At 41.6% G+C, this 57,671-nt stretch carries 51 protein-coding genes, 1 tRNA gene and 1 other annotated feature (1 of these 53 running past the window's edge); of the genes, 27 read left to right on the forward strand and 25 right to left on the reverse strand.

Translation table 11 applies throughout. The annotated features are described in order from the left end of the window. Positions 1–185: 185 nt before the first annotated feature. The gene (gene nhaB / locus IQ209_RS00005) at positions 186–1,730 is read right to left on the reverse strand and encodes a sodium/proton antiporter NhaB (protein ID WP_193847805.1); all 1,545 of its coding nucleotides are present in this window, start codon (positions 1,728–1,730) and stop codon (positions 186–188) included. Positions 1,731–2,007: 277 nt separating this feature from the next. On the opposite strand from nhaB, the gene fadR reads away from it, so the two are divergent. The 3 genes from fadR to dadX all read left to right on the forward strand — a co-directional run bounded on the left by fadR (position 2,008) and on the right by dadX (position 5,704). Beyond that, on the forward strand, positions 2,008–2,730 hold the full coding sequence (fadR, locus tag IQ209_RS00010) for a fatty acid metabolism transcriptional regulator FadR (protein WP_193847807.1): 723 nt from the start codon (positions 2,008–2,010) through the stop codon (positions 2,728–2,730). A 577-nt stretch (positions 2,731–3,307) separates the two neighbouring features. Continuing rightward, entirely contained in the window at positions 3,308–4,609 is a 1,302-nt protein-coding gene (locus IQ209_RS00015) for a D-amino acid dehydrogenase (RefSeq protein WP_193847809.1), read from the forward strand. Between the two features lie 27 nt (positions 4,610–4,636). Then, positions 4,637–5,704 (forward strand): catabolic alanine racemase DadX, encoded by a 1,068-nt coding sequence (gene dadX / locus IQ209_RS00020; RefSeq protein ID WP_193847811.1) that lies wholly within the window; start codon positions 4,637–4,639, stop codon positions 5,702–5,704. Positions 5,705–5,764: 60 nt separating this feature from the next. Here the strand turns inward: dadX and IQ209_RS00025 are convergent, their stop codons facing one another. Then, positions 5,765–6,661 carry a D-hexose-6-phosphate mutarotase gene (locus IQ209_RS00025; RefSeq protein ID WP_193847813.1) on the reverse strand — a complete coding sequence of 299 codons (897 nt, stop codon included), beginning with the start codon at positions 6,659–6,661 and terminating at the stop codon, positions 5,765–5,767. A gap of 128 nt (positions 6,662–6,789) precedes the next feature. Continuing rightward, entirely contained in the window at positions 6,790–7,785 is a 996-nt protein-coding gene (gene gapA, locus IQ209_RS00030) for a glyceraldehyde-3-phosphate dehydrogenase (RefSeq protein ID WP_193847815.1), read from the reverse strand. Between the two features lie 342 nt (positions 7,786–8,127). Here gapA and msrB point away from each other — a divergent pair, with 342 nt between their 5' ends. Then, positions 8,128–8,541 (forward strand): peptide-methionine (R)-S-oxide reductase MsrB, encoded by a 414-nt coding sequence (gene msrB / locus IQ209_RS00035; protein ID WP_193847817.1) that lies wholly within the window; start codon positions 8,128–8,130, stop codon positions 8,539–8,541. Between the two features lie 202 nt (positions 8,542–8,743). Further along, the gene (locus IQ209_RS00040; protein WP_193847819.1) at positions 8,744–9,025 is read left to right on the forward strand and encodes a YeaC family protein; all 282 of its coding nucleotides are present in this window, start codon (positions 8,744–8,746) and stop codon (positions 9,023–9,025) included. 102 nt (positions 9,026–9,127) lie between these two features. Here the strand turns inward: IQ209_RS00040 and pncA are convergent, their stop codons facing one another. The 3 genes from pncA to sppA all read right to left on the reverse strand — a co-directional run bounded on the left by pncA (position 9,128) and on the right by sppA (position 12,794). Further along, positions 9,128–9,763 carry a bifunctional nicotinamidase/pyrazinamidase gene (gene pncA, locus IQ209_RS00045; RefSeq protein WP_193847821.1) on the reverse strand — a complete coding sequence of 212 codons (636 nt, stop codon included), beginning with the start codon at positions 9,761–9,763 and terminating at the stop codon, positions 9,128–9,130. Positions 9,764–9,787: 24 nt separating this feature from the next. Next, positions 9,788–10,807, reverse strand: coding sequence for an asparaginase (gene ansA / locus IQ209_RS00050; RefSeq protein WP_193847823.1), 1,020 nt, complete (start codon positions 10,805–10,807; stop codon positions 9,788–9,790). Positions 10,808–10,916: 109 nt separating this feature from the next. Further along, positions 10,917–12,794: a signal peptide peptidase SppA gene (gene sppA, locus IQ209_RS00055; protein WP_193847825.1), complete on the reverse strand. Its 1,878-nt coding sequence runs from the start codon at positions 12,792–12,794 to the stop codon at positions 10,917–10,919. 167 nt (positions 12,795–12,961) lie between these two features. On the opposite strand from sppA, the gene IQ209_RS00060 reads away from it, so the two are divergent. Genes IQ209_RS00060 through IQ209_RS00070 form a run of 3 tightly spaced genes read left to right on the forward strand, consistent with a single transcriptional unit; the run spans position 12,962 to position 16,524 of the window. Beyond that, a complete protein-coding gene (locus tag IQ209_RS00060; protein ID WP_193847827.1) occupies positions 12,962–13,513 on the forward strand; it encodes an NAD(P)H nitroreductase in 552 nt (183 codons plus the stop codon). Between the two features lie 31 nt (positions 13,514–13,544). After that, complete coding sequence (gene selD / locus IQ209_RS00065; RefSeq protein ID WP_193847829.1) at positions 13,545–14,588, forward strand: selenide, water dikinase SelD; 1,044 nt, start codon at positions 13,545–13,547, stop codon at positions 14,586–14,588. A gap of 4 nt (positions 14,589–14,592) precedes the next feature. Then, a complete protein-coding gene (locus IQ209_RS00070; RefSeq protein ID WP_193848477.1) occupies positions 14,593–16,524 on the forward strand; it encodes a DNA topoisomerase III in 1,932 nt (643 codons plus the stop codon). A 70-nt stretch (positions 16,525–16,594) separates the two neighbouring features. Here IQ209_RS00070 and xthA read toward each other — a convergent pair whose 3' ends face one another. Continuing rightward, positions 16,595–17,401, reverse strand: coding sequence for an exodeoxyribonuclease III (gene xthA, locus IQ209_RS00075; protein WP_193847831.1), 807 nt, complete (start codon positions 17,399–17,401; stop codon positions 16,595–16,597). 652 nt (positions 17,402–18,053) lie between these two features. Between xthA and IQ209_RS00080 the strand changes: the two genes are divergently transcribed. Beyond that, entirely contained in the window at positions 18,054–18,917 is an 864-nt protein-coding gene (locus IQ209_RS00080; RefSeq protein ID WP_193847833.1) for a LysR family transcriptional regulator, read from the forward strand. A gap of 336 nt (positions 18,918–19,253) precedes the next feature. Here the strand turns inward: IQ209_RS00080 and IQ209_RS00085 are convergent. The 3 genes from IQ209_RS00085 to IQ209_RS00095 all read right to left on the reverse strand — a co-directional run bounded on the left by IQ209_RS00085 (position 19,254) and on the right by IQ209_RS00095 (position 20,953). Further along, positions 19,254–19,338, reverse strand: a tRNA-Tyr gene (locus tag IQ209_RS00085). A 237-nt stretch (positions 19,339–19,575) separates the two neighbouring features. Continuing rightward, entirely contained in the window at positions 19,576–20,424 is an 849-nt protein-coding gene (gene purU / locus IQ209_RS00090; RefSeq protein WP_193847835.1) for a formyltetrahydrofolate deformylase, read from the reverse strand. A gap of 67 nt (positions 20,425–20,491) precedes the next feature. Further along, entirely contained in the window at positions 20,492–20,953 is a 462-nt protein-coding gene (locus tag IQ209_RS00095) for a YchJ family protein (protein ID WP_193847837.1), read from the reverse strand. Between the two features lie 297 nt (positions 20,954–21,250). On the opposite strand from IQ209_RS00095, the gene galU reads away from it, so the two are divergent. From galU to IQ209_RS00110, 3 genes are read left to right on the forward strand one after another with little or no spacing between them, the layout of a single operon-like run. Continuing rightward, the gene (gene galU / locus IQ209_RS00100; protein WP_193847839.1) at positions 21,251–22,168 is read left to right on the forward strand and encodes a UTP--glucose-1-phosphate uridylyltransferase GalU; all 918 of its coding nucleotides are present in this window, start codon (positions 21,251–21,253) and stop codon (positions 22,166–22,168) included. Between the two features lie 24 nt (positions 22,169–22,192). Continuing rightward, on the forward strand, positions 22,193–23,536 hold the full coding sequence (locus tag IQ209_RS00105) for a UDP-glucose/GDP-mannose dehydrogenase family protein (RefSeq protein ID WP_193847841.1): 1,344 nt from the start codon (positions 22,193–22,195) through the stop codon (positions 23,534–23,536). Between the two features lie 8 nt (positions 23,537–23,544). Beyond that, positions 23,545–24,555 carry an NAD-dependent epimerase gene (locus IQ209_RS00110; protein ID WP_193847843.1) on the forward strand — a complete coding sequence of 337 codons (1,011 nt, stop codon included), beginning with the start codon at positions 23,545–23,547 and terminating at the stop codon, positions 24,553–24,555. Between the two features lie 237 nt (positions 24,556–24,792). Here IQ209_RS00110 and IQ209_RS00115 read toward each other — a convergent pair whose 3' ends face one another. Then, a complete protein-coding gene (locus IQ209_RS00115; RefSeq protein ID WP_193847845.1) occupies positions 24,793–25,194 on the reverse strand; it encodes an H-NS family nucleoid-associated regulatory protein in 402 nt (133 codons plus the stop codon). Between the two features lie 644 nt (positions 25,195–25,838). Here IQ209_RS00115 and IQ209_RS00120 point away from each other — a divergent pair. Further along, entirely contained in the window at positions 25,839–26,453 is a 615-nt protein-coding gene (locus IQ209_RS00120; RefSeq protein ID WP_193847847.1) for a thymidine kinase, read from the forward strand. 109 nt (positions 26,454–26,562) lie between these two features. On the opposite strand, the gene adhE is transcribed toward IQ209_RS00120, so the two are convergent. Next, positions 26,563–29,226: a bifunctional acetaldehyde-CoA/alcohol dehydrogenase gene (adhE, locus tag IQ209_RS00125; protein WP_193847849.1), complete on the reverse strand. Its 2,664-nt coding sequence runs from the start codon at positions 29,224–29,226 to the stop codon at positions 26,563–26,565. Between the two features lie 1,022 nt (positions 29,227–30,248). On the opposite strand from adhE, the gene IQ209_RS00130 reads away from it, so the two are divergent. The 6 genes from IQ209_RS00130 to oppF all read left to right on the forward strand — a co-directional run bounded on the left by IQ209_RS00130 (position 30,249) and on the right by oppF (position 37,584). Then, complete coding sequence (locus tag IQ209_RS00130) at positions 30,249–31,919, forward strand: ABC transporter substrate-binding protein (protein WP_193847851.1); 1,671 nt, start codon at positions 30,249–30,251, stop codon at positions 31,917–31,919. 92 nt (positions 31,920–32,011) lie between these two features. Then, a complete protein-coding gene (oppA, locus tag IQ209_RS00135) occupies positions 32,012–33,655 on the forward strand; it encodes an oligopeptide ABC transporter substrate-binding protein OppA (protein WP_193847853.1) in 1,644 nt (547 codons plus the stop codon). 79 nt (positions 33,656–33,734) lie between these two features. After that, positions 33,735–34,655: an oligopeptide ABC transporter permease OppB gene (gene oppB, locus IQ209_RS00140; RefSeq protein ID WP_193847855.1), complete on the forward strand. Its 921-nt coding sequence runs from the start codon at positions 33,735–33,737 to the stop codon at positions 34,653–34,655. A 14-nt stretch (positions 34,656–34,669) separates the two neighbouring features. Beyond that, a complete protein-coding gene (gene oppC, locus IQ209_RS00145) occupies positions 34,670–35,578 on the forward strand; it encodes an oligopeptide ABC transporter permease OppC (protein WP_193847857.1) in 909 nt (302 codons plus the stop codon). A 9-nt stretch (positions 35,579–35,587) separates the two neighbouring features. Beyond that, the gene (locus tag IQ209_RS00150; RefSeq protein ID WP_193847858.1) at positions 35,588–36,586 is read left to right on the forward strand and encodes an ABC transporter ATP-binding protein; all 999 of its coding nucleotides are present in this window, start codon (positions 35,588–35,590) and stop codon (positions 36,584–36,586) included. Further along, entirely contained in the window at positions 36,583–37,584 is a 1,002-nt protein-coding gene (gene oppF / locus IQ209_RS00155; protein WP_193847859.1) for a murein tripeptide/oligopeptide ABC transporter ATP binding protein OppF, read from the forward strand. The genes IQ209_RS00150 and oppF overlap by 4 nt, the downstream gene beginning before the upstream one ends. Positions 37,585–37,676: 92 nt before the next feature. On the opposite strand, the gene IQ209_RS00160 is transcribed toward oppF, so the two are convergent. Further along, complete coding sequence (locus IQ209_RS00160; protein WP_193848478.1) at positions 37,677–38,006, reverse strand: HI1450 family dsDNA-mimic protein; 330 nt, start codon at positions 38,004–38,006, stop codon at positions 37,677–37,679. A 150-nt stretch (positions 38,007–38,156) separates the two neighbouring features. Next, positions 38,157–39,617 carry a cardiolipin synthase gene (cls, locus tag IQ209_RS00165; RefSeq protein ID WP_193847860.1) on the reverse strand — a complete coding sequence of 487 codons (1,461 nt, stop codon included), beginning with the start codon at positions 39,615–39,617 and terminating at the stop codon, positions 38,157–38,159. Positions 39,618–39,989: 372 nt separating this feature from the next. Here cls and IQ209_RS00170 point away from each other — a divergent pair, with 372 nt between their 5' ends. Further along, positions 39,990–40,169, forward strand: a complete 180-nt coding sequence (locus tag IQ209_RS00170; RefSeq protein ID WP_193847861.1) for a YciY family protein — start codon at positions 39,990–39,992, stop codon at positions 40,167–40,169. Between the two features lie 252 nt (positions 40,170–40,421). Then, on the forward strand, positions 40,422–41,111 hold the full coding sequence (gene tonB, locus IQ209_RS00175) for a TonB system transport protein TonB (protein WP_193847862.1): 690 nt from the start codon (positions 40,422–40,424) through the stop codon (positions 41,109–41,111). A gap of 67 nt (positions 41,112–41,178) precedes the next feature. Here tonB and yciA read toward each other — a convergent pair whose 3' ends face one another. Both yciA and IQ209_RS00185 read right to left on the reverse strand, forming a co-directional pair. Further along, entirely contained in the window at positions 41,179–41,616 is a 438-nt protein-coding gene (gene yciA, locus IQ209_RS00180; RefSeq protein ID WP_189759529.1) for an acyl-CoA thioester hydrolase YciA, read from the reverse strand. 77 nt (positions 41,617–41,693) lie between these two features. After that, complete coding sequence (locus tag IQ209_RS00185; protein WP_193847863.1) at positions 41,694–42,230, reverse strand: septation protein A; 537 nt, start codon at positions 42,228–42,230, stop codon at positions 41,694–41,696. 229 nt (positions 42,231–42,459) lie between these two features. Here IQ209_RS00185 and IQ209_RS00190 point away from each other — a divergent pair, with 229 nt between their 5' ends. Then, the gene (locus tag IQ209_RS00190; RefSeq protein ID WP_193847864.1) at positions 42,460–44,166 is read left to right on the forward strand and encodes a SulP family inorganic anion transporter; all 1,707 of its coding nucleotides are present in this window, start codon (positions 42,460–42,462) and stop codon (positions 44,164–44,166) included. Between the two features lie 76 nt (positions 44,167–44,242). On the opposite strand, the gene IQ209_RS00195 is transcribed toward IQ209_RS00190, so the two are convergent. Continuing rightward, complete coding sequence (locus IQ209_RS00195) at positions 44,243–44,998, reverse strand: YciC family protein (RefSeq protein WP_193847865.1); 756 nt, start codon at positions 44,996–44,998, stop codon at positions 44,243–44,245. A 488-nt stretch (positions 44,999–45,486) separates the two neighbouring features. On the opposite strand from IQ209_RS00195, the gene ompW reads away from it, so the two are divergent. Next, positions 45,487–46,128, forward strand: a complete 642-nt coding sequence (gene ompW, locus IQ209_RS00200) for an outer membrane protein OmpW (RefSeq protein WP_193847867.1) — start codon at positions 45,487–45,489, stop codon at positions 46,126–46,128. A 79-nt stretch (positions 46,129–46,207) separates the two neighbouring features. On the opposite strand, the gene trpA is transcribed toward ompW, so the two are convergent. The 6 genes from trpA to IQ209_RS00230 all read right to left on the reverse strand — a co-directional run bounded on the left by trpA (position 46,208) and on the right by IQ209_RS00230 (position 52,802). After that, on the reverse strand, positions 46,208–47,014 hold the full coding sequence (gene trpA, locus IQ209_RS00205; RefSeq protein ID WP_193847869.1) for a tryptophan synthase subunit alpha: 807 nt from the start codon (positions 47,012–47,014) through the stop codon (positions 46,208–46,210). Continuing rightward, positions 47,014–48,207, reverse strand: a complete 1,194-nt coding sequence (gene trpB, locus IQ209_RS00210; RefSeq protein WP_193848479.1) for a tryptophan synthase subunit beta — start codon at positions 48,205–48,207, stop codon at positions 47,014–47,016. The genes trpA and trpB overlap by 1 nt, the downstream gene beginning before the upstream one ends. A gap of 27 nt (positions 48,208–48,234) precedes the next feature. Continuing rightward, the gene (gene trpCF, locus IQ209_RS00215) at positions 48,235–49,599 is read right to left on the reverse strand and encodes a bifunctional indole-3-glycerol-phosphate synthase TrpC/phosphoribosylanthranilate isomerase TrpF (RefSeq protein ID WP_193847871.1); all 1,365 of its coding nucleotides are present in this window, start codon (positions 49,597–49,599) and stop codon (positions 48,235–48,237) included. Continuing rightward, positions 49,596–50,600 (reverse strand): anthranilate phosphoribosyltransferase, encoded by a 1,005-nt coding sequence (gene trpD, locus IQ209_RS00220; protein WP_193847873.1) that lies wholly within the window; start codon positions 50,598–50,600, stop codon positions 49,596–49,598. Before trpD ends, trpCF begins: the two co-directional genes overlap by 4 nt. A gap of 64 nt (positions 50,601–50,664) precedes the next feature. Further along, positions 50,665–51,243: a gamma-glutamyl-gamma-aminobutyrate hydrolase family protein gene (locus IQ209_RS00225; RefSeq protein ID WP_193847875.1), complete on the reverse strand. Its 579-nt coding sequence runs from the start codon at positions 51,241–51,243 to the stop codon at positions 50,665–50,667. Continuing rightward, positions 51,243–52,802, reverse strand: a complete 1,560-nt coding sequence (locus IQ209_RS00230; protein WP_193847877.1) for an anthranilate synthase component 1 — start codon at positions 52,800–52,802, stop codon at positions 51,243–51,245. The genes IQ209_RS00225 and IQ209_RS00230 overlap by 1 nt, the downstream gene beginning before the upstream one ends. A 27-nt stretch (positions 52,803–52,829) precedes the next feature. Continuing rightward, positions 52,830–52,936, reverse strand: a sequence feature (Trp leader region). A gap of 232 nt (positions 52,937–53,168) precedes the next feature. On the opposite strand from IQ209_RS00230, the gene IQ209_RS00235 reads away from it, so the two are divergent. From IQ209_RS00235 to rluB, 3 genes are all read left to right on the forward strand, one after another. Then, the gene (locus IQ209_RS00235; protein WP_193847879.1) at positions 53,169–54,041 is read left to right on the forward strand and encodes a PHP domain-containing protein; all 873 of its coding nucleotides are present in this window, start codon (positions 53,169–53,171) and stop codon (positions 54,039–54,041) included. A 19-nt stretch (positions 54,042–54,060) separates the two neighbouring features. Next, positions 54,061–54,681, forward strand: a complete 621-nt coding sequence (locus IQ209_RS00240) for an L-threonylcarbamoyladenylate synthase (protein WP_193847881.1) — start codon at positions 54,061–54,063, stop codon at positions 54,679–54,681. 81 nt (positions 54,682–54,762) lie between these two features. Further along, positions 54,763–55,686, forward strand: a complete 924-nt coding sequence (gene rluB, locus IQ209_RS00245) for a 23S rRNA pseudouridine(2605) synthase RluB (protein ID WP_193847883.1) — start codon at positions 54,763–54,765, stop codon at positions 55,684–55,686. Positions 55,687–55,752: 66 nt separating this feature from the next. Here the strand turns inward: rluB and cobO are convergent, their stop codons facing one another. Then, positions 55,753–56,349, reverse strand: coding sequence for a cob(I)yrinic acid a,c-diamide adenosyltransferase (cobO, locus tag IQ209_RS00250; RefSeq protein ID WP_193847885.1), 597 nt, complete (start codon positions 56,347–56,349; stop codon positions 55,753–55,755). Then, positions 56,349–57,113, reverse strand: coding sequence for a YciK family oxidoreductase (locus IQ209_RS00255; protein WP_193847887.1), 765 nt, complete (start codon positions 57,111–57,113; stop codon positions 56,349–56,351). The genes cobO and IQ209_RS00255 overlap by 1 nt, the downstream gene beginning before the upstream one ends. A gap of 240 nt (positions 57,114–57,353) precedes the next feature. Between IQ209_RS00255 and sohB the strand changes: the two genes are divergently transcribed. Then, a protein-coding gene (sohB, locus tag IQ209_RS00260; RefSeq protein ID WP_193847889.1) for a protease SohB crosses the window boundary here: on the forward strand, positions 57,354–57,671 show its 5' end (the start). 729 nt of this gene lie beyond the right edge of the window; 318 of the gene's 1,047 nt are visible here — the first part of the coding sequence; the start codon lies at positions 57,354–57,356; its stop codon lies beyond the right edge, outside the window.

The following is a 57,671-nucleotide window of genomic DNA, read 5'->3' on the forward strand; positions in this document are numbered from 1 at the left end:
CGGCCAATTTAAAGGCCAGCGAATAGTCACGCTGAGTGCGTTTACTTTCTGATTTCATAACACTCTCCTCAAAAGATGAAGAAAAGTGTCAACCTTATTTAGGATGGGACATGATTAACAAAAAAGCCGGAGAGTGTGCAAAACCACACCATCCGGCAGTATATAGCGATAAATTCGGTCCCCAATTATAGTGGAGTGATTAAACCAAGTTTGATGAGATATTCAGTGGCAGGCACTAACCAGAATTCAACACACAACAGACCCACTAGTGTCATCACAATGGTATAAGGCAAGGCCATCATGACCATGCGACCATAAGAGAGACGGATCAACGGAGATAAGGCAGAAGTTAGCAGGAACAGAAACGCTGCTTGTCCATTAGGGGTTGCCACGGATGGTAAGTTAGTTCCTGTGTTGATGGCAACGGCCAAATATTCGTATTGTTGTTGCGAAATCAGGCCATTTTTCAAGGCGTTCAGCGCTTCATTAATGTAAACCGTACCGACGAAAACGTTATCAGAAACCGTGGAGAGCAATCCGTTGAACAAGTAGAATAAGGAAAGCTGTGAAGCGGGTGAAGACTGCAAGACAAATTGAATAAATGGCGAAAACAGTTGTTGGTCAACAATGACGGCAACCACAGAGAAAAATACGGTTAACAGGGCAGTGAACGGTAAAGCTTCCTCAAATGCTTTACCTAACGCATGTTCTTCGGTAATACCACAGAATGCAGTCGCTAAGATAATGACTGATAAGCCAATCAAACCCACTTCAGCCAAATGAAAAGCCAGTGCTACAATCAGCCAGAGGCCGATCAATGCTTGAACAGCAAGCTGGGCTTTTTCTTGGCGGGTACGTTTTTCACTGGCTTTTTGGTCGTAATCTTCCAGAACAGAGCGAACACGCTCAGGCAATTCAGCACCGTAACCGAACAATTTAAAATGTTCAACCAGCAAACAGACCAGCAAGCCACAGATAAACACAGGAATGGTGATTGGCGACATACGAATAAAGAATGTGACAAAATCCCAATCGACATGTTTGGCAATAATCAGGTTTTGGGGTTCACCAACCATAGTCATCACGCCGCCCAGTGCAGTACCAATCCCCGCATGCATCATCAAACTGCGCAGAAATGCCCGGAACTGTTCCAGCGTCTGTCTTTTATCCTCATTGTCAATGTACTTATCATCACTCAGTTCAGAACTGCTATTGTGGGAAAGAAATCGGTGATAGATGGCGTAAAACCCGATTGAAACACTAATGACAACGGCAATGACAGTCAAGGCATCAAGGAAAGCGGACAAGAAAGCACTCGACAGACAGAATGCTAATGCCAGCATTTTCTTGGAGCGGATACTTAGTAGCAGCTTTGTGAAAACAAACAGCAATAACTGTTTCATAAAGTAAATGCCCGCAACCATGAAAATCAGTAATAAAATGACTTCCAGATTGTTGGCAATTTCATGACCTATTTGTTTTGGCGAAGTCATTCCAATGATGACTGCTTCAATAGCGAGTAATCCTCCCGGTTGGAGAGGATAACATTTTAATGCCATTGCTAGTGTGAAGATAAACTCAACGATGAGCATCCAGCCAGCAACAAAGGGGCTGATAAAGAAGTAAACCAGTGGATTGATAATCAGAAAAACAATGATAGCGAGTTTGTACCAATCCGGCGAATTGCCGAGAAAGTTCTTCACCACTGCGCGTTGGATACTGATTTCCATTATTATTAATATTCCTCTTTGTGGATATGTAGAAAAAAGCTAAGTAGCGATAAATCAAAACGACCACTATAGAAACATATCGGAGCGGTATAGTACGCTCAATGCGATAGCAATTTAAGGGCATTAGCGCATAATTAATCGGCTAATGATCGCATTTTTTATGAGTCCTTTCACTCTTTCACGGTTTATTTACCTGGTAACTATGTCGATCAAGCACATTCTGGTATCATCAACCGCTATTATTAGCCAAGAAAACTGCTTTGGAATAATTAAAATTATGGTAATTAAGGCTCAAAGTCCTGCGAGTTTCGCGGAAGAGTATATCATTGAAAGTATTTGGAATAATCGCTTTCCACCCGGCTCCATACTGCCAGCAGAACGTGAATTGTCTGAATTGATCGGTGTCACCCGCACGACCTTGCGTGAAGTGTTGCAGCGCCTTGCCCGTGATGGTTGGTTGACTATTCAGCATGGCAAACCAACTAAGGTTAATAATTTCTGGGAAACATCCGGTCTTAATATTCTGGAAACTTTGGCGCGTCTTGATCATGATCGCGTTCCCCAATTGATTGATAACTTATTGGCAGTGCGAACCAATATTGCTGCCATCTTTATCCGCACTGCATTTAGGAACAATCCTGAAAAATCATTGGAAATTTTGGCAGAAAAAGAAAGTGTGCAAGATACCGCTGAAGCTTTCAGTTCTGTAGACTATGATATTTTCCGTGGTCTGGCTTTTGCGTCAGGAAACCCAATTTATGGTTTGATTATTAATGGGCTAAAAGGGTTGTATACCCGTGTTGGTCGTTATTATTTCTCCAGTCCTGAAGCACGTAATTTAGCGTTGAATTTTTACCAGCAGTTAAGCGCATTATGTCGTGAAAAAGCCTATGACAAGATCATGGGTTGTGTGCGTAATTATGGTAAAGAGAGTGGTATTATTTGGCATAGTATGCAGAGTATTATGATCAATGAATTGACGGAAAGATCAACGAATTAACAGAAACACGTCTTAAGTTGGTTAAACTCTTCGTTTTTTGTTTGCCTCGCTATTGGTTACATTTATTTACCCCAGTTATGTAGTGATATCATAGTTAGGTCATATAATATACAATTATATGATGCAACATTATCTATGTTTCTGGGGCATTTCTCTCATCATCACTTAATACATGTGTGCTATTTAAAAACACTCCCAACTGTGTAATGCAATTTTTTAAATTATTATTCTACTTAATTAACTATGAAGTTTGATGAAATTCCAAAAATTCTTATTTGTATGGAATTTTATAAATTTGTTATTGTGAATGCAATGTTTATTTTTTGCCATAAAAAGTACTTTAATAAGCAGAAATTAAAGGAATAAACAGTATTTTTATCTTCTTTAATAGACTGATTTAAATCAATTTATATTGAAATGCTACGTTTGTTGAAGAAATGCCTTTTTTATATTTTGTAATGTAAATGTGACTTAAACCCTAAAAGTTAATTAATTGTGTCATAGTCTATTATTCTGTATTGGCTTTTTATGTATAGCATATTATGCTTGCAAATATCACTTGCCAGTAGGGGGTAAAATGAAGGTCCTTATTTTAGGCAGCGGTGTTATTGGCGTAACCAGCGCATGGTATCTTGCACAAGCAGGCCATGAAGTCACCGTAATTGATCGCCAGAATAGTGCTGCGGAAGAAACGAGTGCCGCTAATGCCGGTCAAATCTCACCAGGGTATGCGACCCCTTGGGGGGCTCCAGGGATCCCACTAAAAGCAATAAAGTGGGTGTTTCAACGTCACGCACCTTTGGCTATTCGCCCTGATGGTTCCCTGTTTCAGTTACGCTGGGTGTGGCAAATGCTGCGTAATTGTGATGCAAGCCATTACGCGATGAATAAAAGCAGAATGGTACGTTTGGCAGAATATAGTCGGGATTGTATTAAACAGTTAAGAGCTGATACGGGGATCCAATATGAAGGGCGCCAGGGAGGAACCCTGCAATTGTTCAGGACCACCAAGCAATTTGATAATGCTGCCAATGATATCAAAGTGTTAGAGCAAGAAGGGGTTCCTTATCAGTTATTGACCGCTGAGCAATTGGCTACAGTGGAGCCAGCGCTTGCCAATGCTTCCCATAAACTGACCGGCGGGTTGCAATTACCTAATGATGAAACGGGTGATTGTCAACTTTTTACCAAAGCGCTGGCCAAAATGGCAGAAGATATTGGTGTACAGTTTGTATTTAATAAGCAGGTTAAACGGATTTTGGTGGATGGAAATAAAGTCACAGGTATTCAATGTGATGATGGCATCATGACGGCGGATCACTATGTGGTAGCGATGGGATCTTATTCCACTGAACTATTAAAAGAATTAGTTAAAATTCCGGTTTATCCGCTGAAAGGTTATTCATTGACGATGCCGGTCATGGACGAATCAAAAGCACCTGTTTCAACTGTGCTGGATGAAACTTACAAGATTGCCATTACGCGTTTTGATAATCGTATTCGCGTTGGTGGTATGGCAGAAGTGGTCGGATTTAATTTGAATGTCCTCCAGAATCGTTGTGAAACGTTAAAAATGGTTGTACAGGATCTATACCACAATGGTGGCAATATTACGGAGGCCTCATTCTGGACAGGTTTGCGTCCTATGACCCCGGACGGTACCCCTATTGTTGGGCCAACCAAATATGCGAATCTTCATTTAAATACGGGACATGGAACACTAGGTTGGACGATGGCCTGTGGTTCAGGGAAGTTACTGGCTGATTTAATTTCAGGCAAAAATCCGGATATTGCGGCAGATGATCTCTCTGTATTCAGATACATTGATGGCTTCAATATAAAAGTGTTGCCAATGAAGCCTCATTTACACACGGCATAAACTAATAAACTATAAGAAGGGGTCGTCATGCCACGTCCTATTTTGGCAACGATCCATCTCAATGCATTTCGCCATAATCTGTCGGTTATTCGTCAAATGGTGGGTAACAGTAAAATTTGGTCGGTAGTAAAAGCGGATGCGTATGGGCATGGATTGGGCAGAATATGGCAATCACTCATGCAGACAGATGGATTTGCACTGCTTGACATGAATGAAGCTATTTATTTAAGGGAGCAGGGATGGCAAGGGCCAATCTTGCTATTGGAGGGTTTTTTCAATCCTGCGGATTTACAGATTATCAATAAATACCGTCTGACAACCGTAGTACATAGTCATTGGCAGCTTGATGAGATAGAAAAAACTAAATTAGATGCTCCCATTGATATCTATTTGAAACTCAATAGTGGTATGAATCGGTTGGGATTCACCCCAAAAGAGTATACACAGATAGTTTCAATGGCGAGAAAGGTTAAAAATATTAAATCAGTGACTTTAATGACCCATTTTGCCAATTCGGATAATGAAATGGGTGTTGATGAACAATTCGCGGTTGTTGAACGTTTGCAAATAAACTCACTGCCCCATTGCCTGGCGAATTCTGGTGCTGTGTTGTGGCATCCGAAAACACATAAAGATTGGATACGACCAGGTATTATTCTTTATGGCGCGTCTCCTAGCGGAAAGTGGCGTGATATTGCCGATATTGGGTTAAAACCAGCCATGACGTTACAAAGTGAAATCATTGCAGTACATGAGCTTCCCAAGGGGAAAAAAATTGGCTATGGCAGCCGCTATATAACCCAGAAACCCATGCGTGTCGGTACAGTTGCCTGTGGTTATGCGGATGGATATCCGCGGCATGCCCCAACAGGAACACCTGTCATGGTTGGTGGTGTTCGTACCCGGTTATTGGGTGCTATATCAATGGACATGATGACGGTTGATTTGACTCCGTGTCCTCAGGCAAATATAGGCAGTATTGCCGAGTTGTGGGGAGAAAATCTACCCGTAGACGAAGTCGCAAACTCAGCAGGAACCATTGGTTATGAGCTTTTGTGCGCTTTAGCGAAGCGCGTTCCTGTCACTGTGGTTTAATTCTTTCTATCTTTAATAATTCAGGCATTTTTATCCTTAATTTTGGAATAAATGCCTGTTCTATATTCCACTTGATTGATTATTAGCTGAGAATTTACGGCAGCGGATAATGACAGAAAGTCTGTCAGGGTTGCCATTCTTAGGCTGCAATGGGTTATTGATACGTGCAGTTTCGATACAAGCCATATTTTTATAACCCTCTTTGCTCATATCTTTCATACTACTGGAAAGTGCAGCGCCAGGATTCCAGCATACTACTTCGCTATGGTGATAGTGGTGTATTTCAATTGTTCGTTTCCATAGCGGATCTCTGAGCAGGTTAAAATCATCTGGTTCTGTATAAATGCGGTCTGTTCTCCCGTGGAAGGCGAAATCTTCATCAATATATTGCTCGGTATCGGTGAGGGTATCAATGAAATGTGAACCCAGCCCACTAATTCGAATTTGATTGATGTCACTCACATTGAAGTAAGAGTGAAGGGCACACGTGGCTTGATATTCACCGTGGGGTTCTAATTCTATTTCGCAAGTTTCCCCCAATTTAAAGCGGGCAATCAGCGTGAATTCATGTGGCCATAACTTACGGGTATATGCGTTATCCTGTAATGTGAACGTCAAAATAACACCATTTTCATTTTCATCATGGGCTTTGAGTTCCCAGGGGAGTATCCGTGCAAATCCATGACTAGGAGCAGCAAACGAACCAAACCAAGGCCAACAGATGGGAATACCACCACGAATGGCAGTACCTGCGCTGAAAAGAGTGTTATCACTTACCCATAATACGGGTTTTTCGTTATTGGGCTGCCAGGTAATCAGATGTGCACCTTGAATACTGATCACCCCGCGAGCTTTGGGATGGGAAACAACAATTAACGGAAAACCATCAATATTTCGCTGGCTAATATAAGGGGAGAGCTGTTCTACAATCGGTAATGAGAAAATTTTATCAAGCATCTGTCATGACCTTATGTAAACTTAAGTTGGCAGTTGAACTAAGGGATAAGAATATCTCAATATTTTAGTTAGATAAATATAAAAGCCACCTGTAAACAGATGGCTTTTGAAAGTGGATAAAAGCTCAATTATTTGGCGATGTGAGCGATCAGATCCAGAACTTTATTGGAATAACCGGTTTCGTTGTCATACCAGGAAACCAGTTTTACAAAGTTATCGTTCAGCGCGATACCTGCTTTTGCATCAAATACAGAAGTCAGTTTTTCGCCGTTGAAATCCGTGGAAACCACGTCATCTTCAGTATAGCCCAGAATGCCTTTCAGTTCGCTTTCTGCGGCTTCTTTAATCGCGTCACAGATTTCTGTATAAGTTGCTGGTTTAGCCAGACGTGCAGTCAGGTCAACAACAGAGACGTTAGGAGTAGGAACACGGAAAGACATGCCGGTCAGTTTGCCGTTCAGTTCTGGGATAACTTTGCCTACTGCTTTTGCTGCGCCAGTGGAAGATGGGATGATATTCTGTGCTGCACCACGGCCACCACGCCAGTCTTTTGCTGAAGGACCATCAACCGTTTTCTGGGTAGCCGTTGTTGCGTGAACGGTAGTCATCAGACCTTCAACGATACCAAATTTGTCATTGATAACTTTAGCCAGTGGAGCCAGACAGTTAGTGGTACAGGATGCGTTGGAAACGATATCCTGGCCTGCATAGGCATTATGGTTGACACCCATAACGAACATTGGAGTATCGTCTTTGGATGGACCGGTCAGAACAACTTTTTTCGCGCCAGCAGTGATATGCTTACGTGCCGTTTCATCGGTCAGGAAAATACCTGTTGCTTCTGCAACAACATTAACACCGACTTCGTTCCATTTCAGGTTAGCTGGGTCTCTTTCAGATGTCACACGGATGGTTTTGCCGTTAACAACCAGTTGGCCGTCTTTAACTTCAACAGTGCCTTTGAAGCGGCCGTGGGTTGAATCGTATTTCAGCATGTATGCCATGTATTCTGCATCCAACAGATCATTGATCGCAACGATTTCAATGTCTGAACGTTCTTGAGCAGCACGGAAAACAATACGGCCGATACGACCAAAACCGTTAATACCTACTTTGATAGTCATAGTATTCCACCAGCTATGTTTTAGTGAATTAAAAGTTGTTTCTAAAGTTACCAAAATCTTGCCAGCCGTCAAGCGGAATCGTGTCAACAATTGAAAAAGATCAATTTAAGAATCACTATCTAGACGATTGTTATACAGCTGGAACAAGCTCTACGCACACTATTATCGGGGTATAAGGAGATATTTAAAGTTACCATTGGTTAGTTATGTGAGACTTATCACAATTAGTAAAGTAAATTGCTATGTTGGATGGGTTAGAATGCATTTTGACATTTTGGTGTTAATTTTGGGTTGTTTCCGATGATATTTTATTGAAAATATTGACCTTAAAAGGTGGTCATTATGACTAAAAGTCAAAATATTTCCCTTTCTATAGAACAGCTTGGTGAAATGCAGCGCTATGTTACGCAAGAAGCAGGTACTGAGCCACCATTTTCAGGAAAACTACTGCACAATAAAAAAAATGGCGTTTATTATTGCTTGTGTTGCCGCCAGCCATTGTTTGTTTCTGATACGAAATTTGATTCGGGATGTGGATGGCCGAGCTTCGACCAACCGATTAGTGATGGTTCCATCACATATCTTGATGATTATTCTCATAATATGCATCGGATAGAGGTGCGTTGTAGCCAATGTCAGGCACATTTGGGGCATGTCTTTCCCGATGGCCCCAAACCGACGGGAGAACGTTTTTGTATTAATTCAGCAGCGCTGCGTTTTGTTGATAAAGAAACAGGCGAAGAAACGGCAGGTTAATGTTATTTTGAATACTCTGAATTTAAATGAAATATTGGCCTTATGAGCAGAAAAGAAACGATTCAGCTTATTTTTTGACAAAGTACTCTTAACTGTTCTTAAGGTCAATATATTAATAATAATCATATCGGCTTATCGCCGTACAAGTAAAATATGTCGTGCATGTAGTGAAATAGAGCACATAGCCATTAAGGAAATTTCGATGAAGTTGGATGATTTACTCTCCGCCATGACTCCTGAAATTTATCAGCGATTAGTTCAGGCTGTTGAACTAGGAAAATGGCAGGATGGTGTACCACTCACGCCGGAACAGAAAGAATACAGTTTACAGGCGGTGATGCTCTGGCAAGCAAAACATAATCATGATCCTGAACATATGACGATTGGCACAGACGGCCAAATTACCATAAAAAGTAAACAGGAGTTAAAGGCTATATTTCAGTCCGACATGGTCGCAAAGTTAAAACCTCAGTCGGAAGATTGAAATGGCATGAATTGAGAACCTCGTCCTATTTCTGTCGAAGAACGAGGTTCTTTTCGGTTAAATTTATTAATGATTTTGGCTGTTGTAGTAATGATTTGGGGGTTATAAAATGAATAAAATTTCATTTTGTGGAATTAACTTAGCCCCCTTTCTGTCCATTTCCTCAACTGCTCGCTGGCTATCATTTTTCTGGATATTAACACCACGACAGCCATCAATAATAACATAGGTTTCATAACCTAGTGCCAGGGCATCAAGTACGGTAAATTTTACGCAGTAATCAGTGGCGATACCCATGACGAGCAGGCGTTTTATATTCTGCTCTGTTAGCCATGCATCCAAATGGGTTTTACTTTTATGGTCATTATCAAAGAATGCACTATAGCTATCTATTTGGGGATTTTCACCTTTGCGGAAAATTTCTTGAATAGCAGATTGATTTAACAAAGGATGAAACTCTGCACCAAACTCTCCTTGTATACAATGGTTCGGCCACCATATTTGAGGAATGCCATTGAGTTCTCCTAATTCACCGACTTTTTGTCCTGAGTTTTCTGCAAAGCTCATATGGTTAGCAGGATGCCAATCCTGAGTTGCGATGACAGTGATAGTGTTTTCCTGACATCGTGCAATAACATTATTTGCTACCTTAATCACTGCATCACTATCTTTGACAGCCAGGGCGCCCCCAGTACAAAAGTCGTTTTGTAGATCGATAAGTAATAATGCTGTTTTCATCATATTTCTCGATTCATCTGTTTATTATTCATCAGCATAACTCAATTCTCCCCGCAGATTTTGTTGCATCAGATAGCGGATCTCTTCAAGTGTATAAGATTGGCTCAATAAATAGTGCAATTTCGTTAAAGTTGCCTCGAAAGTCATGTCATAACCACTGATAACCCCTGATGCAGCCAGAGAATGACCAGTCGCATAGCCTTCCATGTTGACTCGACCAGAAATACATTGTGTCAAATTAACCACAATAATACCTCTCTCAGTTGCTTTCTTTAACGTTTGTAACAAATCAGCACGTTGCGGAGCATTGCCAACACCGTATGAGCGTAAAATTAACGCCTTGACTGGTTGCATCAGAATATTTTCTACCACTTGACTGGATAATCCCGGATAAATGGTCACGACACCAATCGGTTGTGATGTGATTGTATTCACAACAAATTTGCCGTGACTAACAGGTATAGGATTTGTTTTGAAGGTGCGAATATTTATCCCGGCTTCCATCAGTGGGGGGCAGTTAGGGGATGAAAAAGCATTAAAACCATCTGCATGGGCTTTAATTGTTCTATTGCCACGAAATAACTTATTGTTAAAAAACAAGCTGACTTCGTTAATAGGGTAGTTTGCTGCGAGGTACAGCGCATTAAGAAGATTGGTTTGCCCATCGGAACGCAATGCTTCCAGCGGGATTTGTGACCCTGTCACAATAATGGGTTTATTAAGGTTTTCGCATATGAAGGAGAGTGCTGACGCAGTGAAAGCCATGGTATCTGTACCGTGTAGAATAACAAAGCCATCATAGTCATGATAATTCTGATAGATATCATTTGCGATAATGCTCCAGTCGTCAGGACTCATATCAGAAGAATCAATCAGGGGTTGGTGTTCACGGATCGTGAATGTCGGCATTTCTGGACGGTGAAATTCTGGCATTTTAGCGAGTTGTTGCTGTAAATGACCGGAAACGGGAATGTATCCATTGGGGGAATGTTGCATCCCAATAGTACCGCCAGTGTAAACAACATAGATCGATTTCTTCTGCATGGTAACGCCTCAATAAAAACATTTAGCCGGATTATAGGGAGTATCAAGAATAAAAAAAGCCTGATGGTGAAATCAGGCTTGAAATCGGTTGGAAACTTGATCAATTATTTTAACGAATATCGACACAATTCAGACAGAATGTGTAGATATTTTGCGGATCTTTCATATTGTTATAAAATGCGGCTTGTTTTTTCACATCTTGAGCGACTTCAGCAAATGGAGCCGGCAACATTGACTGCAAAGTATTTGGCAATAGTGCTTGCGCTGATGAAGTCAGTCCCAGCATGAATTTTTCCGAGAATGAAAGTTCAGGTTGCATCCAGTCCAGTGATACATTTTTGACCTTTGCCAGCTCAGCGGCTTTTTTAACGGCATCATCAAAATCACCCAGCTGATCGACTAAACCATGCTTTTTGGCATCAATGCCACTCCAAACACGCCCTTGAGCGATATTATCGATTTCATCCAAAGACTTATTACGGGCAACTGCAACTAACCCGATAAATTTACGGTAGCCATTTTCAATAGCTAACTGTATTGTATCTGAAAATGTCTGGTTGATACCTCTGGTGACAGAAATATCGGCTAATGGCGTTGTTGAAACACCATCGGTATTCACACCAACGTAATTGAGGCTTTTCTCAAAGGTTTGAACGACACCAAAAACACCAATCGAGCCTGTTAAGGTACTCGGATCAGCAATAATGTAATTAGCAGGGGTAGATATCCAATAACCCCCTGAGGCAGTCATCCCTCCCATGGAAACTACAATAGGTTTCGCATTTCCTGCCTTGTCATCTCGGATAGCTGCTAATTCATTGCGAATAATTTCAGACGCACTGATACTGCCACCAGGGCTGTTTACGCGTAATACGATCGCTTTTATGTTGGGGTTATGGTGTGCGGCACGTAGTTGTTCAACAATAGTGTCACTTCCAGCGATACCAGGTGATTGCTTACCTTCTAAAATGGCTCCTTCAACAACAATGACAGCAATGTTGCCTTTATTATCTGTATGTTGTACGGGTTTTTGGCTGATGTAATCATAGATGCTGATGTAATTGAAATGTTTTTGTTCTTTATTCCAGCCGAATTTCTCCTGCATTTTCTTTTCAACGGCATTGCGTGGCTCAATATAGTCCACCAGTTTGTTTTGGTACGCATACAGTGAAGAGTCCCCGCCAGCTTTACGGAATTTCTCGATAAAGTTTGTTGCGCCAGGGAAGACCTGATCGGCAGGGATGTGCCGGTTAACTGCGATAGTATTTAAGTAATTGTCCCACAATTCGTTGAGCCAGAGGCTGTCAGCTTCACGAGCCTCTTTTGACATATCGTCACGCAGCATGGGCTCAACGGCTGATTTATAGGTTCCCACGCGGAAAATATGGGTAGATACCTTTAACGTATCTAACAATGACTTGTAGTATAAATGATTGGTGGAAAAACCACGGATATCAACAGCACCGAGGGGAGATAAATATATTTTATCGGCATAGCTGGCTAAATGATATTGTGATTGGCTGTAAGAATCACCAATCGCAAAAACAGGTTTACCAGCAGCTTTAAATTCGTTGATAGCCTTGCCAATATATCTCATAGAAGTCTGGTCTGCGCCGATGAAATCATTTAGCTTTAATACCATACCTGTAATTTGGGGATCGTTTTTTGCGCGGCGAATGTTGTCAACAACGTCAAACACGGAGGTTTCTTTGTAATTGCTATTGGATGACCCAAATAGATCTTTTGCAAATTGTTCAAATGGACTGCGATCAGTTACGCGATCAAGAACAATACCAGACAGGTTGACATACAATGCCCCGTGATAGTTATCGCCAAGTTTGGATTGTTGTTGGTAAACGATGACACCAACAACGACAACAACAATCAACAGAATAAAAATAAGATTGAAAATAAATTGGCGGGCAAAATTTAGGAGCTTCCAACTCCATTTAAATAATGCTGCCGTGAAGTGCCATAATTTGCGCATGTTGTCTCCGGTTATGGTATCAAATGGGGTTATCCTAATCAGCTCGCTGGGAAATGTCAGCTGGAAATCATGTTATTGATTGAAAAAACAGTTTATGTGCTTTCATTCATTAACGAATAAACAGAGAATGTTGGTTTGAGACAGATTATCTTATTTAGGAGAAAATAATGAATGCTTTGGAACTTTTGTTAAATCGTCGTTCAGTTTCACGTTTAACAACCCCCGCCCCAAAAGGTAATGAATTGCAACATATTTTAGCTGCAGGGATGAGAGCGCCTGACCATGGGGCTTTGCGTCCTTGGCATTTTATTGTGATGGAAGGGGAAGGCATAAATAAATTCAGTCATCTTCTTGAAAAAGCAGCAATTGAGGGCGGGCTGGGCAAGGAAGTTGAGGAGAAAGCAAAAAATGCCCCTTACCGATCACCCATGATTATTACCGTTATCGCCAAGGTCGTTGAACATGCAAAAGTTCCGGCATGGGAGCAAGTCGTTGCTGCGGGGTGTGCCGTTCACGCAATGCAAATGGCCGCAGTCACCCAAGGTTTTGGCGGTATATGGCGTTCAGGCTCATGGACAGAAGATCCTACTGTTAGGGCGGGCTTGGGATGTGAGGAAAATGACAAGATTGTGGGATTCCTTTACTTAGGAACCCCAGAACTCAGGGCCCCTGCAAAAGTCGCAACACCCGATTTGACGAATTTTGTCAGTTATTTCTAATTTGTCAGTGACATCTTAACCGGAGCGACTCATGTCAACTGAAATCCGTCTGACTCAATACAGCCATGGTGCCGGATGTGGCTGCAAAATTTCGCCTAAGGTGCTGGAAACAATTTTGCACAGTGAACAGGCAAAGTTTTTCGATCCTCATCTTTTGGTAGGCAATGAAACCCGTGATGATGCTGCTGTGTATGATATTGGTAATGGTACAGGCATCATTAGTACTACGGATTTCTTTATGCCTATTGTTGATGATCCATTTGATTTTGGCCGTATTGCGGCGACTAATGCCATTAGTGATATTTACGCGATGGGAGGGAAACCAATCATGGCAATTGCGATTTTGGGTTGGCCGATTAATAAGCTGGCTCCGAAAATTGCGCAAAATGTCATTGAGGGAGCTCGGGCTGTTTGTCAGGAAGCGGGCATTTCCCTGGCTGGAGGGCATTCTATTGATGCCCCTGAACCCATATTCGGTTTGGCAGTGACGGGCATTATCAATATTGAACGTGTAAAGCGTAATAATCAGGCAAAAGCGGGAAGTCTCTTGTTCCTGACTAAACCTTTGGGCGTTGGCGTATTGACTACGGCTGAAAAGAAAGGATTGCTTCAACTTAAACACCAAGGTATTGCGAAAGAAACTATGTGCCAGTTGAATAAAGCGGGGACAGATTTTGCAGGAATTGAGGGGGTTACCGCTATGACGGATGTAACAGGTTTCGGTCTGTTAGGGCATTTGAGTGAAATTTGTGCAGGTTCTGGCGTTCAGGCGAAGGTCAAATTTTCACAAATTCCGCGATTGCCGGATGTTGATGTTTACATTGAAAAAGGTTGCGTACCCGGAGGCACGGGACGCAATTTTGACAGTTATGGGCACTTAGTTGGAAAGATGACTCCCCAGCAACGTTATCTCCTGTGTGACCCACAAACTTCGGGTGGTTTATTGCTGGCAATTTTGCCGGATGCCGTGGAAGAGGCGAAAGCCGTTGCACGAAGCCACGACATTGATTTTTTTGCTATTGGTGAACTGACTGAGCCAAGCTCAGGCGGAGCACTAATTGAAGTTCTTGAATAATTCCATGCGTCTTTTTATTGCAGAAAAACCCAGCCTAGCGAGAGCTATCGCAGATGTTTTACCGAAACCCCATCGACGTGGGGATGGGTTTATCGAATGCGGTAATAACCTGTTTGTGACTTGGTGTGTGGGTCATCTATTGGAGCAGGCTGAACCCGATGCCTACGATAGCCGTTATGCTCGTTGGGTATTGGCTGATTTACCGATCATTCCTGAAAAATGGCAGTTAAAGCCACGGGCAGCCGTGGCCAAACAGCTCAACACAATTAAATCGCTGTTGGAAAGAGCGACCGAAATAATCCATGCAGGTGACCCTGATCGTGAAGGTCAATTGCTGGTGGATGAAGTGCTGGATTTTTTAGATTTGGATACGGATAAAAAACACAATGTCCAGCGATGCCTAATTAATGACCTGAATCCTCAAGCAGTCACAAAAGCGATTGAACGGTTAAGGAACAATCGGGAGTTTATCCCCTTATGTGTTTCTGCACTCGCCAGAGCCAGAGCGGATTGGCTTTATGGCATCAATATGACCCGTGCTTACACTTTATTAGGCAAAAATGCAGGTTATCAAGGAGTATTATCGGTTGGGCGTGTCCAAACGCCTGTTTTAGGTTTGGTTGTGCGCCGCGATGAAGAAATAGAAAATTTCGTGCCGAAAGATTTCTTTGAAGTCAAAGCACATGTTGTTACACCCAATGAAGAGCGATTTACGGCTTTATGGCAACCCAGTGAATCTTGCATTGATTTTCAGGATGAAGAAGGGAGAATTATTCACCGGCCGTTGGCTGAGCATGTTGTTGCGCGTATTACTGGACAACCCGCCTATGTCTCTTCCTACCAGGATAAGCGTGAATCAGAAACGGCACCATTGCCTTTTTCCCTGTCATCCTTACAGATTGAAGCGGCCAAGCGTTTTGGCTTGAGTGCTCAGGATGTGCTCGACATTTGTCAGCGGCTTTATGAAACCCATAAATTGATCACTTATCCACGCTCTGACAGTCGTTACCTGCCGGAAGAACATTTTGTTGGACGTCATGCGGTCCTGAATGCCATTTCGGTTCATGCTACCCATTTGCTTGCGCAGGATGCTTTAGATATAGAGCAAAAAAACCGCTGTTGGGATGATAAGAAGGTTGATGCTCACCATGCCATTATTCCTACTGCACGTAGTAGCCAGGTCAATTTCACCGAAAATGAAAGCCATATTTATAGCTTGATTGCACGACAATACCTGATGCAGTTTTTTCCTGATGCGGTATTTCGGAAGTGTACAATTGAACTTGATATTGCAGGTGGGAAATTTATCGCCAAGGCACGTTTTCTGGCAGAAGCGGGTTGGCGAACTCTGCTTGGCAACAAGGAACGGGATGAAGAGAATGAAGGCACGCCATTACCTGTTGTTGCTAAAGGAGATGAGTTATTGTGTGAGAAAGGTGAAGTGGTGGAAAAACAGACACAACCTCCACGGCCTTTCACTGATGCAACACTATTGTCTGCAATGACTGGCATAGCTCGATTTGTGCAGGATAAGGCGTTGAAAAAGGTGCTTCGTGCCACTGATGGCTTGGGTACGGAAGCGACCCGAGCAGGGATCATCGAGCTGCTATTCAAACGGGATTTCCTGTACAAAAAAGGGCGCTATATTCACGCGACTCCGGCTGGCAGGGCTTTAATTCATGTATTGCCGGACATGGCGGTATTGCCAGATATGACTGCACATTGGGAATCGCGGTTGACACAAATCAGCGAAAAGCAATTCCGCTATCAGGATTTTATGTTCCCCCTTCAGGAAACATTGCAGCAGTTGATTTGGCAGGCAAAACAGCATCGTAATTTGACGGCTTTTAGGGACTTACCTCCTGTTCCCGTTAACACCAAAAAAGGGAAAGGAAAGCAGGCAAAATCCAGTAAGAGCAGGGCAAAGAAAGATTAAGCCAATCAGGGATAATCCGAAATGATGACGCAGCACCATAATGGGTGGTGCTGTGTTTCATGATCGCTGTTTATATCTTAAATTCAGTCCAAACAGGGGCATGATCGGATGGTTTTTCCATGCTGCGGATAGCATAATCGATACCAGAAGAGAGACATCTTTCTGCTAACGGATGGCTGGCAAGCAGCAGATCAATGCGCAGTCCGCGATTATCATCAAAGCCTTTTGAACGATAGTCGAACCAAGAAAATTGGTCATTGACTTCGGGGCTTAGTGCGCGGAATGTATCGATGAATCCCCAATGTTTTAAGCGTTCCATCCATTCACGCTCTTCTGGCAAGAAAGAACATTTTCCCGTCTTCAACCAGCGTTTCTGGTTGTTTTCTCCGATGCCAATATCGAGATCTGTTGGACTGATATTCATATCTCCCATAATTAGAATGTGTGACTCCGGAGAATGGTGAGTTTCCAGATAAGACAGTAGATCTTGATAAAACTTTTCTTTTGCTGGAAATTTAATCGGATGGTCACGGCTTTCCCCTTGCGGAAAATAGCCATTAATTACAGTGAGTAAACCAAGAGGTGTTTCGATATCGGCCATAATAATGCGGCGCTGTGCATCATCGCCGTCAGTAGGAAAACCTTTACGGATATCTACGGGTTGTTGGCGAGTCAACAGGGCGACACCATAGTGCGATTTTTGACCATGATAAAAGACGTGATAACCCAACTTACTGACTTCTTCCAGAGGAAACATTTCATCATGGACTTTTATTTCTTGTAATCCGATAACATCAGGTTGGTGTTGTTCAACAATGGCAGCGAGTTGATGATGACGTGCTCTTAACCCATTAATATTGAATGATATAAATTTCATATTGTTATAATCACCTATAAAATATTCTTATTATCAATACTAACAGATACAAATAAGGATGTAACTATTTATTAAATAATAAAATTCACCTGGTTACCTTGATAATTCGCTATTTTACTCATATATGTAATACTATATTGAGTATAATGCTCTCGTTACCCAAAATTTAAAGTGTCGAATCGATTTTTAAATAATAAAAAGACACCAAATCAATAAATAGTAAATTAATTGATATATAATAATTCACTAATTGTTATATGTTATATTCAACATTTGATATTATAATTTTCTGTGAGAGTTTTTATTCTTGAAATTTATTTTATGTTGTGTGTTACAAAAATTAATTAATGAAAAAGTAGAAGAGTTAATCAATCTCTGATAGAAATTTGAACTTGTAGGCCATGGTTATATTTATTAATGGTTTACAATCACGGTGGAATATTCATCATGATATAGATGAATAATAGCGTTCATCTAAACCGCATTATTGCATCAGGGACTGGCATTTTATATAAATGCCATTTGAAAAATACTTATTTTTATTGTACAAAATTATACCTTGATAATATCAAGCTTGATTTAGCGGTTACCTGATGAGAAGGCCATTTCAAGGAAATTATTTTAGCCACAAGTTACATAGGAACGGTGAATTATGTTTTTTTCTCGTAAATTAGAAGCATTCATGGCGGTGGTGGAAATGGGTTCTTTAAGCAAAGCGGCAAGAGTGATGAACCGTACGACTCCCCCAGTCGCTAAATCAATTAAAGACTTTGAAGCGACGTTAGGAAAGCGCTTATTCAAAAGGGAGAAGTTTGGGATGATTCTGACCAAAGACGGAGTGGAGTTATATAATGACTTAAAAGAGCTCTATTTGAAAGAGAAAGAAATTACAAAGAAACACATTAGTGGGAGTATTTGTAATGTTGTAAATATATACCATGATTGGGGTAAGAAAAAGCATCTGATTTCGCTTTATAAAGCAGCGGACAGAAATAATGCTCAAGTTAATATATTACGCTTCAGTTATGATAACATTGATGAAATAGTTGACTATGAGGGCAATACAATAATTTTAAGTTCAGAAAAAATACTTAGTGATCGATTCAGCCTGGTAAGGAAAATTGATGGTCCAAATTTAGGGATCTGCTGCCGTAAAGAGTTATTGGATGAAGTCAATGGGGACTTTACTCAATTGCTGAAAAAGAGAACGTGGTTATGTGATCCAGTGCTCTATAAAGGCAATTTGATAAAGAATTTGGAAGAGGAAATGATAAAAAACGGAGAAAAAGTTAATATTCGACAGATGGATAATATAGAATGCTGTCTCAATTTTATTCAGTCAACCGATTATATTTTTATTACAGATTCCCACTCCGGTGCATTGGAAGAGGGAGAAAGCCTAGGCTTCATTCCTATATCACGGCCTGATGCAATTAATCAGTGTTATGTCTACAAATCAAAATCTCATTCAAGCGTGTTAAATCGTTTCATCGACTCCGTCAGTGATATGGAGTAACTGGCTGCATGAGCGAAGCGAACTATCAGGTTTCTCAGCTCCTCTATGGGTGTTTGCCTAAATGCATTAAAAGAGCTTAGAATAGATTTTGATGGTGGTGAGGAAGGATGCTGTGTTATTTCGTTCCTCACCTTTGGCTTATATAGGTATTACACATCTCGTCATTTCATTTTACTTCTCTTGCCCATAGCCACTCTGTGGTATTCCACTTTGAAGGGAAGCTGAATGTATTAACACTTTCCAAATCGATACATTTTATGAGGAAATAAGCTACAACCTGCTGTTTAGTAAGGATAAGTATGTCTGATTTTTATGTAATTAAAGACGAGTTATTGATGGTGGTGGGGGAAGGATTCGAACCTTCGAAGTCTGTGACGGCAGATTTACAGTCTGCTCCCTTTGGCCGCTCGGGAACCCCACCAGATTTTTGAATTGTATGCTGTCTTTAGCAGCGAACGGCATAATATCAGATAAACCGCCGCTGTAAAGTAGATAATTGAAAATAAAGTATCATGCGCTTACTTTTTGATCCGGGTGATCATGTTGCAACCTACTGGGTAATATCATCGACAGAAAATACCTGTATTACAGGTTGCATTTTGCCCAAACAGCTATAGGCACAATACTTTATTGTTTATTAAAAAAACAACATGGTTGATTAAAGAATAACAGTACGGTTACCATATACAAAAACACGCTGGGAAAATACCCAGTGTAATGCTTGGCTCAATACATTCTTTTCAACATCCCGCCCTGCACGCATCATCTCCTCAGCGGTATAGGTGTGATCCACATTTATCACATCTTGGGTGATAATCGGCCCTTCATCCAGATTGTCATTTACATAATGAGCCGTCGCGCCAATAATTTTCACACCACGCTCATAAGCTTGATGGTAAGGGCGAGCACCGATAAATGCCGGCAAGAATGAATGGTGAATGTTGATTATTTGATTGGGGTAATGCTGAACAAATGCTGGTGTTAAGACGCGCATATACTTGGCAAGTACAACATAATCCGGCTTATATTGATCAATTTGTGCCATCAATGCTTCGTCATGTTGTTCACGAGTTAGACCCTCATGACTGATGTAATGGAATGGGATATCAAACTGCTCAACTAATTTTTGTAAAGTAGTATGATTGCCGATGACAGCAGCAATTTCGACATCCAGTCCACCATAGACGCTTTTGACTAAAATGTCGCCAATGCAATGCGCTTCTTTTGTCACCATGATAACGATACGACGTCGGCCCGCTGTATTTAATTCACGGTTTGAACCCGCCGGTAGAGCGTCATCCAAATCGGCCAGAAGCGTTTCGTCATTAAAAATACCCTCCAGCTCGGTACGCATAAAAAATCGGCCAGTACGATGATCAACAAACTCATTATTTTGAACGATGTTTAATTGATGTTTGTAACAAATGTTTGTGATTTTTGCGATCAAACCTTTGGAATCAGGACAAATCGTACGCAAGATTTTTTTTTGTATGTTTGCGTTTTGCATGGATTGGGAGAACCTCAAATATTCTTCACTGTGTGTGAGTTGTTATGTTTGATATTTAGATGCTGATTTAACCACAGCATTTCTTATATTTTTTGCCTGAACCACATGGGCAAGGGCTATTTCGGCCTATTTCAGGGCGAATGCCATCTATATAAAACCAACGTTGATCAATGCGCAAAAAACGTGAGCGCTCATGAATCAATTGCTTATCTTGCTTTCCTTGTTCAATAAAGCAAGCTGAAAATTCAACATAAGCTTCGTTATTATGTTTCCCCTGATTAGTTTCGAGGACATTTAATCCCAGCCATTGTACACCGGCAAAACTTTGTTCTATTTCTGTACGCCAATTTTCAGCCGGGCAATCTGGGTGCCAGGTAGCGATAAGATAGTCTGTATTTTGTGTAACGTAAGCGCTATATCTGGAACGCATCAGGGATTCAGCATTTGGGGCAGGGTGATGGTTTTCAAGATAGGGACTACAGCAAAGGTCAAAAGATGAGCCACTGCCGCAGGGACACATTTTTGTCAAAATAACTCCAGTTATTTAAAGGGGTTGCAGATTATCGTTAATTGTAAGGTAAATTAGTATTTGTTGAATAGGATTAAATGCACAACCCCGACATCTAATCATTGAAATGTGATTAAAAGCTAGCGCACTGTATATCTGGCCGAATTAACTGGTGTATACTCGTGCGCGTTATTTTTTGCGGGTGCAATTTTCTTCACACATACGATTTTTTTTGAGAGTTAATGCTATTGTTTTAACTGTAAAGGCGTTTTTCAGTGAAAACATATCAGTGAGAACATAGCAGTAGGAGACGATGTAATGTCAGTAATAAATAAAAAGGTCAAAAAAGCGGTTATACCTGTTGCTGGTTTGGGAACCCGGATGTTGCCAGCCACCAAAGCCATCCCGAAAGAAATGCTCCCCTTGGTAGATAAACCACTTATTCAGTATGTGGTCAATGAATGTATCAAAGCAGGTATTAATGAGATCATTTTGGTCACACATTCATCCAAAAACTCGATAGAAAACCATTTTGATACCAGCTTTGAGCTAGAAGCGATTCTTGAGAAAAGAGTTAAACGCCAGTTATTGGACGAGGTACAATCCATCTGTCCAAATCATGTAACAATCATGCAAACCCGTCAGGGAATTGCAAAAGGATTGGGGCATGCCGTGTTATGTGCTAAACCACTTATTGGTGATGAGCCGTTTGCTGTTGTTTTGCCTGATGTTATTTTGGATGAGTACAGTACCGACCTATCAAAATATAATTTGAGCGAAATGTTATCACGCTTCAACAGCAGTGGTGCAAGCCAAATTCTCGTTGAACCTGTCCCTGTAGAAAGTGTTGCGGATTATGGCATTGTTGATTGCTTGGGTGAAAATTTACAGCCTGGGGATAGCAAACCGATTGCCCGTGTTGTTGAAAAGCCAAAACCAGAAGAAGCGCCATCGAATCTTTCCATTGTTGGTCGTTATGTATTATCCGAAAAAATCTGGCCATTATTGGCTAAGACTGCGCCAGGGGCAGGAGATGAAATACAACTGACTGATGCTATTGCCATGCTGATGGAAAAAGAGTCTGTTGAGGCTTATCACTTGCAAGGCCGGAGTCATGATTGTGGTAATAAGTTGGGTTATATGCAGGCATTTGTTGAATATGGCATGAAACATAAAGAATTGGGCAAGTCATTCACGGATTGGATCATGACCGTGCAAAATCAGTTTGAAAAATAATCTACTCGTACTTTAAGGTGTGATATGAAAGTTACTGTATTTGGTATTGGCTACGTAGGCTTAGTTCAAGCAACCGTATTTGCTGAAGTGGGGCATGATGTTCTTTGTGTCGATGTTGATGCAAAAAAAGTCGAGAACCTGAAAAATGGTCAAATTCCTATTTTTGAGCCGGGCTTGACGCCCTTGGTAAAGAAAAATCATGCTGAGGGACGGCTGAATTTTACAACGGAGGCCGAAGCCGGTATTGCTCATGGCAAATTACAGTTTATTGCAGTAGGCACACCTCCTGATGAAGATGGCTCTGCTGATCTTAAGTATGTAACTGCGGTAGCCAGAACTATTGCGGAAAATATGGATGGTTACAAAGTGGTTGTTGACAAGTCAACGGTGCCAGTCGGTACGGCTGATAAAGTCAGGGCAGTGATGCAAGCAACATTGGCAGAGCGTAATTTGGAACTTCCATTTGATGTCGTTTCCAATCCTGAGTTTTTGAAAGAAGGCGCCGCTGTTGCTGATTGTATGCGGCCTGAACGCATTATTATTGGTTGTGATAATGATGATGTGGTTGATGTCATGCGCGAGCTGTACGAGCCATTTAATCGTAATCATGATCGTATGATAGTCATGGATATTCGCAGCGCTGAATTGACTAAATATGCAGCTAACTGCATGTTGGCGACAAAAATTAGTTTTATGAATGAAATTGCTAACTTAGCTGAGATACTGGGCGCTGATATTGAACATGTGCGCCAAGGAATTGGTTCCGACTCACGCATCGGATATCACTTTATTTACCCTGGATGTGGATATGGGGGGTCATGTTTCCCTAAAGATGTTCAGGCACTGATCCGAACTTCTGAACAAATTGGATATACGCCAAAAATTCTTCAGGCAGTGGAGCAGGTTAACGAAAAACAGAAAAGTAAATTGCCTGCTTTTGTAAGACACCATTTTGGTGATGATTTATCGGGCAGGACATTTGCTATTTGGGGGTTGTCATTTAAACCTAATACAGATGACATGCGTGAGGCATCGAGCCGTGTCTTGATGGAAACGTTATGGAAATGTGGCGCTAAAGTTCAGGCGTATGATCCTGAGGCTATGCAGGAAGCTCAGCGTATTTATGGGCAGCGTGATGATCTCGCTTTAATGGGAACAAAAGAAGCAGCATTAAAAGGTGCTGATGCTTTGATTATCTGTACGGAATGGCAAAACTTCAGAGCACCTGATTTTGATGTGATTAAGGATTCATTAAAAACGCCTGTGATTTTTGATGGACGCAATCTTTATGATCCCGAACGCCTACAATCGCGTGGTTTTACTTATTATGGTATTGGTCGCGGTGCCTCAATCAAACCCGTCATTTGAGTTAATTTATGAAATTTTTAGTTACAGGCTCTGCTGGTTTTATAGGTTTTCACGTTAGTCAGCGGTTATTGAATATGGGGTATGAGGTTGTTGGTATTGATAACCTCAACGATTATTATGATGTTAATTTGAAACAGGCGAGATTAAATTTATTACTCCCTTATTCAAATTTCAAATTTGAAAAATTAGACCTGGCTGACAGAGTTGCAATACCCGAATTGTTTGCGAAACATCAATTCCAGCGAGTGATCCATTTGGGGGCTCAACCGGGTGTGCGTTATTCAATACAAAATCCTATGGCATATATAGATGCCAATATCGTCGGTCATATCAATATACTTGAAGGTTGCCGTCATCATTCTGTAGAGCATCTATTATATGCATCTTCCAGTTCAGTATATGGCTTAAATAAAAAGCAACCTTTTTCTACTGATGACTCAGTTGATCATCCGGTTTCTTTATATGCAGCAACGAAAAAAACTGATGAGTTAATGTCTCACAGCTATTCACATCTTTACCAACTTCCCACTACAGGGTTAAGATTTTTTACCGTATATGGACCGTGGGGGCGTCCTGACATGGCTTTATTTAAATTCACTAAAGCTATGTTAGAAGGTAAGCCGATTGATGTTTATAATCATGGCAATATGGTGAGAGATTTCACATATATTGATGACATTGTTGAATCTATCATCAGGTTGCAGGATATCATCCCGACTTCCAATAAAGACTGGTTAGTCGAAGATGGGCAAATATCTGCCAGCTCTGCGCCGTATCGAGTTTACAATATTGGCAATGGACAACCGACAAAACTGGGTGATTTTATAGAAGCCATTGAAACCTCATTAGGAATTGAGGCGAAGAAACACTTTATGGAAATTCAAGATGGCGATGTATTGTCAACGTGTGCAGATTCAAGCGCGCTTTACAATAAGATTGGTTTTTCACCTAACATGCCGGTAAAGGAAGGGGTGAAACGATTTACTGATTGGTATTTAGACTTTTATCAAAAGCTATGACAGCAAAAATAGGAAAAGGAGCGATTAGCTCCTTTTTTATAAAATTATGTTAATAAAAAACTAAGTTCGTGTTAAGTTATTTTTTATCACATCGAGAATATGAAAACTATTTAGCTATTAATATAACTCTCTGTGTTTCTGCATCAGCCCGTAATTAACTTGGTTAGTTTATATTAAGCATAAAGCAAAAATACCCTATCAAGGGTATTTTTGTTATCAGATTGACAAAGCAACTGATTAGATCAGGAAATCTTCCAGTGATTTGCCTTCTTCTTCAATTGCTTTTTTGATTACAGCGGGTGTACGGCCTTGGCCAGTCCAGGTTTTAGTTTCACCGTCATCAACGTATGAATATTTTGCTGGACGAGCAGCACGTTTAGATTTACCCGTAGATTTACCACTTAAAGCATCCACTAAATCGCTTAATTCAATACCGTCTTTCTCCAGCATTTCACGGTATTCTTGAAGCTTGCGTGTGCGCTCTTCTAATTGTACACGAACCTGGTTTTCTTCATCACGGCGTTCTTCAACAACAGTCGTAAGTTTTTCCAGCATTTCTTCTAAAGTACTAAGTTCACATTCTCTTGCTTGTGCGCGCAAGGTACGGATGTTATTTAAGGATTTTAAATTTTCGCTCATTGTCCTGGTCTCAAATTATAATGATGATAGCTGATGTAGAGATAATAATAGAATGCTATTTTATTTTCTGCAATAGTGAATTTACTTTCTCAGCCTAAAACATGTCATTTTAAAATGCAATTTTTGAAGTAATCGATATATTGCCTTTTAATCCTGCTATTGGGTTTACCATTTTTCAATAAGCGTGAAGGGGATTACTGTAAAGTTTAGTAAGAGATAAAACCTAAGGTATAAAACTAATTTATAGTCAATCCGTAAGAAACATTAACTGTTTTGCTAAAAATAAGCTGAAGAGTAAGTGTGCGATGAAAGTTTTTTTATGGGTAATCCATTAGTTATGATCATGGTGGGTGAATTGAACAAAAGTAAACCACTATGATTATTAATATTCAAAGGATGAGGGTAAAAATAACTATTTTCTTTTTATGTTAATTTTGCGCATTTGGCATGCAGGAAGTCCTTGTGGTGCTGATTTTATATGCGCAAATGTGATGATTATCATGAAAATAATCTTTTCTTATTCATTTTAATTTGTTTCTGTTACTCCACATTTGACAATAACAGGGATAATTTTAACCAGCGTTTGTGGTAAACTGGTGCTGTTATATCGCCTGATTAAATTAGACAAGAGGATGAACAGGCCAATGGCTCAGCTTTATTTTTATTATTCTGCCATGAATGCAGGGAAATCAACTTCCTTATTGCAGTCTTCCTATAACTATAACGAAAGGGGAATGAGAACGCTGATCTTTACAGCAGAAATCGATACTCGATTCGGTAAAGGAATGGTCAGTTCCCGTATTGGATTATCCGCAGAAGCGTTGTTGTTTTCACCAAAAACAAATATTGCTGAGCTTATCAGAAAGGAAAATGGGGTAGAAAAAGTCCATTGCGTTTTGATTGATGAATGCCAATTCTTAACGAAAGAGCATGTCGAGCAACTTTGTGAAATTGTAGATTATGATGATATCCCTGTTCTTTGTTATGGTTTAAGGACAGATTTTCAAGGTGAGTTATTCAGCGGTAGTGAATATCTCCTCGCGTGGTCAGATAAATTGGTAGAGTTAAAAACAATCTGTCATTGTGGGAGAAAAGCCAGCCGTGTACTTCGTTTTAGCAGCGATGGCAATGTTGTTTACGATGGTGCTCAGGTTGATATTGGTGGTAATGAAAAATACGTCTCTGTGTGTCGTAGACACTATACTGACGTTATTCGTGAAGCTAAGGCTAAAAAAAGTTTAATACGCCACCAGTTGTAATCGAGAAATCTAAAATTATATAGCCTTAAGAAGGCTGGAAAATAAAATAATAAAAAGGCGCTGGGTTGCCCTAACGCCTTTTAAGTTACATCCATCAGCGTATCATTTATTATTCTTTCTTATTATTTTTTCTATTTGATTTTACTGCCTCCTGTGGTTTGTTCTCTTCAGTGAATTTACGGCCATAAAAAGAATCTAGCAGCAGTTGTTTCAACTCAGAAATTAATGGGTAGCGCGGATTTGCACCGGTGCATTGGTCATCAAATGCGTCTTCTGCGAGCTTATCGATTTTTGCCAGGAAGTCAGCTTCTTGCACACCTATTTCACGAATTGAAGCTGGAATGTCTAGCTGAGACTTTATTTCTTCCAACCAAGCCAATAGTTTTTCAATCTTGGCAGCAGTACGATCACCCGATGAGGTTAGCCCCAGATGATCGGCAATTTCCGCATAGCGACGTCGCGCTTGTGGGCGGTCATATTGGCTGAAGGCAGTCTGTTTTGTTGGATTATCATTAGCGTTGTAGCGGATTACGTTACAAATTAACAGTGCATTAGCTAAGCCATGTGGGATATGAAACTCAGAGCCAAGTTTGTGGGCCATAGAGTGGCATACGCCCAAGAATGCATTAGCAAAAGCAATACCTGCTATCGTTGCTGCATTATGGACACGTTCGCGGGCAATGGGATTTTTTGCACCTTCGTGGTAACTAACAGGCAGGTAATCTTTTAGCAGCTTTAGTGCTTGCAGTGCTTGTCCATCAGAGTATTCATTGGCTAAAACAGAAACGTAGGCTTCCAATGCGTGGGTTACTGCATCCAGGCCACCAAAGGCACATAGCGATTTTGGCATATCCATGACGAGATTTGCATCGACAATCGCCATATCGGGGGTAAGCGCGTAGTCTGCCAAAGGATATTTCTGCCCGGTTACGTCATCGGTAACAACCGCGAAAGGTGTGACTTCTGAACCTGTGCCTGAAGTCGTGGTAATGGCGACCAATTTAGCTTTTACACCCATTTTCGGGAACTTATAGATACGTTTACGAATATCCATAAAGCGCAGAGCCAATTCCTCAAAATGTGTTTCTGGATGCTCATACATTACCCACATAATTTTAGCTGCATCCATCGGGGAACCGCCGCCAAGGGCAATAATGACGTCTGGTTTAAACAGATGCATTTGTTCAGCACCTTTGCGAACGATGCTTAATGTTGGATCTGCTTCGACTTCAAAGAATACTTCAGTTTCAACGCCATAAGATTTCAAGACATTAATAACCTGATCGGCATAACCGTTATTGAATAAGAAACGGTCTGTCACAATAAAAGCGCGTTTAGCGCCATCGGTAGCGACTTCTTCCAAGGCAATGGGCAGAGAACCGCGTCGGAAATAGATTGATTTTGGAAGTTTGTGCCACAACATATTTTCGGCTCTTTTGGCGACGGTTTTTGTATTGATCAAGTGTTTTGGCCCAACATTTTCAGAAATCGAGTTGCCTCCCCAAGACCCACAACCCAACGTCAGAGAAGGAGACAGCTTGAAGTTGTACAGGTCTCCAATACCACCTTGAGATGCAGGTGTGTTAATCAAAATACGCGCGGTTTTCATTTTGTTGCCAAAGTATTTAATACGCTCTGCCTGATTATCTTGTTCGGTATAGAGGCATGACGTATGTCCAATACCTCCCATCTCAACCAATTTCTCGGCTTTTTCGACCGCATCTTCAAAGTTTTTACCACGATACATAGCAAGCAGTGGTGATAGTTTTTCATGAGCAAAGGGCTCTGCTTCATCTACCAGGGTAACTTCACCAATAAGAATTTTGGTGCTTTCAGGAACATTAATACCGGCCAATTCAGCAATTTTTATTGCTGGCTGGCCAACAATCGCTGCATTTAAGTTACCGTTTTTCAAAATAACATCTTGAACGGCTTTTAACTCTTTTCCTTGGAGAAGATACCCACCGTGAGTTGAAAAACGTTCACGGACTTGCTCGTAAACAGAATCAACGACGATAACAGATTGTTCTGAGGCACAAATTACACCGTTATCAAACGTCTTAGACATCAGGATAGATGCAACGGCACGTTTGATATCAGCTGATTCATCAATCACGACAGGGGTATTGCCAGCACCGACACCAATAGCGGGTTTGCCTGAACTATAGGCTGCTTTTACCATGCCAGGACCACCTGTTGCCAAAATTAGATTAATGTCAGGGTGGTGCATTAAGGCATTTGAGAGTTCAACGGAAGGTTCATCTATCCAGCCAATGATATCCTTTGGTGCACCTGCTTCAACCGCTGCCTTTAAAACAATTTCTGCTGCTCTGTTGGTTGCTTTTTTAGCACGAGGATGAGGGGAAAAAATAATACCATTACGGGTTTTCAGGCTGATAAGCGCTTTGAAAATTGCGGTAGATGTTGGGTTTGTGGTTGGAATAATGGCGCAAATTAGGCCAATAGGTTCAGCGATAGTAATCGTACCGAAAGTATTGTCTTCAGATAAAATACCGCAAGTTTTATCATCTTTATAGGCATTATAAATATATTCTGAAGCGAAGTGGTTTTTGATCACTTTATCTTCCACAATTCCCATGCCTGATTCAGATACGGCTAATTTTGCCAGCGGAATACGGGCATCAGCAGCGGCAAGGGCCGCCGCCCGAAAAATTCGGTCAACTTGTTCCTGAGAAAAATTGGCAAATTCATGTTGGGCTTTTTTTACGCGAGCAACTAATTCATTGAGTTCTGCGACGTGAGTGACAGCCATAAAAATTACTCCTGACAGATGTTAAATTTTTTAGGGCAATTAGCTGCGAGATGATTAATTTATTAAATAATATTATGAGATTAATCGTTTAGATTTAATCATGAATATAGCTAATTGCCTTAAAAAATTTCTTAACAAAATGATTAATATAGGAATAGTTTCTTTCCTTGAAATTTTGCGTTGAATACAGCTTACCATTTACAGGCATTTGTATTGTGATTTAGATCATGAAAACATTAAGCTGACTCAATTCAGCTGTTGTTTCTGGAGAAATTAGTATTAGTTGGTTGTTTAACTATGCAAATACAATTTATTAACTTTACAGTGGGTTTGTATTAACGTAATTACTCGAATTATGAGATTATTATTAATATATTTGAAATAAGGACATAGCTTTATTTCCTGGATTACTGTGATATAGCAAAGATAACTTATGTATTTGCTTAAATTATTAATGTAATGAGTTGAAATTTTATACTTAAATGGAGTGTAAATTAATCAAAAGTTAACCAATAAATGATCAGTTAAAGTGTAATTGGTCGATAACATCATTTTTGATGTCATTTTCTTGAAACGCTGTTCATATTTTATTCCTTTTTAATCTGTGATTTTCTTAAAATAATACTGTAATTTTCTACACTGTTTTACATTTTATAATCTTATTTAACTGGCGGCTTGTATCGTTGTTTTGTGATGAAGATGGATTTTTACTCTGTGGTGATTGCATTTTGTTAAAATAATGTTTATTTTCTCTTTTGATAATATTCCATGAATATCTCATGGAGATAACAGAATAAAATCTATTATTATCACTATGTTACATTAGTTATGTAAATGTATTGTATACAAGGGTAACGAATGATCTTAATGTTTTAATAAATTCATTATAAAAAACAAATAACAATTATTATGTGGACATCGTTTTTTAGTAGGTTAATTCCCCTTTGTTAACGAGATAAGTAAATTATTGGAGTTAGTAGTTTAAAAACGATTCATTTACTGTTTATAACTTGGAGTGAAATATGAGAAAAAAAACATCAAAGTTAGGTCAGTTGGTTTCGAGTATCGTTTTATTATCTTTTCTCGCAGCACAGAGTATTGCTGCAACTGTTCCAGCAGGCGTTATCCTGGCTGAAAAACAAGAAATAACCGTTAACAATGGTGTCGAAGTCACTTCATTGGACCCTCATAAAGTTGAAGGCTCTCCAGAGACTGTCATTATCCGCAATCTGTTGGAAGGGCTGGTAACGACCGGGCCAAAAGGTGAAACCGTGCCTGGCGTGGCAGAAAAATGGGAAAATGACGGTTATAAGGTATGGACATTTTATTTACGTCATGACGCCAAATGGAGTGACGGTAATCCTGTGACTGCACAGGATTTTGTCTATAGTTGGCGCCGGCTCGCTGATCCAAACACGGGGTCGCCTTATACCAGTTATTTGCAATATGCCTATATTCAGAACGTTGACGATATTTTGAAAGGAATCAAATCACCGGAACAATTGGGGGTTAAGGCGTTAGATGATCACCGTTTCCAGGTAACACTCAGCCAGCCAGTTCCTTATCTGATTGACATGTTAAGCCATACAGCGATGAAACCCATCAGGCAAGATGTGGTTGAAAAATGGGGGAATAAATGGACGTTGCCGGAAAACTATATTGGCAATGGTGCTTATACATTGAAGGATTGGGTGGTCAATGAGCGAATTGTTTTAACGCGCAATCCCCAGTATTGGAACAATAAAGAAACCCTCATTGAAAAAGGCACTTTCCTGCCGATTGTCTCTGAAGTTAGTAGTGTTAACCGCTATCGTAGCGGGGAAGTGGATATCACTGATAATGCAATTCCTCCTGATCTATACCAAAAAATGAAACGGGATATCCCCGAGCAATTGCAAGTTTCACCTTATCTGTGCACGTTTTACTACGAAATTAATAACCAGAAGCCCTTATTTAAAGATAAACGGGTGCGTGAAGCCATAAAACTGAGCCTTGATCGCAATATTATTACTGAAAAAATTATGGCGCAGGGGCAAATTCCAGCCTATGGATTTACTCCGACTTATATTGGCGGGGGTTTGACTATTAATTCAGAATGGGCAAGTTGGACCCAGGAACAGCGCAATCAACGGGCAAGGGAATTGTTGAAAGAGGCCGGTTTTGATACCAGTCATCCCCTTAAGTTCACTTTGTTATACAACACATCAGAGCAAAATAAACAACAAGCCATCGCTGCCGCTTCTATGTGGCAGAAAAATATTGGCGCAAAAGTCACTTTGCAAAATCAAGAGTGGAAAACTTCTCTCCAGAACCGCCATCAGGGAAATTATGATGTCGCAAGAGCGACATGGTGTGGCGATTATAACGAGCCTTCTTCTTTCTTGAATATATTGCTGTCAAGTAGCAGTAACAATACCGTTTTTTATCAAAGTGAGGCTTTTGATAACTCTCTTAAGCAGGCCCTGACTGCCAAAGATGGTGCGACACGTAAGGAGTTTTATCAGCAAGCCGAAGCTCAGCTAGATAAAGATTCAGGGTTGATACCGGTTTATTACCGAGTCAGTGTGCGCCTTATTCGGCCGACTGTTGGGGGAATGACAGGGAAAGATCCCATGGATTATGTCGATCTAAAGAATTTGTATATTAAAAAGGTGAATAACGAATTATCGTCACAAGATATTGTTTTACCGTAAACAAAATAGTTCCTTTTGGATACGGAAAATAACCAGCCCAATGTGTGGATATGACTTTAATGGGTCAAATGATATCAATTGGAGAGAATAAGATGATAAACACAACAAAGAAAAGACTGGCTACAGGTATTACGGTAGCGTTAGGCATGATGATTGGGTGGCCGGCCTTTGCAGCACAAGTGTCTGCTGGCGTGCAACTTGCGGACGCTGCAAAACAGGTGCTAGTTCGTAACAATGCCTCTGAACCACAATCGTTGGACCCGCATAAAATTGAAGGTGTACCAGAGTCTAATATCGCGCGTGATCTATTTGAAACTCTGGTAATCAATGATCCTGACGGTAAAATTATACCGGGAATCGCAGAAAGTTGGGAAAATAAGGATTTCAAAGTTTGGACATTCCATCTGCGTAAAGATGCAAAGTGGTCTAATGGTGACCCTGTCACTGCACAGGATTTTGTTTACAGTTGGCGCCGTCTGGTAGATCCAAATACTGCGTCCCCATACGCAAGTTTTCTTCAATATGCCCATCTTCTCAATGTTGACGATATCATCAGAGGTAAACAAAAACCTGAAACGTTGGGTATCAAAGCATTGGATGATCATACGTTAGAATTGACACTCAGCGAACCTGTACCTTATTTAGTCAGATTGTTTGTTCATCCAAGTACATCACCAGTCCATCGTGCAACTGTAGAGAAGTATGGCGAAAGATGGACGCAACCCCTGAACTTTGTCGGTAATGGCGCTTATAAACTGAAAAGTTGGGTGATCAATGAACGTCTTGTTTTCGAACGTAGTCCAACCTATTGGGATAATAAGAATACAGTTATTAATCAAATCACTGTCTTGCCTATTTCGTCCGAAGTCACCGATGTTAACCGCTATCGCGCTGGCGAAATTGAAATGACTTATAACAATTTACCGATAGAACTCTTCTCAAAACTAAAAAAAGAAATTCCTGAACAGTTGCGTGTAAACCCGTATTTATGTACTTATTATTATGAAATCAATAACCAAAAACCCCCATTTAATGATCCCCGTGTGCGTACTGCACTGAAACTGGGTATAGATCGAGATCTTATGACTAATAAGGTGAAAAATCAGGGCGATATACCTGCCTATGGTTATACACCACCCTATATCGCCGATTTTAAAGATGAGAAACCAGACTGGTATACCAAATTAAATCAGCAGCAGCGTAATGAAGAAGCGAAAAAACTTTTGGCAGAGGCTGGATTTACTAAAGATAATCCCTTGAAAATTAAGCTACTGTACAATACTTCCGATTTGCATAAAAAGTTAGCTATTGCCGCAGCATCTATGTGGAAAAAGAATATCGGTATTGATGTTTCTCTTGAAAATCAGGAATGGAAAACTTTCCTTGACTCCCGCCATCAAGGTAACTATGACATTGCTCGTGCAGGATGGTGTGCTGATTATAACGAAGCTTCTACCTTCTTGAACTCCATGTTATCCAATAGTAGCAATAACACAGCCTATTATAAGAGCAAAGAATTTGATGCTCTGATGAAGCAATCCCTGCAAGTCAAAACTGATGAAGAACGTGCTGAAATTTATGCTAAAGCTAATGCGCAATTGGATAAAGATTCTGCAATTATTCCTATCTATTATTATACAAATTCTCGTTTGCTAAAACCTTATGTCGGTGGTTATACCGGTAAAGATCCCTTAGATAACTTCCATACCAAAGATCTGTACATAATAAAACATTAGGAATTAGCCGGTGATCCAACGAGATCACCGGCTTGTTAAATAATTAAAAGCCACTGTTTGGCTAAAGTAGGAACGGGCAATGCTAAAATTTATTTTACGTCGCTGCTTAGAAGCGATCCCGACACTTTTTATACTTATTACTATTTCGTTTTTTATGATGCGGCTTGCGCCGGGTAGCCCATTTACAGGAGAAAGAAAGCTACCGCCAGAGGTTATGGCAAATATTGAAGCGAAATACCATTTAAATGATCCTATTTATAAGCAATATTTCAATTACCTAATCCAACTCTCTAAAGGAGATTTTGGCCCTTCATTCAAATATAAAGACTACAGTGTCAATGACCTGGTTGCGGAAGCTTTGCCGGTTTCTGCTAAATTGGGATTTGCCGCCTTTGTTATGGCGGTAATATTCGGTGTCAGTGCTGGAGTCATTGCGGCATTGAACCAGAATACGAAATGGGATTACACGGTAATGGGGTTTGCCATGACAGGCGTCGTAATCCCCAGTTTCGTGGTCGCTCCCTTATTAGTTTTGATATTCGCCATTACATTAAAATGGTTGCCGGGAGGAGGCTGGAATGGCGGGGCACCTAAATATATGCTTTTGCCAATGGTCGCACTTTCTCTCTCTTATATTGCCAGCATATCCCGTATTACCCGTGGTTCCATGATAGAAGTTTTGCATTCCAACTTTATTCGTACTGCACGGGCCAAGGGTTTGCCATTGCGGAAGATTATTTTCCGTCATGCGTTAAAACCTGCCTTATTACCCGTTATCTCTTACATGGGGCCTGCATTCGTAGGCATCATTACGGGTTCAATGGTTATTGAGACTATTTTCGGTTTACCTGGCCTGGGACAATTGTTTGTCAATGGCGCATTAAACCGTGATTACTCACTGGTACTGAGTTTGACGATCCTGGTGGGGAGCCTGACCATTATGTTTAATGCCATTGTTGATGTGCTATATGCCGTCATTGATCCGAAAATTCGTTATTAAAACTGGAGCACGCAATGTTACTGAATAAAAAAAATAGCGAAGCTCTGGAAAGTTTTTCTGAGCAATTGGAAATTGAGGGCCGCAGTTTGTGGCAGGATGCACGTCGCCGTTTTGTACATAACAAGGCGGCGATTACAAGTTTATGTATTCTATTCTTGATTATATTATTTGTGATCTTAGCTCCAATGTTGTCTCAATTTGCTTACGATGACACTGATTGGAATATGATGACGATGCCGCCGGATTTTGAATCCAAACACTATTTTGGCACCGATTCTTCAGGACGTGATCTGTTGGTGCGCGTTGCCATTGGCGGGCGTATTTCATTGATGGTCGGGATTGCCGCCGCTTTGATTGCCGTGTTATTTGGTACTTTATATGGTGCGATGTCAGGCTATCTTGGCGGCAAAATTGATATGGTCATGATGCGCTTGCTGGAAATCCTCAACTCTTTCCCATTCATGTTCTTCGTTATCCTTCTAGTGACTTTCTTTGGTCAAAACATCTTGTTGATTTTCGTTGCAATAGGCATGGTGTCATGGCTGGACATGGCGCGTATTGTCCGTGGTCAGACATTGAGCTTAAAACGCAAGGAATTCATCGAAGCCGCGTTGGTTTGTGGTGTTTCTACCCGTCATATCGTTTTGCGCCATATCGTGCCAAACGTATTAGGTGTTGTGGTGGTTTATGCCTCATTACTTGTACCTAGCATGATCCTGTTTGAATCCTTCTTAAGCTTCCTTGGCTTGGGAACTCAGGAGCCACTCAGTAGTTGGGGCGCTTTGTTAAGTGATGGTGCTAACTCAATGGAAGTGGCTCCGTGGTTGCTGTTATTTCCGGCGGGCTTTCTGGTAATGACCCTGTTTTGTTTTAACTTTATTGGTGACGGCCTGCGAGATGCCCTCGACCCGAAAGACCGTTAAGGAGAGCCTATGAATAGCGTAGAAACTTCGAAAAATGTTGAATCACTCTTATCGGTAAGAGATCTGGATGTCGTATTCAGAACACCAGATGGCAACGTGACTGCCGTAAATAAATTGAATTTTGACTTACAGGCCGGAGAAACACTGGGGATCGTGGGAGAATCTGGTTCTGGCAAGTCGCAGACGGCATTTGCATTAATGGGGTTATTGGCCAGCAATGGTTCTGTCAGTGGTTCTGCCCACTTTAATGGGCGAGAAATTCTCAACCTGAAAGAAAAAGAGCTGAACCGAATGCGGGCAGAAGAGATCTCGATGATATTTCAAGATCCCATGACTTCCCTTAACCCTTATATGCAGGTGGGTGATCAATTAATTGAAGTATTGATGCTGCACAAACGTATGAGTAAAAGCGCGGCTTTTGAAGAATCTATCCGTATGCTGGATGCCGTTAAGATGCCAGAAGCACGTAAGCGCATGAAAATGTATCCGCATGAATTCTCTGGTGGTATGCGTCAACGCGTCATGATTGCTATGGCGTTATTATGTCAGCCTAAGTTGTTGATTGCCGATGAACCGACAACGGCATTGGACGTAACCGTTCAGGCACAGATTATGACGTTGCTTAACGAGCTGAAAAAAGAGTTTAACACTGCCATCATCATGATTACCCATGACTTGGGAGTGGTTGCTGGCATTTGTGACAAAGTATTAGTTATGTATGCCGGCAGAACGATGGAATATGGCACGGCGCGTGACGTATTTTACCGGCCTACACATCCATATTCTATCGGGTTATTGAATGCTGTTCCTCGCCTGGATGGTGAAGAGGAATCATTGGAAACGATCCAAGGCAATCCCCCCAATTTATTGCGTTTGCCAAAGGGATGCCCATTCCAGCCGCGTTGTCAGTTTGCCACAGAGCATTGTGTTCGTGAGGAACCACAGCTGGAAAAATTTGGCCTTGGGCGCTTGCGTGCCTGTTTTAAACGCCAGGAGGAATTGGTATGAGCACAATAGCTGAAAAACGTGTCTTATTGGAAGTTGATGACCTCAAAGTTTATTTTGATATTAAAGATGGGAAACAGTGGTTCTGGCAGCCGGCAAAAACCTTAAAAGCGGTAGATGGCGTTACCTTAAGGCTATATGAAGGTGAGACTCTGGGCGTTGTAGGAGAATCGGGCTGTGGGAAATCAACACTTGCCAGAGCCGTCATTGGGTTAGTGAAAGCGTCTGGCGGTGCAGTCACCTGGCTTGGTCAAAATCTACTGGATATGAGTGACAAACAATGGCGGGATATTCGCAATGATATTCAGATGATTTTTCAAGACCCTTTGGCATCGCTGAATCCGCGTATGACCATTGGTGATATTATTGCAGAGCCATTGAAAACGTATTACCCCAAAATGAAAAATAGGGAAGTAAAAGAAAAAGTTCAAAAGATGATGATGCGGGTAGGATTGTTGCCTAACCTGATAAACCGTTACCCACATGAATTCTCTGGTGGACAGTGCCAGCGTATTGGCATTGCTCGCGCTTTGATTCTGGAACCTAAATTAGTGATCTGCGACGAACCTGTTTCAGCATTGGATGTTTCCATTCAGGCACAAGTCGTTAATTTGTTGCAGGAATTACAGCGGGAAATGGGACTGTCCCTGATATTTATTGCTCATGACTTATCGATAGTAAAACACATATCAGATCGCGTTTTGGTGATGTATTTGGGGAATGCTGTAGAATTAGGCACTTATGACGAGGTTTATCATAATCCGTTGCATCCATATACCAGAGCGCTTATGTCGGCGGTGCCGATCCCTGATCCAGACAAAGAGCGCAACAAGCATATTGAATTGTTGGAAGGAGAACTGCCTTCACCGATTGATCCCCCGTCTGGGTGTGTATTCCGTACTCGCTGTCCAATGGCTGATGCCGAATGTGCCAAGACTCGGCCGTTGCTTGAAGGAAGTTTTAAACATGCGGTGTCTTGCCTTAAGGTTGATCCACTTTAACCCGTTAGATTCTGTCACGAATTTAAATCCAATGCCCTCAAAATGAGGGCATATTTACCGATCAGGGAGGTACATTGAGGAGGGCTGTCTGATTATTTTTTCCATAAGATATGGCAAATGGTGTGAGATTTTTCCCGACAGATCAAGACACGGGCAAAGATATCATCAATTTCGGCATCGTCTGATTCAGCCAGGCCAATAATGACTTCTGAGAAAAAGTCTGGATCCAAATCAAAATCAACATGTTCAAGCCAGGTTCTTGAAGGTTCCACTAATTCAACACCCCCTCGTTCTTCAAATTGTAAATTAAACAATAGGCTGTCAGCTGGATCGAGGTGAGAAAGCGCTTGTTCCAAAAACATGTCGTAAGCTTTTTCAAGTGCTTCATCTTCAGTCATTCGGTTATTTAAGTCTAATTGCATAGAATATTTCGGTTGGTTTTCCATGGTGCAAGGTCCGGGATTAATCACAAGATGAAATTAAAACATGTTCTGTATTGAATGAATACTGTTATTCGTGGTGAACGTATTCATATTGAAAAATTGACAGGTTAATTTGTTTTCAGTCATGAATTATAAAAGCGGGCTGAAAAAGTAGCAGATACGTTCAAGAATACGATGCCACATAGGACGTTTTTCCCATTTATTGTTTGCAAGTAAGGTTGAACGCATAATATAGTCTTGTTGAACCAGTGTTAAATCATTGCCAAAGTGTTCATCATCAATGACCACTGTAATTTCAAAATTCAGCCATAAGCTGCGCATATCCAAATTGACAGAACCAACCATACTGAGCTGCCCATCGACTAAAACACTTTTAGTATGTAACAACCCATCTTCAAATTGATAAATTTTCACGCCGGCTTCCAATAATTCAGAAAAAAACGCGCGACTGGCCCAACGAACAAGAAATGAGTTATTTTGGCTTGGCACAATGATACTGACATCAACACCGCGCATAGCCGCAGTGCAAATCGCATGCATTAAATCATCGCTGGGAACAAAATATGGAGTAGTCAGAATAAGCTGTTTGCGGGCAGCAAAAATAGCAGTCATTAGGGATTGTTGGATTAATTCATCAGGGAATCCTGGCCCGGAAGCAATAACTTGAGCTATATGACCACTGGTTTGTTCGAAGGGCAAGGTGACACTGTCAGGAGGAGGAGGAAGATGCCGCTGTCCTGTTTCCATTTCCCAGTCAAAAGCGTAAATGATCCCCAGTGTTGTCGTAACAGGGCCTTCCATTCTCACCATGATATCGACCCATTGACCGACGCCTGCATCTTGTTTAAAAAAACGGGGGTCAACCATATTCATGCTGCCGGTGTATGAAATATGATTATCGATCAGAATAATTTTTCTATGCTGGCGTAAGTCCATACGCCGCAAGAACAAACGAAAGATATTAACTTTTAGCGACTCGACAAATTCAATACCTGCCTTTCGCATAATATCAGGATAAGGACTGCGGAAAAATTGCCAGCTTCCTGCCGAATCTACCATGATTCGACATTTAACACCGCGTTTGGCAGCGTGCATCAAAGCATCAGTGACCTGATCAACCAGCCCTCCAGATTGCCATATATAAAACACCATCTCGATATTGTATTTGGCGTTTTCAATATCATGAATAATTGCTTTTAGTGAGTTATCATAAGATGTCATTAATTGCATTTTGTTGCCACTGACACCTTTGATCTTTTGTCGACGCTCACACAGCTGGAACAACGGCGTAGCAACTTCACTGTTTCCATTGGCAAAAATTTGCGGGGAGTTTCTTAACTCGGCTAACCATTTGACTACAGATGAGCGCATTTGTCTGGCTTGCTCAACCCTGCGTTTGCCAAGATGTAATTCGCCGAATGACAAGTAAGCAACGATTCCGACTAAAGGAAAAATGTAAATAATGAGTAACCACGTCATTGCTGATGTCACTGGACGACGTTTCATCAAAACTCGAATAGTGATACCCGCAATAATCAGCCAGTAGAAAAAAATCGCCAGCCAGCTCAGTACAGAGTAGAAAGTTGTCATATGTGGCAATCAATCCTATTTATTTAAATATTTAATGCAGTCATTGCCACAAGTTTCTAGAAATTCGGGCAAACTATCAACTTAATATCATTAATTGAACAGAGTGCAATTTTAGCAAAAAGCGCTAATTATGATAAATGCCATGATTATTTAGCCACTTATAACGACGACTTGACTTGATAAACTGTATGCAATATATGCAAATTGATATAAATAAATCATGAATGGTTGATGATAGTTATTAATCTGATGATTTCGAACAATGTACTATTGTGCCAGAGCCATGGCGTAGATTGACAATGGGTTGACATTGCTAATAGTGACAATTAAGAATAATGTTATTCATTCAATGAGAGATCACCCGGAATATTTATGAAACATAGCAGAAGAGAAGTCGGGCGCTGGAGAATGCTCCGCCAAGGTATTTGTCGTCGCCGTCGCTGGCTGGAAGGGCAGTCACGTCGTAATTTACGAATATATACACTGCGTAAGGCAGATGCTTATAAGCGTCGAAGATCGATTCTATTCACCCAGAATATAGAGTGGATTTAATGTTAATATAGTGCAAATTGCTTAGGGTCAATGTGCAGCATTTTCTTAACAACTCGATATTTGTCCGTTAAGAAAAATATTTTCAGCTTCCACGAGTATACCCAATAATTATGCGATATAACTGGAATGCGCATGTGTATCCAATAAGATTTGGACTTGAGAAATGCAAATCAGGTATAGATGTTTTTGAATCTTTATTGAATATGATAGTCATTTGCATTTAAACTAATATCTATCTGAAAACTGACTATCATGCTGTTAAGTAAGAATTCTCTTATGCGTTGGATACATTGGCCGATACTACTTTCCATTTGTTTACACATCTCTATTGCTGCGGCACTTTTCCATGCCATTAAACCAGGGAAGCAGGCAGAAGTTGCACCTATGTCTGTTGCCATGATCCAGCTGGCTGCTGAAGAGGCACCTGTCTCCAAACCTGCCGTGTCTGAATCACTTCCTGAGCCTGAACCTGAACCTATTGCGGAAATTGCTCTGCCTAAGCCTAAACCTGAAAAGAAAAAAATTGTCAAAAAAGAAGTTAAGCCAAGAGAGAAAAAGACAGAAAAAGCTTCAGAACAACCACTGAAACCTATTTCTGATCAAGAAACTCAGATGGCGAAGAATTTGGATGATCAGAAATCGGAGCACCATACCATTAGTGAAAAAGCCGGGGTACAAAGCGGACCAAAGGCATTGAATAGGGTAGATCCCATTTACCCATCCAGAGCACTACAGTTGGGGACTGAGGGGACGGTAAAGGTAAAATTTGATATTGATGAAAATGGTCGAGTTAAGAATATTGAAATTATTTCTGCCAATCCGAAAAATGTCTTTGAACGTGAAGTGAAAAAAGCAATGAGAAAATGGCGTTATGAAAAAATTCCTGCTACTGGACATATAACGACTATCGAGTTTAAAACTACGGGTATTTCACAATCCTAACTTACCAAAACGTCTCTTTCCTGAATAGGGGATGTAAAGCATCCCCTAACTTCATCAGCAAAATGAATTATGACTCTGAATCACTGCTTTCCAATTTAAAGTGTCTTTTATCTTCAGGCAAAGGACGGGAAGTGTTATTTTCATCAACGGCAACATAGGTGAAAACCGCTTCTGTAGCACGATAACGCTGACCGACAGGCTCAGAAGCCACTTTTTTCACCCACACCTCAATGTTAATAGTGATAGATGAATTTCCCGTTTTTAGACAACGGGCGTAGCAGCATACGACGTCACCTACCGCAACCGGTTTCAGAAAACTGATACCATTTACGCTAACAGTGACTACGCGCCCCAGAGCAATCTCTTTTGCCAAAATTGCGCCGCCAATATCCATTTGAGACATCAGCCAGCCACCGAAAATATCCCCATTAGCATTAGTATCAGCAGGCATGGCCAGTGTACGGAGAACCAATTCTCCGTTTGGTAAGCATTGTTGTTGTGTCATTAGAAAACTTGCATTATTTGGTGAATACAACAATACCTGCCGCTGCATCGGCAGGTATCCATATGAAGGTCATTATATTATTTTTGTTCGCGAGGCAGATGACGGTAGATATATACCACACTCAATACAGTAAAAACTAGTGTCAATGCTGTTAACCCGAACACTTTAAAGTTTACCCAAACATCTTGAGGTAGCCAGAAAGCGACATAAATATTTGCTAATGCACAGGCAATAAAGAAGATTGCCCAAGCCATATTCAGTTTGTTCCAGATAAAATCAGGCAATTCTAACTCTTTGCCTAACATCCGTTGAATTAACGGCTTTTTCATCACCCATTGGCTGATAAATAGTACCAGAGCAAAAATGGCATAAATGACAGTCACTTTCCATTTAATAAATAAATCACTGTGGAAGGCCAGTGTCAGAGTGCCGAAAACAGTAACCATAACAAATGTAATTAAGGAAGATTTCTCAACTCTACGATAAATGAGGTAAGTAATGACAACAGCTAACCCTGTTGCTGCAATCAAGGCGCCAGATGCATAGAAAATGTCATACATTTTGTAGACGACGAAGAAAACGACTAGCGGCAAAAAGTCTAAAAGTTGTTTCATAAATTGAACCCATTGTGAAGTCAATGATGGCATGTTTTTGAATTTGTGCCAGAGTGTACCAGATCTCAATGAAATGGTTTATTTATCAGGTAAAAAACATTTTTCATCTGTTTGGCTAATGTTATCACAATAAGCGACAAGCTAAGTGTGGGAGAGGGGAAGCTTGTGAGTTTCCATTTAGCAACGCATTATAACTAGGTTCCATTTTCACAAAAGGACATATAAGGCCATGTTGATGGAAAGATTACATCGCTGGATGCCAGGCTTGGGAAATATCTGTCATTATCGTAGAGAATATTTCAGTCATGATATGCGAGCGGGCCTCTCTGTTGCCGCAGTAGCGCTGCCTGTTGCGATTGCTTATGCTGAATTAATGGGGATCAGCGCCATTATTGGTTTATATGCCTGTATTTTACCGATGTTTGCGTATGCACTGTTCGGTACTTCGCGGCAGCTGATTGTTGGGCCAGATGCTGCAACTTGTGCTGTTATTGCTGCTGCTGTTACACCGCTGGCATTGGGAAATGAGCATGTGCGTTGGCAGCTTGCCATAGTGATGACGTTAATGACGGGGTTTTGGTGTATTTTGGCCAGCCATTTTCGTCTGGGTGCCTTCGCTGATTTTATATCTCGTCCCATTTTGAAAGGCTTTATTAACGGTGTTGCGATTACCATTATGGCTGATCAGTTGGCTAAAGTTTTTGGGCTGTCTGGATTACCTGTGGAATTGATTGAACGATTGATCGCACTTCCCCGTAAATTATTAGAATCTCACTGGCCGACGGTAGGGATGTCAGTCATGACGCTGCTGGTACTGCTTAGTGTACATTTTCTCCGTTCGAGTTGGCCTGCTCCACTGGTGGCAATGATCGTATCGACTTATATCAGTTGGCAATTTGAACTCAGCCAATATGGTATCCAGATTGTGGGTAGTATGGGGAGTGGTTTGCCTATCGTTCCTATACCCGAATTTGAACTTGGTATCATACGTGATTTAGTGGTTCCTTCCATTAATTTAGCCGTGATCAGTTTCGTCAGTTTTATGATGACTGCTCGTAGTTTTGCCAGTAAAAATGGCTATCAAGTCGATGCAGATCTGGAACTTAGAGCATTGGGGATCGCCAATATCGCTTCGTCATTATCACAAGGTTTTGCTGTCAGTGCTGCGGGTAGCCGTACTGCGGTCAATGATGCGCTAGGCGGTAAAACGCAAATGGTGTCGGTGATAGCGGCTTGTGCTATTTTGCTAGTATTGCTATTTATGACAGAATTTTTGGTGTATATCCCTCTGTCATCTCTGGGTATTGTTTTGATCTTTTCCACTTGGTCTTTATTGAGTTTAAAAAATCTTTGGGCTTATCGAAAACGTAATCGTCAGGCTTTTACTCTGTCAATTTTTACGTTAATTGCTGTCTTGCTGGTGGGGGTGATCGATGGTATCGGTTTTGCCGTTTTGCTGGGATTATTACAATTTTTGCGAATAGTTTTTCGGCCTTCCGATCAGCTGCTGGGCGTGAATGACCAAGGTATGGTTCGTTCCATCCATAAGCATAATGATATCAAACCCGTAGATGGCATTATGATGTACCGCTTTAACTCGCCACTCACTTATTTTAACGTTGGTTATTTCAAAAAACGGGTATTACAGCATGTGAACCGTGCTGCAAATGGTCCTGTGTGGTTAGTAGTCGATGCGACGGTCAGTTTTACCTATGATGATGTCAGTGTTTTTGCCGTGTTGGATGAGTTAATTACAGAATTAAAAGAGAAAGGTGTGACATTGGTCTTGGCAGGGCGCAGGACAGAACTAAATCGTTGGATTAAACAGAACAAACTGAGTCGTAGCGATGACGATTTGATAGTCGTGCCGGATCTCTATTTTGCTATTCGTTTACTTCAAAGTAAGCAGCAAGTGGAGGACAAACAGGAAAAGTAACTGCGGTTCATCTCTTACCGGTTCACCTCGCTGCATTTGCATTACAGTGAGGTGAACTATTTTAAGTGTTTTTTTATTAAATACCGTTTATGGTTTTATTTTGTGGCTTGACTAACATATACAAACGGAATAGGTAAATCAGTAACAGGGATGATAAGAAATTATCCAGCACTGATAGCAACATATCGGGCATTTTTGTCAGCACAAGAGCCAGGATTAGCTTGGCGACAAGCCATAACAGTATAGCTGGGATCAACAACCGCATATTACCAAATGCCAACTTCCAACTATTTTGCATGGCTGCAAAAACATTTTTGCCTTTTTCAAACAAAAAAATAGGAGCTAATGAGAATGCAATAGAAAACAGTACTCCAGGCAGGACCATTAAAGCGTAGCCGATTTGGACCAACAGGGTACAAATCAACATTAGCAAAAACATCTTAGGCAGTTGCGTTATTGATAATGTAGTGGCATGAATGGCATTCGTTTGCTGACCGCTAGAGATAGCATTGATGAGTACCAGCATACTGGCCGTTAGTAGGGTATTACCAAATATGTGGGTAAATAAAACCCCTAGCATTGTGCGCATTAACGTGAACTGCTCATCTGGCGTTAATTGCATCACGAAACGTTGAATACCTGTATTGCCGGACTCCCTGACTATATTTTGCAACTCGGCTAATAAATTGAGCTGTTCATCATTCGGCATGAGTAAATGCCCCAGCAGTGTTGTCACCAACGCGGCCAAGACAGAGAGGATGACAATATTCAACAGTTGATTCTTTAAAAAGTTGATGCTGTCACGATACAGGGTATTTGCCGTGATGGGCATGAAAGTGGCTCCTATCAAATAAAACAACAATAGGACACAATTGTACCTTGTTAGGGGGATTATTGGATACCTAAGATTTACTCCAATACTTGATCCTGTATCTTGAGGCTGGTGGGGGGTAAGAATTCTTTTTTGCTAATCTTCCTCAGTGTAGATTTTATATAAATGATCAATTTATTAACCTTGTGTTAATAATTTGATAAGAAGTTGGAGTGTTAAATAAAGGGTTTTAATACATAATTTCTATTATTGTTTATTGTTATTCATTCAAAAATTGATATTAAGATATAAATCATGGATGGCATTAAAATTAATACGCAGAAAATTTTGATTTAGATCAATTTAAAATATCCAGTAAATGAAATAATAAAGCGGTAAATACCTTACTTCGCCCAAAATATTTAAAAAATGTGATCTATCTTAGATCACAATAGTAAACAAATGGGTATATTTCTGACTGTTTTAAAACCACATAAATGGGATGGATAATGAAAAAGATTTCTGCGCTTGTATTGGCTGCTGCTACGTTAGCCCCGTCATTGACGTTTGCCCATGAAGCAGGTGATTTCCTGTTCCGTACAGGTACAGCAACGGTAAGGCCGCATGCGGGTTCTGATAATGTATTAGGATTGGGATCTTTTGGTGTCAATAATAATACCCAGTTGGGTTTAACTTTTGGTTACATGATTACTGATAATATTGGTGTTGAATTATTGGCAGCGACACCATTCCAGCATAGGGTCAGTTTGCCGGGAGCGGGTGAAATCGCTGAAGTTAAACATTTACCACCAACGCTAATGGCACAATATTATTTTGGCTCATCAGAAAATGAATTTCGTCCTTATGTCGGGATTGGTATTAACTACACGACTTTCTTTAGCGAAAAATTTAGTAATAATGCAACCGTGAAGGCCGTTAATTTAAATAGCCTGGATCTGAAAGATTCTTGGGGTATCGCTGGGCAGGTTGGCCTAGATTATCAACTGAATAAAAACTGGATGTTAAATACCTCACTTTGGTGGATGAATATTGAAACTGATGTGAAATTCAAAGTCGGTGATGCAGATCAAAAATATAAAACCCGCCTTGATCCGTGGGTCTTTATGTTCGGTGTTGGTTATAGTTTCTAACTAAAGCTACGTGTGTGTTTGAACTTTGACATAAGAGAGAACCAATGGGGCGTTGTTGCCCCATTTTTTGATCGCGTGCTTATAATTGTGTGGCGTTTTTCATGGCATGAACAAAATCCGTTAACTTTTCCAGCATGGTGTTGGGTTGATGTAAGTTATCTTCAATAATTTTGACAACAGCTGAACCTGAAATTGCACCCGCAGCACCGCCATTGAGAGCGTTCATAACCTGTTTTGGTTCTGAAATGCCAAAACCTTGTATAGCAGGGGCAGCGTGATATTCTTTGAGCTTATCAACAATATGGCTAAATGGCTGTTGAGCGCGATTTTCACTACCTGTTACTCCTGCTCTTGATAGCAGATAGGTATATCCCCGTCCAAATGAAGCAACTTCACGCAGTAAATCATCATTTGCATTAGGGGGACAAATAAAGATCGGAGCAATATCATGTCTTATGGCAGCTGAACGGAAAGGCGATGACTCGGATAACGGCACATCAGCCACAAGTACGGAATCAACACCGGCATCTTTGCAACGACGATAAAAGTCATCAATGCCATTGTGAAAGACCAGATTGGCGTAAATTAACAGGCCAATGGGTATATCAGGGTGTTTGGTGCGAATTTTAGCCAGCAGGTCAAAACATAATGTGGGAGTGACCTTGGATGATAATGCACGCAGATTGGCATTTTGGATAGTTGGGCCGTCAGCCAGGGGATCTGAGAACGGAATACCCAATTCAAGCGCATCAGCACCACCTGAAATCAAGGTATCAATAATTTCCAATGATAATGCGGGATTAGGATCGCCTAGGGTGACAAAAGGAACAAAAGCGCCTTGGTTTTTGTTTTGCAGCTTCTTAAAAAGTTGTTCGTAACGTCCCATCAGATTTCCCCCCTGGATTTTAAAATATCGTGAACGGTAAAGATGTCTTTGTCACCACGGCCAGATAAATTGACAATCAATAGTTGTTCCTTATCTGGAGACTCATGGATCATTTTCAAGGCGTAAGCCAACGCATGAGAGGATTCCAGTGCCGGAATAATACCTTCATTGTGTGAGAGTTTCTGGAAGGCTTCCAGCGCTTCATCATCAGTAATTGAAACATAATCGGCTCTACCGATACTGTTTAAATAGGCATGTTGTGGACCAACGGAAGGAAAATCTAAACCTGCCGAAATGGAATAAGATTCTTCAATTTGTCCATCTTCTGTCTGCATAATGGGCGCTTTCATACCAAAGTAAATTCCCAACCTTCCGTGTTTCAATGGGGCGCCATGCTCGCCAGTTTCAATACCATGCCCCGCAGGTTCAACACCAATCAAGCGGACATCATTTTCTGGAATAAATTCAGCAAACAAACCAATGGCATTTGAACCACCACCAATGCAGGCAATGACGGCATCGGGCAGACGACCTTCTTTTTCCAGAATTTGAGCTTTGGCTTCTTCACCAATCATACGTTGAAATTCTCGTACCATTGTCGGATAGGGGTGAGGGCCAGCGGCAGTGCCCAAGAGATAATGCGCTTTCTCATAGCAACCCGACCAGTCACGCATTGCTTCGTTACAGGCATCTTTCAACGTTGCCGAGCCGCTGTGGACAGGGATCACTTCCGCACCCATCAAACGCATGCGAAAAACATTGGGTGATTGGCGTTCAATATCTTTTGCTCCCATATAAATACGGCATTTCAGTCCCAATAGTGCACAAGCTAGCGCGGTGGCGACGCCATGTTGACCTGCGCCTGTTTCGGCAATAATTTCATGCTTTCCCATGCGTTTTGCCAACAATGCTTGCCCTAAGACCTGATTGGTTTTGTGAGCACCGCCGTGAAGCAAATCTTCACGTTTTAGATATAAACGTGTTTTTGTCCCTTTCGTCAGGTTTTGACACAGTGTTAAGGCAGTAGGTCTGCCTGCATAGTTTTTCAAGAGATCCTGAAAAGTATGCTGAAATTCAGGATCTTTCTGTGCATCAATAAAAGCTTCTTCTAATTGGTTAAGCGCAGGGATTAAAATTTGTGGCACAAATTGCCCGCCAAAGTCGCCAAAATAAGGATTCAATTTACTCATTATTCTACTCATCCATTTTTATCTGAAAAATTAGTGATAACAGCGCAATTGTTGAAACACCTGCTTGATTTTCTGGCTGCTTTTGATGCCTGGAGACACTTCAACTCCTGAGTTAAAATCCAGTCCATAACAGCCAAATGTTGCTGCCAGTTGGCAGTTTTCAGCATTCAGGCCACCCGCCAGAAAACTGTTATGCTGAATTAATGGATTAATTAATTGCCAGTCAAATGATTTTCCCGTTCCGCCGGCTCCGTTATCCAACAGTAAGTGATCAACGTGAGGTATTACGGAAACGTCCCCAGCCTTAGACATATTGATGGCTTTCCAAATTTCACAATATTCAGGTAGTACCGAGCGCAGGGCGTTGATGTAGTTTTCGTCTTCACTTCCGTGTAGTTGAACTGCGGTGAGTGAAAGCCTACAGGCAATATTATTGACAAAATCAATGGGTTGATTTTGAAACACACCAACATATAGCAGAGAGGCTTCATTGATGATTTGTTGAGCTTTTTGCAGGCTGATTTTACGCGGTGATTTTTCGGCAAAAATTAAACCACCGTAAACGGCACCCATTTGCAACGCAGCTTTGGCATCCTGTGGGCGAGTCAAACCACAAACTTTGTTGTCACCCAAAATTAGGCGTCGTAAGGCGAGATCTAAATTTTGTTGTGCCATTAAAGAACTACCAATAAGAAAACCATTGGCAAATTGGCTCAATTCTCGCACCTGACGATGTTGGTGGATACCGGATTCACTGATGACGATAGTGCCTTCAGGTAAACCAACCGACAATTTACGGGTACGCCCTAAATCAATGGACAAATCACGGAGATCCCGGTTATTGATACCAATAACCTTTGCGCCCAATTTAATTGCCCGTTGTCGTTCATCTTCATTACTGACTTCGGTCAATACACCCATATCAAGACTGTGTGCCAATGCTGACAATTTACGATACGTATCGTCATCAAGAACAGAAAGCATCAGTAAAATAGCATCAGCCTGATAATAACGGGCAAGATAAACCTGATAGGCATCAATAATAAAATCTTTGCACAAAACAGGTTGATGGACAGCAGAACTGACCATGGCGAGAAAATCATAACTGCCCTGAAAGTATTTTTCATCGGTCAAGACAGAGATTGCAGCGGCATAAGGTTGATAAGTTTTAGCAATATAGACGGGATCGAAATCTTCACGAATCAATCCCTTTGAAGGGGATGCCTTTTTGCATTCCAAAATAAAAACGGTTTGCTTATGGGTCAACGCCTGATAAAACCGACGATGACTTGGAACGATAACATCAATAAAGCTCTCCAGCGGTTGCTCTGCCTTACGAGTAATCAGATATGCCGCTTTATCTTCAACAATTTTCTGTAATACGCTGGTTTTCATGATCTACTCCTTGCTGCCAATGCTGTTACTTTTTCATAAGCTTGACCGCTGTAAATAGTATCGAGTGCCAATTGAGTATTTTCCCGTAGATTTTCTTGCCCGTGGATCTTCATTAACAGAGCCACATTGGCTGCTACGGCATGAGCATGGGCTTGGTTTCCGTGACCTTGTAACAACATAGCCAACATGTTGCGGTTTTCTTCTGGTGATCCACCTTGCAGTGACGATATTGGATGGCTTGGCAAACCAAAATCGGTTGCTGTTAATTGATATTGGCGAATTTCACCGTGATTAAGTTCTGCAACATAGGTTGGTGCATGTAAGGCAACTTCATCCATTCCTCCGCTGTGTACAACGGCGGCGCGTTGATAACTTAAAGCGTGTAAGGTATGGGCTATGGGTTCAACTAATTCAGGGTGATAGACTCCGATGAGAGATACAGGAGGACGCGCCGGATTGATCAACGGGCCAAGCACATTAAATAATGTTCGAGTTTTTAGTTGCTGGCGAACTTGCACCGCATGACGGAATCCACTGTGATATTGAGGTGCGAACAGGAAACAGACACCAATTTCATCCAGGGCTCTGCGTGATTCTTGAGCTTGAGCATCCAATGCAATACCGAATGCAGCTAATAAATCAGATGATCCAGATCGACTGGAAATACTGCGATTTCCATGTTTTGCCACCTTAAGGCCACAGGCAGCAGCAATAAAGGCACTGGCTGTTGAAATATTGATGCTATTGGAACCGTCTCCACCTGTGCCGACGATATCACAAAACGTGTAATCAGGGCGAGGAAAGGGGGCGGCGTTTGCCAGGAACGCCTGGGCTGCGCCCGCAATTTCTTGTGGCTGCTCGCCACGCAGCTTCAGGCTAATTAATACAGCAGCCAGTTGTATATCGCTCAGCTCACCATGAATAATGGCAGTGAATAGCTGCTGGCTTTCTTGTTGTGTCAGTGTTTGCGCACTGAATAATTTGTCAAAAATCAACTGCATCTTCCCATTCCTTTAAGTTTAGCGCCTTTAATTCGATACCCTTAAACTCACTACCTTTAAATTGTTAGCTCAATGCCCAGGTTAGAGTTTGTTCAAGCAATTTAGCACCCCGCGTAGTCAAAATAGATTCGGGATGAAACTGAAAACCACAAACTTTGTGCTTATCATGGCGCACAGCCATCACGATATCACCGCATGAAGCAGAGACAGTCAGTTCTGCCGGAACGTGCACAGCGGCAAGAGAATGGTAACGGGCGACAGACAAAGGATTTGGGAGGCCGGAAAACATATTTTTCCCATCATGGATAGCAGGTGTTGCTTTGCCATGCAGAATTTCCTGAGCAGCAGAGATTTGTCCTCCGTAAGCTTCAATAATCGCCTGATGTCCAAGACAAATTCCGATGATTGGGAGCTGGCCTATCACTTGCTTGATCAATTCAGGCATACAGCCTGCCTCTGAGGGTTTTCCCGGACCGGGAGATAACATTAAAAGAGGAGATTCCATCTCATTAAGTTTGGCAATAATGATGTCTGCTGACACGGTATTACGGTAAATAACGACATGGTGACCATGAGTACGCAGTTGATCCACAAGGTTATATGTGAAGGAATCTACATTATCGAGTAAAAGAATATGAGCCATCAGAATGTCACCTCCACATGATGCGCTTGTGCAATTGCGCGAATAACGGCTCTGGCTTTACTGTGAGTTTCATCCACTTCTGACTGAGGAATGGAGTCCAGCACCACACCGACTCCAACTTGAATGGTGGCTTGATCGTTTTCCACATAGGCAGAACGGATCACTATGCAGGTATCAAAATCCCCTTTGCCAGTAAAGTAACCGACGGCTCCGCCATAACTGCCACGCCGTTCACCTTCATATTCTGCGATGAGTTGCATCGCCCGAACTTTAGGGGCTCCCGTCAATGTGCCCATATTCATGCTGGCTTGATAAGCGTGGAAGACATCTAAATCATGCCGGAGTGTGCCGACAACACGGGAAACCAGATGCATAACAAATGAATAACGATCGACTTTGGTTAAATCGGCGACATATCGACTGCCTGGTTCGCAGATACGGGCTAAATCGTTGCGGGCTAAGTCAACTAACATCACATGCTCAGACATTTCTTTAGCATCTGTGCGCATTTCCAGCTCAATTCGGCTATCAAGATCAGCATCCAGTTCCCCGTTGTTATCACGTCCGCGTGGTCGGGTACCGGCTATCGGATAAATTTCGATCTGGCGGTTGTTGGCATCATATTTAAGTGCACTTTCTGGGGAAGCCCCAAACAGGCAAAAATCCTGATCTTGCATAAAAAACATATAAGGGCTTGGGTTTTGTTTTTTCAATACATGATAAGCGCTTAGCGGAGAAGGGCATGGCAAGGTGAAACGACGCGATGGAACTACCTGAAAAATATCCCCTTGACGGATAAATTGCTGTAGCTGGCGCACGATATTTGCGTATTGTTCATCACTTTGATTGCAGCCAATAGTAATATCGGGCAGTGTGACAGGTAAGAGAGACTGAAGTGGGGCTGAAATGGCTGCAACTAAGGTTGCTAAACGCGCTTTAAGGCGTTTTCTTTCAGAATCGGATTCGCCAAACAATGAAGCTTGCAGACGTGAGTGTTTATCTTGATGATCGATCACTAATAGTGTTTCTGCGAGATAAAAACAGAAATCAGGGCAGCGTTGGTAATCTTCTACTGTAGGTAATGGTTCAAATCCGGCGACTAAATCATAAGCAAACAAACCACCAACAAAAATGGCATCGGGAGATTCTGAGAAGGAGGCTAATGCTGCCAGGGCACGCAATGCGTCAAAAACTGAATCGGATTTTAGCCGGCTATCTTCGTCCAGATTGTGCTCAATAGCAGGAAACTGTGCTCGCATAACCTTCGGCTCTACGTCTAATTGGGCTTTGCCTGAAAGTAAATTAGCGAGTATCGGGATCAGGTTTTGGCCATTTTCAGTGAGTGCTTCAAAAGTAACTTGACGCCCATTGGCTGTAATGCGCATAGCGCTATCAATGATCAGGATGCTTTTGAGATTCTTTTTACTGTGAATTTCAGCAGAATCCAGCAATAACGTTGCTGGGCGATTACTACAAAGTTGATGAAAAAGCAGTGTTGGATCTGTCTGGTAGAGAGTATCTACCTGATTTATAGAGATATTAAATTCTTTGCCAGTCATTGTCATACCCCGTTTCTAATCTTTATTTATAAAAAACCCGCCTCTTAGGGCGGGTTTTGGCACTTGCGTATCTATCTCTTAACTTATGTGCGTGAGCCAACCGCCCTGACTGGGAAGTTGTGCCACCAACGCTTTGGCTGCTTAGTTTGCATAAATACGCTCATTTTGAGTGCCTCATCGGTTCAATGGATTTTTGATAAAGGTTTTTTTAATAAAGAGTGTTTCAGTTAACCCATGTACTAGTAAACTGGTTCGTTGTTTGCTTGTCAATGATTTTTTTTACTCTTGTGTTATCATTATCGCTTTGCGCTTTATATCACTTAATCGATAGTGCCTTTTCCCCACCCGAAAAGCAGGTAAAAAACAATGACTGAAGTCGCCAGTGAAATGACAAAACGCTATGATCTGCATAGCCATACGACTGCTTCAGATGGCGTTTTGTCACCTGAGCAGCTCGTGAACAGAGCTATTGCTATGGGTATTGATGTACTGGCAATCACCGATCATGATACGACGGAGGGTGTTCCGTCGGCTTTAAACCACATTCAGCAAAATAATTTGCCATTAACGTTGATATCCGGCGTAGAAATTTCGACATTATGGCAAAATCTGGAAATTCATATCGTTGGTTTAAATATTGATATCAACTCTATTTCCTTAAGGAAATTTTTAGCGCATCAGGTTGATTTAAGACAACAGCGTGGTATTGAAATGGGGCAACGGTTGGCTAAAGCAGGTATTGCCGATGCCTGGGAAGGTGCATCCAGATTAGCCAACGGTGGGCAAGTCACTCGCGGCCATTTTGCCCGTTATTTGGTAGAAGCGGGAGTTGTACCGACTATCCCGAAAGTGTTCAAAAAATATCTGGTAAAGGGAAAAATCGGTTATGTCCCACCGCAATGGTGTACAATTGAGCTGGCTATTGAAACCATTCACCAGGCAGGGGGACAGGCTGTGATTGCCCATCCCGGCAGGTATAACTTGTCGACGAAATGGTTAAAACGGTTAATAGTTTGGTTTAAACAATATGGTGGTGATGCAATGGAAGTAGCACAGTGCCAGCAAGCCCCTAATGAAAGACAACAACTTGGTCAACTGGCAAGAGAATATGGGTTGAAAGTATCATTAGGATCGGATTTTCACCAACCTTGTTCATGGATAGAACTTGGGCGCAATTTGTGGTTACCCGGTGATGTTGTACCGATATGGCACGACTGGTCACGGCATGGTGCTGCATAGAAGTATAGAGGTTATATTTATGAGCCAGTTTTTTTATATCCACCCTGATAATCCACAAACCCGCCTTATTGACCAAAGTGTGGATGCACTGAAAAAGGGCGGGGTTGTCATCTATCCTACTGATTCAGGTTACGCCATTGGTTGTTGCCTTGAAAATAAGGATGCTATGACGCGTATATGCCGTATTCGCCAATTGGAAGGACGCCACAATTTTACGTTGATGTGTCGTGATTTGTCTGAAATTGCCACTTATGCCCATGTAGATAATCAGGCGTTCAGGTTGATCAAAAATAACACGCCAGGCCATTACACTTTTATTTTACAGGCGACAAAAGAAGTACCACGTCGCTTGATGAACGAAAAACGCAAGACCATTGGCCTGCGTGTTCCTTCTAATCCTATTGCGTTGGCATTGCTGGAAGGAATGAGTGAACCATTAATGTCATGTAGCTTGATTTTGCCCGGAAATGATTTTGCCGAATCTGATCCTGAAGAGATTAAGGATACTTTGGGTAAACAAGTTGATTTAATCATTCACGGTGGTTATCTTGGGCAGCAACCGACGACGGTAGTAGATTTGACGGGGGATTCACCCGTAATTCTTCGTGAAGGCGAAGGTGATGTAACACCTTTTTTATAAAGTGTACGATTTTCTTAAAGTATACAATTCAATTTTATTTAGTATCACGACGCCTGTGAAGGCGACAATAGAGGTTGCTCAATGAGCGATAAAACAGAAAAGTTACAAAAAGTTCTCGCGCGTTCTGGTCATGGTTCCCGTCGCGAAATTGAGGGGTATATCCAACAAGGGCGCATTAGCGTTGATGGTAAGATCGCAACGTTGGGTGATCGAATCGAAGTTAATTCCGCAATAAAAATTCGTCTGGATGGACGGATCTTAAATATCAAAGAGCCACAGAAAACAGTTTGCCGGGTTTTGGCTTATTATAAACCGGAAGGTGAATTGTGTACCCGCCATGATCCTGAAGGCCGTCCGACTGTGTTTGATCGTCTGCCAAAAATGCAAGGCGCACGCTGGATTGCGGTAGGGCGTTTGGATATCAATACCAGCGGGTTGTTGTTGTTTACTACTGATGGGGAATTGGCTAACCGTTTAATGCACCCAAGCCGCGAAGTTGAACGTGAATATGCAGTCCGTGTGTTCGGTGAAGTCGATAACGCAAAACTCCGTCAATTGACACAAGGTGTACAACTGGAAGATGGCCCGGCTTCATTTAAGACCATTGCGTTTAAAGGTGGAGAAGGGATCAACCAATGGTACAACGTGACTCTGACAGAAGGCCGTAATCGCGAAGTCAGACGCTTATGGGAAGCCGTTGGTGTGCAAGTCAGCCGCCTGATCCGTGTGCGTTATGGCGATATTAATCTGCCGAAAGGGTTGCCGCGAGGTGGCTGGACTGAGTTGGGGTTGGAACAGACTAACTATTTACGTCAGTTGGTTGACTTGGATGAAGAGAATGTGACCAAAGTCGCTGTTGGACGTGATCAACGCCGCCTCAAAGCTAATCAGATCCGCCGTGCGGTAAGACGACATACTCAGGTTGCATCCCGTCCGGCAGGAAAACGTCCTGCAAGCAGTTCTCGTCAGAATGCAGGGAAGAAGACGACACCTAAAGGTCGTTAATACGTTTAAGCCGCTGTTTCAGCTCATATCAACATTTATCTGGACGATTTGAAACAGCGGATCCATTTACCAATCAATACCTTTCTGTGCCTTGATGCCGGCATTAAACGCATGTTTTGCCGGACGCATTTCCGTAATCGTATCGGCATATTCCAGTAATTCTCGATGGCATCCTCTGCCAGTGATAATCACACTTTGATGGGCAGGGCGCTGTTTAAGGGCAGTCAGAACATCGGTGAGTTCTAAGTAACCATAATTAACCATATAGGTTAATTCATCCAGCACGACAAGGTGTAATGAAGGATCAGATAGCATTGCCACAGCCTGTTTCCAGGCCGTTTGGCAGGCTGCTGTGTCTGATTCGCGATTTTGAGTCTCCCATGTGAAACCTGTTGCCATCACATGAAATTCAACACCTTGCTGTATCAACAAGTTTCTTTCACCGCTTTCCCATGTCCCTTTGATGAATTGGATAACACCAGCACGTTGTCCATGCCCGATTGCACGAGTCACTGTGCCAAATGCAGCGGTCGTTTTTCCTTTACCGTTTCCAGTGAATACAATGACAATTCCCCGTTCTTGTTGTGCTGCTTCAATACGGGCATCGATTTTTTCTTTCAGGCGTTGTTGCCTTTTCTGGTGCTGGCTGTTATCTCTGGTCATTATTCGGCAGGTCCCGCTTTGCGTCCGGGTTGAGCATCAAAACTGATGCCGGAATCATTTCGGCTGTCATCTCCCATTATATAAAGATAGACGGGCATAATATCCGTGGGTGTTTTTAACTTAGCGGAATTTTCGTCAGGAAAAGCGCTTGCTCGCATGTTAGTACGTGTTCCGCCAGGATTGATGCAGTTGATACGCAGGGATGTATCCCGATATTCTTGTGCCAAAACCTGCATTAGGCCTTCTGTAGCAAATTTGGAAACAGCATAGGCTCCCCAACCACTTCTACCTTCACGGCCGACACTGGAGCTAGTAAACACTAAAGAGCCGCTGGAGGATTTTAATAATAGAGGGATCAATGCCTGAGTCAGCATAAAAGTGGCATTAACATTCACCTGCATCACTTCATGCCAAAGCTGAACGGGTTGTTCAATAATAGGGGAAACAGCGCCAAGAAGCCCTGCGTTGTGCAAGGCTCCATCCAAACGTGAATAGCGCTGTGTCAGATCATTGGCGAAAGTTTGGCATTCTTCGGCGGTCACTGTCAGCAGATCCATCGTATAAATGTCAGCAGGTAAACCGCCCTCGTTTATAATTTGCTGCCTGACTGCTGCCAGTTTCGCGGTAGTACGTCCCAGTAAAATAACCTGTGCACCGTAACGGGCATAGGTTAGTGCGGCTTCGCGTCCAATGCCATCGCCAGCACCAGTTACGAGAATAATTTTTTGTTGCAGTAGATGACTATTGGGTTGGTAATCAAACATCGAACAATCTTCCTGTATTGCTTGTGAATCTATGACTAGCCATTTCAGAATGGCACATACAGGTTATCATCAGAACAAAACTTAAGGTTCCCGTCAAATTTGCCTGCATGGGTGAAAAATGGGTGAAAAGTGTAACTTCAATTGAGATAGGGTTAAGTAAACTGTTAGGGCAAGGCATTCGGTTTTTAGTTAGAATGAAACAAATATATTGTTCATTATAAAATTAATAAAGGTGGATCTGTGGAATATTTGTCTCTATACGGATTGTTCTTAGCCAAAATGCTTACGGTGGTCTTGGCAATCGCTATTCTGACGGTCATTTGTATCGGATTAGGTGTACGTAAGACAATGCACAAAGGGGAGTTAAAGCTGACCAATCTTGGTGAGTCATATAAGGAAAGACAACGTCAGATGCAGCAGGCGCGAATGAGTGAAGCAGAACAAAAAATTTGGCAAAAAGAATTAAAAAAACAGCAGAAAAGTGATGCTAAGCAGAAAAAAGCGGAAGCCAAAACGGGTCAGAAAGGCATACAGAAGCCGAATCTTTATGTTTTGGAC

The sequence above is a fragment of the Xenorhabdus sp. BG5 genome, assembly GCF_015163665.1.
GTDB lineage: Bacteria > Pseudomonadota > Gammaproteobacteria > Enterobacterales > Enterobacteriaceae > Xenorhabdus.

Coding starts and splice junctions, on each gene's coding strand:
- nhaB (WP_193847805.1), bottom strand. CDS start 1,730: ATGGAAATCAGTATCCAACGCGCAGTGGTGAAGAACTTTCTCGGCAAT.
- fadR (WP_193847807.1), top strand. CDS start 2,008: ATGGTAATTAAGGCTCAAAGTCCTGCGAGTTTCGCGGAAGAGTATATC.
- IQ209_RS00015 (WP_193847809.1), top strand. CDS start 3,308: ATGAAGGTCCTTATTTTAGGCAGCGGTGTTATTGGCGTAACCAGCGCA.
- dadX (WP_193847811.1), top strand. CDS start 4,637: ATGCCACGTCCTATTTTGGCAACGATCCATCTCAATGCATTTCGCCAT.
- IQ209_RS00025 (WP_193847813.1), bottom strand. CDS start 6,661: ATGCTTGATAAAATTTTCTCATTACCGATTGTAGAACAGCTCTCCCCT.
- gapA (WP_193847815.1), bottom strand. CDS start 7,785: ATGACTATCAAAGTAGGTATTAACGGTTTTGGTCGTATCGGCCGTATT.
- msrB (WP_193847817.1), top strand. CDS start 8,128: ATGACTAAAAGTCAAAATATTTCCCTTTCTATAGAACAGCTTGGTGAA.
- IQ209_RS00040 (WP_193847819.1), top strand. CDS start 8,744: ATGAAGTTGGATGATTTACTCTCCGCCATGACTCCTGAAATTTATCAG.
- pncA (WP_193847821.1), bottom strand. CDS start 9,763: ATGAAAACAGCATTATTACTTATCGATCTACAAAACGACTTTTGTACT.
- ansA (WP_193847823.1), bottom strand. CDS start 10,807: ATGCAGAAGAAATCGATCTATGTTGTTTACACTGGCGGTACTATTGGG.
- sppA (WP_193847825.1), bottom strand. CDS start 12,794: ATGCGCAAATTATGGCACTTCACGGCAGCATTATTTAAATGGAGTTGG.
- IQ209_RS00060 (WP_193847827.1), top strand. CDS start 12,962: ATGAATGCTTTGGAACTTTTGTTAAATCGTCGTTCAGTTTCACGTTTA.
- selD (WP_193847829.1), top strand. CDS start 13,545: ATGTCAACTGAAATCCGTCTGACTCAATACAGCCATGGTGCCGGATGT.
- IQ209_RS00070 (WP_193848477.1), top strand. CDS start 14,593: ATGCGTCTTTTTATTGCAGAAAAACCCAGCCTAGCGAGAGCTATCGCA.
- xthA (WP_193847831.1), bottom strand. CDS start 17,401: ATGAAATTTATATCATTCAATATTAATGGGTTAAGAGCACGTCATCAT.
- IQ209_RS00080 (WP_193847833.1), top strand. CDS start 18,054: ATGTTTTTTTCTCGTAAATTAGAAGCATTCATGGCGGTGGTGGAAATG.
- purU (WP_193847835.1), bottom strand. CDS start 20,424: ATGCAAAACGCAAACATACAAAAAAAAATCTTGCGTACGATTTGTCCT.
- galU (WP_193847839.1), top strand. CDS start 21,251: ATGTCAGTAATAAATAAAAAGGTCAAAAAAGCGGTTATACCTGTTGCT.
- IQ209_RS00105 (WP_193847841.1), top strand. CDS start 22,193: ATGAAAGTTACTGTATTTGGTATTGGCTACGTAGGCTTAGTTCAAGCA.
- IQ209_RS00110 (WP_193847843.1), top strand. CDS start 23,545: ATGAAATTTTTAGTTACAGGCTCTGCTGGTTTTATAGGTTTTCACGTT.
- IQ209_RS00115 (WP_193847845.1), bottom strand. CDS start 25,194: ATGAGCGAAAATTTAAAATCCTTAAATAACATCCGTACCTTGCGCGCA.
- IQ209_RS00120 (WP_193847847.1), top strand. CDS start 25,839: ATGGCTCAGCTTTATTTTTATTATTCTGCCATGAATGCAGGGAAATCA.
- adhE (WP_193847849.1), bottom strand. CDS start 29,226: ATGGCTGTCACTCACGTCGCAGAACTCAATGAATTAGTTGCTCGCGTA.
- IQ209_RS00130 (WP_193847851.1), top strand. CDS start 30,249: ATGAGAAAAAAAACATCAAAGTTAGGTCAGTTGGTTTCGAGTATCGTT.
- oppA (WP_193847853.1), top strand. CDS start 32,012: ATGATAAACACAACAAAGAAAAGACTGGCTACAGGTATTACGGTAGCG.
- oppB (WP_193847855.1), top strand. CDS start 33,735: ATGCTAAAATTTATTTTACGTCGCTGCTTAGAAGCGATCCCGACACTT.
- oppC (WP_193847857.1), top strand. CDS start 34,670: ATGTTACTGAATAAAAAAAATAGCGAAGCTCTGGAAAGTTTTTCTGAG.
- IQ209_RS00150 (WP_193847858.1), top strand. CDS start 35,588: ATGAATAGCGTAGAAACTTCGAAAAATGTTGAATCACTCTTATCGGTA.
- oppF (WP_193847859.1), top strand. CDS start 36,583: ATGAGCACAATAGCTGAAAAACGTGTCTTATTGGAAGTTGATGACCTC.
- IQ209_RS00160 (WP_193848478.1), bottom strand. CDS start 38,006: ATGCAATTAGACTTAAATAACCGAATGACTGAAGATGAAGCACTTGAA.
- cls (WP_193847860.1), bottom strand. CDS start 39,617: ATGACAACTTTCTACTCTGTACTGAGCTGGCTGGCGATTTTTTTCTAC.
- IQ209_RS00170 (WP_193847861.1), top strand. CDS start 39,990: ATGAAACATAGCAGAAGAGAAGTCGGGCGCTGGAGAATGCTCCGCCAA.
- tonB (WP_193847862.1), top strand. CDS start 40,422: ATGCTGTTAAGTAAGAATTCTCTTATGCGTTGGATACATTGGCCGATA.
- yciA (WP_189759529.1), bottom strand. CDS start 41,616: ATGACACAACAACAATGCTTACCAAACGGAGAATTGGTTCTCCGTACA.
- IQ209_RS00185 (WP_193847863.1), bottom strand. CDS start 42,230: ATGAAACAACTTTTAGACTTTTTGCCGCTAGTCGTTTTCTTCGTCGTC.
- IQ209_RS00190 (WP_193847864.1), top strand. CDS start 42,460: ATGTTGATGGAAAGATTACATCGCTGGATGCCAGGCTTGGGAAATATC.
- IQ209_RS00195 (WP_193847865.1), bottom strand. CDS start 44,998: ATGCCCATCACGGCAAATACCCTGTATCGTGACAGCATCAACTTTTTA.
- ompW (WP_193847867.1), top strand. CDS start 45,487: ATGAAAAAGATTTCTGCGCTTGTATTGGCTGCTGCTACGTTAGCCCCG.
- trpA (WP_193847869.1), bottom strand. CDS start 47,014: ATGGGACGTTACGAACAACTTTTTAAGAAGCTGCAAAACAAAAACCAA.
- trpCF (WP_193847871.1), bottom strand. CDS start 49,599: ATGAAAACCAGCGTATTACAGAAAATTGTTGAAGATAAAGCGGCATAT.
- trpD (WP_193847873.1), bottom strand. CDS start 50,600: ATGCAGTTGATTTTTGACAAATTATTCAGTGCGCAAACACTGACACAA.
- IQ209_RS00225 (WP_193847875.1), bottom strand. CDS start 51,243: ATGGCTCATATTCTTTTACTCGATAATGTAGATTCCTTCACATATAAC.
- IQ209_RS00230 (WP_193847877.1), bottom strand. CDS start 52,802: ATGACTGGCAAAGAATTTAATATCTCTATAAATCAGGTAGATACTCTC.
- IQ209_RS00235 (WP_193847879.1), top strand. CDS start 53,169: ATGACTGAAGTCGCCAGTGAAATGACAAAACGCTATGATCTGCATAGC.
- IQ209_RS00240 (WP_193847881.1), top strand. CDS start 54,061: ATGAGCCAGTTTTTTTATATCCACCCTGATAATCCACAAACCCGCCTT.
- rluB (WP_193847883.1), top strand. CDS start 54,763: ATGAGCGATAAAACAGAAAAGTTACAAAAAGTTCTCGCGCGTTCTGGT.
- cobO (WP_193847885.1), bottom strand. CDS start 56,349: ATGACCAGAGATAACAGCCAGCACCAGAAAAGGCAACAACGCCTGAAA.
- IQ209_RS00255 (WP_193847887.1), bottom strand. CDS start 57,113: ATGTTTGATTACCAACCCAATAGTCATCTACTGCAACAAAAAATTATT.